At 50.3% G+C, this 44,268-nt stretch carries 43 protein-coding genes and 1 pseudogene (1 of these 44 running past the window's edge); 21 read left to right on the forward strand and 23 right to left on the reverse strand.

The features are described from left to right. The 4 genes from lolA to serS all read left to right on the forward strand — a co-directional run. Positions 1 to 247: the 3' end of an outer membrane lipoprotein chaperone LolA gene (gene lolA, locus OEW58_01335; protein MDH5299988.1), read on the forward strand. 380 nt of this gene lie to the left of the window's left edge; only the last 247 of its 627 coding nucleotides appear in the window; the start codon falls outside the window, past its left edge; its stop codon occupies positions 245 to 247. Next, positions 248 to 1,573, forward strand: coding sequence for a replication-associated recombination protein A (locus OEW58_01340; GenBank protein ID MDH5299989.1), 1,326 nt, complete (start codon positions 248 to 250; stop codon positions 1,571 to 1,573). It abuts the gene before it with no gap. Positions 1,574 to 1,642: 69 nt separating this feature from the next. Next, a complete protein-coding gene (gene crcB / locus OEW58_01345; GenBank protein MDH5299990.1) occupies positions 1,643 to 2,020 on the forward strand; it encodes a fluoride efflux transporter CrcB in 378 nt (125 codons plus the stop codon). Between the two features lie 15 nt (positions 2,021 to 2,035). Then, the gene (gene serS, locus OEW58_01350) at positions 2,036 to 3,313 is read left to right on the forward strand and encodes a serine--tRNA ligase (protein MDH5299991.1); all 1,278 of its coding nucleotides are present in this window, start codon (positions 2,036 to 2,038) and stop codon (positions 3,311 to 3,313) included. Position 3,314: 1 nt separating this feature from the next. On the opposite strand, the gene OEW58_01355 is transcribed toward serS, so the two are convergent. The 3 genes from OEW58_01355 to OEW58_01365 all read right to left on the reverse strand — a co-directional run bounded on the left by OEW58_01355 (position 3,315) and on the right by OEW58_01365 (position 8,853). Beyond that, positions 3,315 to 7,502: an Ig-like domain-containing protein gene (locus OEW58_01355; GenBank protein MDH5299992.1), complete on the reverse strand. Its 4,188-nt coding sequence runs from the start codon at positions 7,500 to 7,502 to the stop codon at positions 3,315 to 3,317. Between the two features lie 452 nt (positions 7,503 to 7,954). Further along, positions 7,955 to 8,254 (reverse strand): hypothetical protein, encoded by a 300-nt coding sequence (locus tag OEW58_01360; protein ID MDH5299993.1) that lies wholly within the window; start codon positions 8,252 to 8,254, stop codon positions 7,955 to 7,957. Between the two features lie 131 nt (positions 8,255 to 8,385). Next, positions 8,386 to 8,853: a hypothetical protein gene (locus OEW58_01365; GenBank protein MDH5299994.1), complete on the reverse strand. Its 468-nt coding sequence runs from the start codon at positions 8,851 to 8,853 to the stop codon at positions 8,386 to 8,388. A gap of 310 nt (positions 8,854 to 9,163) precedes the next feature. Between OEW58_01365 and OEW58_01370 the strand changes: the two genes are divergently transcribed. From OEW58_01370 to lysS, 3 genes are all read left to right on the forward strand, one after another. Beyond that, positions 9,164 to 9,652, forward strand: a complete 489-nt coding sequence (locus tag OEW58_01370; protein MDH5299995.1) for a low molecular weight phosphotyrosine protein phosphatase — start codon at positions 9,164 to 9,166, stop codon at positions 9,650 to 9,652. 73 nt (positions 9,653 to 9,725) lie between these two features. Next, a protein-coding gene (gene prfB / locus OEW58_01375; protein MDH5299996.1) for a peptide chain release factor 2 occupies positions 9,726 to 10,824 on the forward strand; the annotation gives its coding sequence in 2 pieces (ribosomal slippage) (positions 9,726 to 9,800 and positions 9,802 to 10,824; 1,098 coding nt in all). 2 nt (positions 10,825 to 10,826) lie between these two features. Continuing rightward, on the forward strand, positions 10,827 to 12,347 hold the full coding sequence (gene lysS, locus OEW58_01380; GenBank protein MDH5299997.1) for a lysine--tRNA ligase: 1,521 nt from the start codon (positions 10,827 to 10,829) through the stop codon (positions 12,345 to 12,347). On the opposite strand, the gene OEW58_01385 is transcribed toward lysS, so the two are convergent. Continuing rightward, complete coding sequence (locus OEW58_01385; protein MDH5299998.1) at positions 12,344 to 12,817, reverse strand: Rrf2 family transcriptional regulator; 474 nt, start codon at positions 12,815 to 12,817, stop codon at positions 12,344 to 12,346. The two genes, lysS and OEW58_01385, sit on opposite strands and share 4 nt — an antisense overlap. A 266-nt stretch (positions 12,818 to 13,083) precedes the next feature. On the opposite strand from OEW58_01385, the gene OEW58_01390 reads away from it, so the two are divergent. The 4 genes from OEW58_01390 to OEW58_01405 all read left to right on the forward strand — a co-directional run bounded on the left by OEW58_01390 (position 13,084) and on the right by OEW58_01405 (position 16,167). Continuing rightward, positions 13,084 to 13,452, forward strand: coding sequence for a group 1 truncated hemoglobin (locus OEW58_01390; protein MDH5299999.1), 369 nt, complete (start codon positions 13,084 to 13,086; stop codon positions 13,450 to 13,452). 35 nt (positions 13,453 to 13,487) lie between these two features. Continuing rightward, positions 13,488 to 14,453, forward strand: coding sequence for an FAD-binding oxidoreductase (locus tag OEW58_01395; GenBank protein MDH5300000.1), 966 nt, complete (start codon positions 13,488 to 13,490; stop codon positions 14,451 to 14,453). Positions 14,454 to 14,573: 120 nt separating this feature from the next. Beyond that, positions 14,574 to 15,080, forward strand: coding sequence for a hypothetical protein (locus tag OEW58_01400; GenBank protein MDH5300001.1), 507 nt, complete (start codon positions 14,574 to 14,576; stop codon positions 15,078 to 15,080). A 37-nt stretch (positions 15,081 to 15,117) separates the two neighbouring features. After that, positions 15,118 to 16,167: a lytic murein transglycosylase gene (locus OEW58_01405; GenBank protein MDH5300002.1), complete on the forward strand. Its 1,050-nt coding sequence runs from the start codon at positions 15,118 to 15,120 to the stop codon at positions 16,165 to 16,167. On the opposite strand, the gene OEW58_01410 is transcribed toward OEW58_01405, so the two are convergent. Then, positions 16,164 to 16,823 (reverse strand): PDZ domain-containing protein, encoded by a 660-nt coding sequence (locus OEW58_01410; protein MDH5300003.1) that lies wholly within the window; start codon positions 16,821 to 16,823, stop codon positions 16,164 to 16,166. The two genes, OEW58_01405 and OEW58_01410, sit on opposite strands and share 4 nt — an antisense overlap. Before the next feature lie 275 nt (positions 16,824 to 17,098). Here OEW58_01410 and OEW58_01415 point away from each other — a divergent pair, with 275 nt between their 5' ends. Further along, positions 17,099 to 17,422 (forward strand): nuclear transport factor 2 family protein, encoded by a 324-nt coding sequence (locus OEW58_01415; protein MDH5300004.1) that lies wholly within the window; start codon positions 17,099 to 17,101, stop codon positions 17,420 to 17,422. On the opposite strand, the gene crp is transcribed toward OEW58_01415, so the two are convergent. Continuing rightward, positions 17,419 to 18,090: a cAMP-activated global transcriptional regulator CRP gene (gene crp / locus OEW58_01420; protein ID MDH5300005.1), complete on the reverse strand. Its 672-nt coding sequence runs from the start codon at positions 18,088 to 18,090 to the stop codon at positions 17,419 to 17,421. The genes OEW58_01415 and crp overlap by 4 nt on opposite strands. 108 nt (positions 18,091 to 18,198) lie before the next feature. Here crp and OEW58_01425 point away from each other — a divergent pair, with 108 nt between their 5' ends. The 3 genes from OEW58_01425 (at position 18,199) to parC (ending at position 23,564) form a co-directional block, all read left to right on the forward strand. Further along, on the forward strand, positions 18,199 to 19,275 hold the full coding sequence (locus tag OEW58_01425) for a tRNA pseudouridine(13) synthase TruD (protein ID MDH5300006.1): 1,077 nt from the start codon (positions 18,199 to 18,201) through the stop codon (positions 19,273 to 19,275). A gap of 131 nt (positions 19,276 to 19,406) precedes the next feature. Further along, entirely contained in the window at positions 19,407 to 21,293 is a 1,887-nt protein-coding gene (parE, locus tag OEW58_01430) for a DNA topoisomerase IV subunit B (GenBank protein MDH5300007.1), read from the forward strand. A 21-nt stretch (positions 21,294 to 21,314) separates the two neighbouring features. Next, entirely contained in the window at positions 21,315 to 23,564 is a 2,250-nt protein-coding gene (gene parC / locus OEW58_01435) for a DNA topoisomerase IV subunit A (GenBank protein ID MDH5300008.1), read from the forward strand. Positions 23,565 to 23,659: 95 nt separating this feature from the next. On the opposite strand, the gene OEW58_01440 is transcribed toward parC, so the two are convergent. From OEW58_01440 to OEW58_01480, 9 genes are all read right to left on the reverse strand, one after another. Further along, positions 23,660 to 24,343 carry a cytochrome c1 gene (locus OEW58_01440; protein ID MDH5300009.1) on the reverse strand — a complete coding sequence of 228 codons (684 nt, stop codon included), beginning with the start codon at positions 24,341 to 24,343 and terminating at the stop codon, positions 23,660 to 23,662. Continuing rightward, a complete protein-coding gene (locus tag OEW58_01445) occupies positions 24,343 to 25,590 on the reverse strand; it encodes a cytochrome b/b6 (GenBank protein MDH5300010.1) in 1,248 nt (415 codons plus the stop codon). The genes OEW58_01440 and OEW58_01445 overlap by 1 nt, the downstream gene beginning before the upstream one ends. Positions 25,591 to 25,601: 11 nt before the next feature. Beyond that, on the reverse strand, positions 25,602 to 26,120 hold the full coding sequence (petA, locus tag OEW58_01450; protein MDH5300011.1) for a ubiquinol-cytochrome c reductase iron-sulfur subunit: 519 nt from the start codon (positions 26,118 to 26,120) through the stop codon (positions 25,602 to 25,604). A 60-nt stretch (positions 26,121 to 26,180) separates the two neighbouring features. After that, on the reverse strand, positions 26,181 to 26,495 hold the full coding sequence (locus tag OEW58_01455; GenBank protein ID MDH5300012.1) for a cytochrome c: 315 nt from the start codon (positions 26,493 to 26,495) through the stop codon (positions 26,181 to 26,183). A 198-nt stretch (positions 26,496 to 26,693) separates the two neighbouring features. After that, positions 26,694 to 26,867, reverse strand: coding sequence for a hypothetical protein (locus OEW58_01460; GenBank protein ID MDH5300013.1), 174 nt, complete (start codon positions 26,865 to 26,867; stop codon positions 26,694 to 26,696). 377 nt (positions 26,868 to 27,244) lie between these two features. Then, on the reverse strand, positions 27,245 to 27,652 hold the full coding sequence (locus OEW58_01465) for a hypothetical protein (protein ID MDH5300014.1): 408 nt from the start codon (positions 27,650 to 27,652) through the stop codon (positions 27,245 to 27,247). A gap of 7 nt (positions 27,653 to 27,659) precedes the next feature. Then, positions 27,660 to 29,981: a VWA domain-containing protein gene (locus tag OEW58_01470; GenBank protein MDH5300015.1), complete on the reverse strand. Its 2,322-nt coding sequence runs from the start codon at positions 29,979 to 29,981 to the stop codon at positions 27,660 to 27,662. A gap of 6 nt (positions 29,982 to 29,987) precedes the next feature. After that, a complete protein-coding gene (locus OEW58_01475; protein ID MDH5300016.1) occupies positions 29,988 to 30,797 on the reverse strand; it encodes a CbbQ/NirQ/NorQ/GpvN family protein in 810 nt (269 codons plus the stop codon). A gap of 105 nt (positions 30,798 to 30,902) precedes the next feature. After that, entirely contained in the window at positions 30,903 to 32,282 is a 1,380-nt protein-coding gene (locus OEW58_01480; protein MDH5300017.1) for a ribulose-bisphosphate carboxylase, read from the reverse strand. A gap of 456 nt (positions 32,283 to 32,738) precedes the next feature. Here OEW58_01480 and OEW58_01485 point away from each other — a divergent pair, with 456 nt between their 5' ends. After that, on the forward strand, positions 32,739 to 33,095 hold the full coding sequence (locus OEW58_01485) for a nucleotide pyrophosphohydrolase (GenBank protein ID MDH5300018.1): 357 nt from the start codon (positions 32,739 to 32,741) through the stop codon (positions 33,093 to 33,095). Between the two features lie 80 nt (positions 33,096 to 33,175). Further along, a complete protein-coding gene (locus OEW58_01490; protein MDH5300019.1) occupies positions 33,176 to 33,625 on the forward strand; it encodes a DUF1499 domain-containing protein in 450 nt (149 codons plus the stop codon). Between the two features lies 1 nt (position 33,626). Here the strand turns inward: OEW58_01490 and OEW58_01495 are convergent, their stop codons facing one another. Then, entirely contained in the window at positions 33,627 to 34,049 is a 423-nt protein-coding gene (locus tag OEW58_01495) for a group 1 truncated hemoglobin (GenBank protein MDH5300020.1), read from the reverse strand. 187 nt (positions 34,050 to 34,236) lie between these two features. On the opposite strand from OEW58_01495, the gene OEW58_01500 reads away from it, so the two are divergent. Then, a complete protein-coding gene (locus tag OEW58_01500) occupies positions 34,237 to 34,920 on the forward strand; it encodes a hypothetical protein (GenBank protein MDH5300021.1) in 684 nt (227 codons plus the stop codon). On the opposite strand, the gene OEW58_01505 is transcribed toward OEW58_01500, so the two are convergent. From OEW58_01505 to OEW58_01520, 4 genes and pseudogenes are all read right to left on the reverse strand, one after another. After that, positions 34,917 to 35,555 (reverse strand): TIGR04282 family arsenosugar biosynthesis glycosyltransferase, encoded by a 639-nt coding sequence (locus OEW58_01505; protein MDH5300022.1) that lies wholly within the window; start codon positions 35,553 to 35,555, stop codon positions 34,917 to 34,919. The genes OEW58_01500 and OEW58_01505 overlap by 4 nt on opposite strands. Further along, positions 35,555 to 37,030 (reverse strand): annotated as a pseudogene (locus OEW58_01510) (FAD-dependent oxidoreductase). Before OEW58_01510 ends, OEW58_01505 begins: the two are co-directional and overlap by 1 nt. Positions 37,031 to 37,182: 152 nt before the next feature. Further along, complete coding sequence (locus tag OEW58_01515) at positions 37,183 to 37,548, reverse strand: hypothetical protein (GenBank protein ID MDH5300023.1); 366 nt, start codon at positions 37,546 to 37,548, stop codon at positions 37,183 to 37,185. 26 nt (positions 37,549 to 37,574) lie between these two features. Next, a complete protein-coding gene (locus OEW58_01520; GenBank protein ID MDH5300024.1) occupies positions 37,575 to 38,267 on the reverse strand; it encodes a PEP-CTERM sorting domain-containing protein in 693 nt (230 codons plus the stop codon). A gap of 322 nt (positions 38,268 to 38,589) precedes the next feature. Between OEW58_01520 and OEW58_01525 the strand changes: the two genes are divergently transcribed. Further along, a complete protein-coding gene (locus OEW58_01525; protein MDH5300025.1) occupies positions 38,590 to 40,431 on the forward strand; it encodes a PLP-dependent transferase in 1,842 nt (613 codons plus the stop codon). 61 nt (positions 40,432 to 40,492) lie between these two features. On the opposite strand, the gene OEW58_01530 is transcribed toward OEW58_01525, so the two are convergent. Next, positions 40,493 to 41,053, reverse strand: coding sequence for a YceI family protein (locus tag OEW58_01530; GenBank protein ID MDH5300026.1), 561 nt, complete (start codon positions 41,051 to 41,053; stop codon positions 40,493 to 40,495). A 35-nt stretch (positions 41,054 to 41,088) separates the two neighbouring features. Further along, positions 41,089 to 41,916, reverse strand: a complete 828-nt coding sequence (locus tag OEW58_01535; protein ID MDH5300027.1) for a hypothetical protein — start codon at positions 41,914 to 41,916, stop codon at positions 41,089 to 41,091. A 203-nt stretch (positions 41,917 to 42,119) separates the two neighbouring features. Here OEW58_01535 and OEW58_01540 point away from each other — a divergent pair, with 203 nt between their 5' ends. After that, positions 42,120 to 43,448 (forward strand): TolC family outer membrane protein, encoded by a 1,329-nt coding sequence (locus tag OEW58_01540; GenBank protein ID MDH5300028.1) that lies wholly within the window; start codon positions 42,120 to 42,122, stop codon positions 43,446 to 43,448. Between the two features lie 5 nt (positions 43,449 to 43,453). On the opposite strand, the gene OEW58_01545 is transcribed toward OEW58_01540, so the two are convergent. Beyond that, complete coding sequence (locus OEW58_01545) at positions 43,454 to 43,588, reverse strand: hypothetical protein (GenBank protein MDH5300029.1); 135 nt, start codon at positions 43,586 to 43,588, stop codon at positions 43,454 to 43,456. Here OEW58_01545 and OEW58_01550 point away from each other — a divergent pair. Then, positions 43,587 to 44,268, forward strand: a 682-nt coding sequence (locus tag OEW58_01550; protein ID MDH5300030.1) for an aminotransferase class V-fold PLP-dependent enzyme, incomplete at its 3' end; no start/stop codon positions are given. The genes OEW58_01545 and OEW58_01550 overlap by 2 nt on opposite strands.

Genomic DNA, 44,268 nt, shown 5'->3' on the forward strand with positions numbered 1-44,268 from the left:
CACCTCATTCATGGGTGATGACGATTTAAGCTGGTTTGAACTGATCCCCAAAGGTGGCGATACCAGTTTCACGTCGATTCGCATGGGGTTCAAATCAGACAAACTGGTGCGAATGACCCTGGAAGACAACCTTGGCCAAACCACCGAGCTGAGTTTCACCAATAGTTTGCGCAATTTGCCCTTGCCTAAAACGCTGTTTAATTTCACGCCACCCAAAGGGGTAGACGTGTTCGAGAGCGACGACTAAATGCGGCAAGACTCGCTGTTCCAGTCGGCAGAGCGCGCGTTTCGGCCGCTGGCTGACCGCATGCGGCCACATACACTGGAAGAGTTTTGTGGCCAGCAACACATTTTGTCTCCCGGAAAACCGTTGCGCCAGGCGCTGGAATCAGGTCATCTGCACTCGATGATTTTCTGGGGACCGCCGGGCACCGGCAAAACCACGCTGGCGCGAATGATCGCGAACAAAGTGGATGCTGAGTTCATCACTATTTCGGCGGTGCTGTCCGGCGTCAAAGAAATCCGGCAGGCTGTAGAGCAGGCCAAAACGCTACGCAATGAGCAAGGCCGCAACACGGTGCTGTTTGTGGACGAGGTACATCGTTTCAACAAATCACAGCAAGATGCTTTTTTGCCGTTCATCGAAGACGGGACGTTTGTTTTCATTGGTGCAACCACCGAGAATCCCTCGTTTGAATTGAACAACGCATTGCTGTCTCGCGCCCGAACCTATGTGCTCAAATCGCTGGCAGCGACCGACATCCGCGCGGTGATTGATCGCGCCATTTCTGACAGCGAAAAAGGCTTGGGGCAACTCGACTGGAATTTTCCTGCCGAGTTACGTGATCAGTTGGCCAATGCGATGGATGGTGATGCACGTCGCGCACTGAATTTTGTCGAGATTCTGGCTGATCTGGCTGAAGGCGGTGAAGTCAGCAGTGAACTGTTGACAGACGTATTGCGTGGTGGTGCGTTGCGGCGTTTCGACAAGGGTGGCGAGGCGTTTTACGATCAGATTTCTGCGCTGCACAAATCCGTGCGTGGCTCAGACCCGGATGCGTCGCTGTATTGGTATTGCCGCATGCTGGATGGCGGTTGCGATCCGCTGTACATTGCCCGTCGAGTGGTCCGCATGGCCAGCGAGGACATTGGCAATGCCGATCCTCGAGCTTTGCAACTGGCGCTGAACGCATGGGACGTGGTGGAGCGGTTGGGAAGTCCCGAGGGCGAATTGGCCATCGCGCAAGCCGTGCTGTATCTGGCCTCGGTTCCCAAAAGCAACGCTGTGTATATGGCTTACAAAGCCGCCATGAATGATGTCAAATCCAGCAGTTCGCTGGAAGTGCCGATCCATTTGCGCAACGCACCAACCAAATTAATGGCCGAGCTGGGCTATGGCAAACACTACCGATACGCACATGACGAGCCTCATGCGTATGCCGCCGGTGAGCATTATTTTCCGGAAAATCTGCCGCGTCGTCACTATTACGCGCCAACGGAGCGTGGTTTTGAGGGCAAAATCCGCGAGCGTCTGGCGCAACTGCGCCGCTGGGATGAGGAATCGCGTGGCTAGGGTATTTGCGAAACGGGGAGGCTGTCGCTATCATCCCCCCATTCCACGGCACCAACATGGGAATCTCTCATGGGACATCTGTTAGCCATTGCACTGGGCGGCGCGCTTGGGTCTGTTGCCCGCTATCTGGCATCGCAGGGCATTCACGCTTGGCTGGGCAAAGGCTTTCCGTATGGAACGCTGACCGTCAATGTTCTAGGATCATTCGTGTTTGGCGTGCTGTACGTGCTGTTACTGGAACGAATTAACGTTGCTGCCGAGTGGCGTGCATTTTTAATGATTGGTTTTCTGGGGGCGTTTACGACCTTTTCCACGTTTTCCATGGAAACCCTGAATTTATTACTCAACGGCGAATATTTTAAGGGCGTGAGTAATATTATCCTGAATGTTGTTTTGTGTGTGCTGGCTGCCTGGATAGGCGTTTGGTTGGCCAGACAATGGTCCTAATGCGAGTGAGATAAAATGCTGGATGTAAAAAAATTAAGAACCGACCTTGAAACGATTGCCAGCCAGTTGGCCGAGCGTGGTTTTGTACTGGATAGCGGAAAATTCCAGGCGCTGGAAAATGAACGCCGCACCTTGCAGCAATCCACCGAAGAACTGCAAGCCACACGTAATTCCAAGTCCAAACAAATTGGTCAGGCTAAAGCCAAGGGCGAGGATGTTCAATCGCTGATGGATGAAGTCGCCGGCTTGGGCGATAGAATGAAACAGCAGGAAACCCGTCTTGCTGATTTGCAAAATGAACTGAACGAATTGCTTTCCACCATTCCCAATGTGCCGCACGCGTCAGTGCCCAAAGGCAAATCGGAATCTGACAATGTCGAAGTTCGTCGCTGGGGTACACCACGGGCTTTTGATTTTACCGCCAAGGATCATGTCGACGTTGGTGAAGGACTCAAGCAACTGGATTTTGAAACTGCCGCAAAAATTACCGGTTCACGCTTTGCGGTGATGACTGGTGCGGTTGCACGTATGCACCGCGCGTTGATTCAGTTCATGCTGGACATGCACACCGGCGAGCACGGCTATACCGAAACCTACGTGCCTTATATCGTCAATGCCGACAGCCTGCGCGGTACGGGCCAGTTGCCAAAATTTGAAGCCGATTTGTTCAAGCTGTATCACGAGAATCAATATTATTTGATCCCCACGGCTGAAGTACCCGTCACTAATATTGTGCGCGACACCATCATGGACGATGACGTATTGCCACGCAAATTTGTGGCGCACACACCGTGTTTCCGCAGTGAAGCAGGTTCATACGGCCGCGATACGCGTGGCATGATTCGCCAGCATCAGTTTGAAAAAGTCGAGCTGGTGCAAATTGTTCGTCCGGAAGATTCCTATCGCGCGCTGGAAGAACTGACCGGTCATGCCGAGGCTGTACTCAAACGCTTGGATTTGCCGTTCCGTACTATTGCATTGTGTACTGGCGATATGGGTTTTTCTTCCGCCAAAACCTACGATCTGGAAGTGTGGCTGCCGGCGCAAAACACTTACCGCGAAATTTCGTCCTGCAGTAATTTTGAAGACTTTCAGGCACGTCGCATGATGGCGCGTTATCGTCCGCAAGGCGCGAAGAAACCAGAACTGGTGCACACCCTCAATGGTTCAGGTTTGGCGGTAGGGCGTACGTTGGTGGCGATTCTGGAAAATTACCAACAGGCCGATGGCAGCGTGGCTGTACCATCGGCGCTGCAGCCCTACATGGGCGGATTGGAAATCATCCGTCGCTAGATTAGAGATCGAAAATGACCACGGGGTAAAAACTCGTGGTCTGTGTTCCTCCCGAATCGGTAATACTGGCACTCATCGTGTAGGTAACGATGACTTTCTTCGCATTGGGATAGTCTTGCGTCAGGGTCAGCATCAAGCGTAACGTCTCGTTGCCTGCCAACACACCATCACTGAGTATTGCTGGATTACTCACGGCTTCGACAGTGTTTATCAGATTCCCACTGCCATCAAGAATTTCGATTTCGACGTTGAACAATCCATAATCACGTCCCGTACTATTGGCCGTGGTAATTACAAACTGGCTGCCACTCTTCAAGGTACTGCCGTCCCACAGCAGGCTCGATGATTTCTGAATTCCTAAAGATTGGTCCAGCGAACTGACAATGCGCGAATTTTGCCGAGTGATCAGGGTCGCATCCAGGCTGTTCAGTCTAACTTCGATGTCGAGCATGCCATTGCCATCGATATCAAGCGCGTCTAGCTTTATACCACTGAACTTAACCGTGCTGTTGGGCACACAGGCGCCCGTCAATGTTGCTGCCAATCCCGCCAAGTTGTTAATCAAAAATGGCTGATTGAGTAAGGCAACGCGATTTTTATTGATCGGCGCAACGCATAACGCGACTTGTTCATTCACCAGCACCGCATTGGGCACGGTCCACACCAACATTTCACTGGCTTTGGTGGCGTCATCCACAACGCTGAAATTCATCGTACCGGACACGCCACCAAACGTGGCAGTGATAGTGGCATTGCCCGCCGCCAAGGTACGAATCACACCTTCCTGACCGGGTAAATTACTGACACTTACCACTGTCGGAGCGCTGCTGCTCCAAACCACACCGCTGGTTAATGTCGCACTGGTAGATGGGAACTGCAACAACGCGGACAGTGGTAACTTCATGCCAGTGACCAGATTGGCAATATTACTGGCGCCACTGGTCGCCATGTTGATTTGGGCAGATTGCACGATGACAGTGCTGACCGTTTCATTGGCGACAGTCAGGGTGGTGCTGGCAGCTTTACTCGCCAGCGAGGCCGAAATCGTGACTGAAGTTGCCGTGTTGGTATTGCTGCGCGCCAAGCCACCACCCAGACCGCTGTTGATCGAAACTTCCTGGTTGGCCGAACTCGATTGCCACACAACTTGATCGGTCAGGCTGTAATTCTTACCGTCGGAAAACGCACCTGTCGCGGTAAATTGTTGCTGGGCAAGGGTGTTGATCGTACTGTTCAGCGGCGCAATGGTGATGCTGTTCAGGGTGGCGTTGATTACTGAAATCGTATCGTTTGCGTGGAACGTTTGCAGTTGCGCGCTGATCGCGACATCACCCGCTGCACGTGTGACAAATTCACCCGGCACGCCGGTAGGGGCAGCGATTTGATTGTCCGCGCTACTCCAGATGACTTGGTTAGTCACAGTCCGATAACTGCTGTCGGTGTAATAAGCCGTCGCGGTAAAGCGCGATTTCAAGCCGATAGGCAAGCTGGGATTGAGCGCAAAAATTTCCAGACGCTGCAATGCCGCGTCGCTGACAGTGATGGTGGCGCTAACCGTTTGTCCATCGACTTGAGCACTGATAGTGGTGCTGCCCAAAGCCATGGCCGATAACAAACCTTTGCTGCCAGCGAGATTGCTCACACTCAACACGCTGCTGTCCAAACTGCTCCAAGTCGCCTTGGCCGTCAGATCACGACGCACGCCATCCGTATAGGAACCGAACAAACCGAGCTGATGTTCAACACCTTTGGCCAGCGTGGTGGGAATCACATCCAGTTCCAGACCACTGGCATTCAAGGTTGCTGAGGATACGGTGATTGCCGCGTCATCAAACAATCCTCCCAGGGATGCACGAACGCTGGTAGAGCCCACGCTCTGGGTTTTGACCAGACCGGGTATTTGGTTGGAGACGGTCGCGATGCTGGCATTGCTCACAGACCAGGCAATTTGCGCACTGATGTCACGCTCAGAACCATCACTGTACAAGCCCGTCGCGGACAACGTTTGCTCCAGCCCCAAAGGAAGTGTGACGACCTTGGGTTGAACGCGAATACTCTGCAGTACAGCGGCGCTGGTTTCCACGTCGATCTGCGTTGTCATCCCGGCAAAACTGGCAACCACTTGAGTCGCCCCCAAACCTGTCGCCGTCACTCGTGCCTGCGCCTGACCCGCGCTGACGCTGGCCACGGATTGATTCAGCGTTTTCCATTGCGCGGATGAAGTCACGTCCTTGCCGGAACCGTCACTGAAGCGTGCCTGGAGCTGTACGGCTTGCCCCAAGCCCAGTGACAACTTTATTTGCGCCGGGATGATGCTGAGTTCAGACAATGTTGCAGCGCCGACGCTAACAGTTTGGTTCGCTGTTACGCTCGCCAGGCTGGCAGAAAGCTGAGTTTCACCGATTTGCAAACCGCGTAAGCGGGGTTGCAGCGAAGCATCGTAGCTGACAGTAGCAATTTGGTTGTTGCCAACGGTCAATGTCACTCGATCGGAAACATCAATCTGTGCGCCGTTGTTATATTGGCCAACGACGCTGACGGCGGCTTCAAATCCCGCCGGTTGAGTAAACGGCGTGCTGGTGAAATGCAATGACTGCAGTGTCGGCGTGTTAATTTGCAGTGTCAGACTGCCCGAAATAGCTCCCGGCATTTTGGCGCTGACGACCACAGTCCCTGCGGCAATCGCATTAAGGCGCAGGTTTTGATTTTGTCGGGCAATGTCTGCCACGTTAGGCGCATCAACACTCCAGCTGAGTTCATGAGTGATATCTCGTTTGCTGTCATCGCTGTATATACCCAGCGCATGCAGAGCCGTCGTGGTTCCGACAGGCAACGAGGTTTGATCAGCGAACAATTCAATGCTGGTCAAGCCCGCCGCTGCGGCGGCCACCGGCCGAAATGCCAACTGACTGGTGATACCCAAATAATTGGCGCTGACCTGACTAGCATTGGCGCTCACGGTCAACGCAGACAAACGACCTGAACTTGTCGCGTCGTTGGTGATTGTCGCCAGCGCACTGTCAGCAACTTGCCAAATAACCTGCTCAGTCAAGTCCCATTGCTGCCCATTGGCGTACTGGGCCAGAGCAGCCAACTGAGTTTTTGTGCCCTCGGGCAGATAGTAATCGGCACTGGACAACGAAATTTGCGACAGCGCCGCATCGTGCGCAACAAGATCGTACTGCGCCGACTGATTCGCGAGTTGAGCACGGATGACTGCCGTACCTGCTTTATGGGCAAACAACTGGCCACGCTGCCCTTGTACATTTGAAACACTGATGATGTCGGGCGCGAGACTTTGCCAGACAACGTCGGCAGTCACGTCCTGCAACAAGCCATTGGCAAAACTCGCAGTGGCACGCATGCCAGACTTTTCACCCACCGGCATAGCAACCTTCGCCGCATAATCCAACTGCAACTCGGTAATATCGCTTGCCACCAGCGTCAAATCACGGCTGACCGTGAGAGTTTGGTAGGTGCCGGTAATCGTCAAATTTCCGGTTTTTTGCGCGATCAAACGAACTTCAGATCCAACCTGAACAATCGCGGCAAGATTACTGTTGAGCGTCCAGTTAACATGCGGGGAAACATCGAACTCACTGCCATCCTCATGTTGTCCCATCACCAACAGTCGAGTGCTGGTGGCCAACGGAAGTTGCTGCTTATCGATATGCAATGACAGGGAGGTAATAGCCGCACCGTCCAAAACGATATCTTTGCTGGCCGAAATGCTGGCCAGTTGCGCCTGCAAGCTGATGGTTGATCCCGCCGTTGCGCTGGGCGCGAGCAGTATGCCGTTTTGCAGCGTCACGCCGTTGGGTAATTGCCAATCAATCTGGTTGGTCAAATCCTGCTTGTGGTGATTACCAAAAACACCGGTTGCCATGATGCGCGCTTCAGCAGATTTGGTTTGCGTGCGCGGATCTTGTGAAATCTCAATATGGCTCAACGCATTGGCAACTGCTTGCAGCGATAGGCTGGCTTGCACATCGTCGAATTTGGCCTGAATAGTTGTCGTGCCAGCAGCCTTGGCTTGTGCGCAGACAGCACCGATTTTATCCGTGGACAGAGCCAAAATGCTCGTGTTCAGACTTTGCCACTGCGCCAGGGAAGTAACATCTCGTACAGTTTGATCTTGATCAATGGCTGTAGCGTACAGCCGCGTACAGGTACCCACTGCAAGCCGCATATCGGCAGCCTGAATTTGTAATTGGGGGAGTGGATTGTCGCTATTGTTGGACTTGGAGCAGCTGGAAACAGAAAGTGAAATGAGTGGTAACAGAGCGATTAGGCTCAACAACCTGAAAGGATACGTCATGAAATCCTCTTCGTTTCGTACTGATCCATTGTATTGATATCAAGCTCTTGGAGCACTGGCCTGAGCCGGTGGAGCCGTCACAGCGGGTTCGACATTATCATGGTAACTGTTCACAAGTAAAACGCCGAACAAGAGAATGATGCCTACCAGAATCCAACTGAGGCCTTCGGCACCGCTGGATTGCACGGGTGTGGGATCATTTTTCATCGGGTTGCCTCCCTGACAACGCAAAAGGTTCAGGGAGATGTATCGTGACTATATCCGGTAAGCTTTATATCCATAAGCCGACTTTTGTCACAAACGGCAAGAATTTATGGGAATAACTAACCGTCCACAGGTTCCAGGGTAAGAAAGGACGATGAAAACTCTTTCTTGTCAGGATTATAGATATGGACCGTATAGGTTTTAGGAACCTTGCGATGGGCTTCGCCGTGCTGATCTGCCTGAATCCCCAGGTGACTCTCAAGATCGGCCAGGACGAGTGAAAAATCTTCCTCGATCACTTCCACAATCTGGCAACAGACACCACGGTAACGAACCTGCATGCCGATCATGTCACGCAAATTGTCAAATGAAACATCCAGTTGCGGCGTCACTTCAGTTCCATAGGTATCAATCGCCATCTCGGTCCCATCCACAGACAAACATTTTGGACTTACAGGTTGCAAGTTTAGGCTTTTTTCTTACCTCAATCAACGTAAATAAGTACATGAAAGCGCAAACATTTTAGATATTTTCTTATCTTGTCAGCAGCTTAGGGTTGACTGGATTTGCCCAACATTTTCTTTATAAAGCGGTCGGCGGCTAACAGCGCTTTTTTCAAATCCACAATCCGCTGAATCACTGAGCTTGGGGTAGGGGGAGTAGCGCTACTGCTGGCCAATCCCAGCAATTGATGAATTTCGTGCAGGTGCGCACGTAGTTCGCGGGCCTCCAAAGCATGTATCCGAGCCTCTTGCTGCATATGGCGCAAATTGCCGCTTTCGACACTGCCCAAGGGGGAGTAGTGCACGATGGTACCGCCTTCAATGCCGGCCAGCACCAGTTTGTAGGGGATCAAGGCCTGACGTGCAGACATCACCCGGGTGTCCATCAGTTGCGAAAGAGGGATCACCTCTACCAGGGCTTCCTGGTTGGCAGCCTCGGCGTGAATCACCTGGATTTGCCAAAACAGCTGTTGACCGGAATTGAGTTTTACTTTGAGTAGGTCGTTGGGCGCCATCGATTATCCAAGTCGGATGTTGGGTGGCCCTCCGTGACCGCCTGCTGTTTTGTATCGCAATTATATCCTTGCAGAATCCATCGGTTAAAGCAGTTTTTGTGGTTATTTCCCAACACATCACGCTCATCGAAAAAACCAGGGCCTTTTGTGCATGTACAAATTGTCGAAATGCGGCTCTCGCAACTAGACTACTGTCATAGCGTCAGAACACACGCCCGAATCAGCAGTGCATACTCAACATTTGCTACAATGCGGGCATTTTACGCTCGCCAAACTTCACAAACAACTTCAACAATGGAGTCATAACACCTTGAGCACAGATGAAAGAGTATCGGTTTTATTCGTTTGTTTGGGCAACATTTGTCGTTCGCCGACAGCTCAGGGCGTCTTTGAGCATCTTGTGAGCACCGAAGGGCTGACCCAGCGAATCTCGGCGGATTCGGCCGGCACTCACGCCTACCACGTGGGAGAACAGCCGGATCGCCGTTCCCAACAGGCGGCGCTGCGTCGCGGAATTGATTTAAGCAGCCAGCGAGCGCGTCGTGTGGCCAGTGAAGATTTTGAGCAATACCACTATATTTTGGCCATGGACAAGGAAAACTATCGCAACCTGATGGCGGTATGTCCGCCACAACATCATGCCAAAGTGCGAATGTTCCTCTCGTTTGCCGACGTCCAGAGCGTACAGGAAGTCCCCGATCCCTATTACGGCGGCGACAATGGTTTTGAGCAAGTGCTGGATCTGGTGGAGGCCGCGTCGCGGGGATTACTGGCACATTTGCGCCAACACCACCTCTGAGCGGCTTAGAGGTTTCCCCCTCAGCCCAGGATTGTTGTATCATTTGCCACTTTTCGCAGAATTCGAAGCCAATATGCTGGAACTCAACCCGTTATTTAACCAAATCAAAGACCTTAACGAGCGTTCTGATGCGCTAAGGGGGTATCTTTGACTACGATGCCAAAACCGAACAACTAGAAGAAATTGTCCGCGAACTGGAACTGCCTAGCGTCTGGGACAACCCCGAGCGTGCCCAAAACCTTGGTCGCGAGCGTGCTGCACTGGAAACCGTCGTAAATACACTAAAAAGTGTCGGTTCGCGTCTGAACGAAGCCAGCGAATTGCTGGACATGGCCCAGGAAGAAAATGACGAAGCCACCATGGAAGGCGTTCGTGCCGACCTGGACAGCCTGGAATCTGAAATCGCCAATTTAGAATTCCGCCGTATGTTTTCCGGAAAAATGGACGCGAATAGCGCCTTTTTGGACATACAGTCCGGCTCGGGTGGTACCGAAGCCCAGGATTGGGCAGACATTCTGCTGCGCATGTACCTGCGCTGGGGTGAGCGTCGCGGCTTTAAAACCGAACTGATCGAGTGCTCGGGCGGCGATGTCGCGGGCATCAAGAGCGCCACCATCCATTTCGTTGGTGAATATGCCTATGGTTGGTTGCGCACGGAAACCGGCGTACATCGCTTGGTACGCAAGTCACCGTTTGACTCGGGCAATCGTCGTCACACCTCGTTTGCCTCAGTGTTTGTGTCACCGGAAATTGATGAAGACATTGACATCGAAATCAATCCCGCAGACCTGCGCATTGATACCTACCGTGCATCGGGTGCAGGTGGTCAGCACGTAAACCGTACCGATTCTGCGGTGCGTATTACCCACGTGCCAACCAACACCGTCGTACAGTGTCAGAGCGATCGCTCGCAGCATAAAAACAAGGCTCAGGCGATGAAGCAGCTGGCTGCCAAGTTGTATGAACTGGAAGTACAGAAGCGCAATGTCGAGAAACAGGCGCTGGAAGACAGCAAATCCGACATCGGCTGGGGCAGTCAGATTCGTTCCTACGTGTTAGATTCGTCACGCATTAAAGATCTGCGCACCGGACATGAAACCGGAAACACCCAAGCCGTCCTTGATGGTGATCTGGATCCATTTATTGAAGCAAGTTTAAAAAGTGGTTTGTAAACATGAGCGATAAGCAAACAGAAGAACTCCAACTCGATGAAAATACCATCATTGCTCAGCGCAGGGAAAAACTTGCTCAGGTGCGTAACGAAGGTATTGCCTTTCCCAATGATTTTCGCCGCAATGTCACCGCCGGTGAGTTGTTGGTCGAATATCAAAACCACACCAAAGAACAATTGGAAACCACCCCTGTTCGGGTAACTATCGCCGGCCGCATGATGACGCGTCGCGTAATGGGCAAGGCGGCATTCTGCCACTTGCAAGACATGTCCGGACAAATGCAGGTGTACGTTGCTCGCGACATGATTGGCGAGAGCGTGTACAACGATCAATTCAAAAAATGGGATATCGGCGATATCGTGGGCGCCGACGGTGTGCTGTTCCGCACCAATACCGGCGATCTGTCGGTTAAAACGGACAGCATTCGTTTGCTGACCAAATCCGTACGACCATTGCCGGAAAAATTCCACGGTCTCTCAGATCAGGAAACCAAGTACCGTCAGCGATATCTGGATCTGATCATGAACCAGCAGGCGCGGGAAACCTTCCGCCGCCGCTCGCAAATTGTCGCCTATATTCGCCAATTCCTGATTGAAAAGGGTTTCCTGGAAGTGGAAACGCCGATGATGCAGGCCATCCCCGGCGGTGCAACTGCACGTCCGTTTACAACATTCCACAATGCGCTGGAAATGGATTTGTTTTTGCGTATCGCCCCGGAGCTCTACCTGAAAAGGTTGGTGGTGGGTGGTTTTGAAAAAGTGTTCGAGATCAACCGCAACTTCCGCAATGAAGGTTTATCGACGCGTCACAATCCAGAATTCACCATGCTGGAGTTTTACGAAGCGTATGCCAATTATCATGACCTGATGGATATTACCGAGGAAATGCTGCGCGGTCTGGCGCAAAAAGTTCTGGGTACAACCACGGTCAAATACCAAGGCGACGAATACGATTTCGGCAGCCCGTTTGCGCGCATGACTGTGAAGGAATCCATTCTCCATTTCAATCCAGAAATTCAGGCTTCGCAGCTGGAAAGCTTGGCCAATGCCCGTGCGCTCGCAGAAAAACTAGGCATTCCGCTCAAATCCAGCTATGGCCTAGGAAAAGTGCAAATCGAGATTTTCGAAAAAACGGTTGAGCACCGGTTAATGAATCCAACATTCATCACCGCATACCCGACCGAAGTCTCACCACTTGCTCGTCGTAATGATCAAGATCCCTTCGTCACCGATCGTTTCGAGTTTTTTGTTGGTGGCCGCGAAATTGCCAATGGCTTCTCGGAGTTGAACGACTACGAAGACCAGGCGGAGCGCTTCCGTGCCCAGGTCGCGGAGAAGGATGCAGGCGACGATGAGGCCATGCACTTTGACGAGGACTACATCACTGCGCTGGAACACGGCATGCCGCCGACCGCAGGCGAGGGCATCGGCATTGACCGACTGGTGATGTTGTTTACCGATTCGCCTTCCATTCGCGATGTGCTGCTGTTCCCGCACATGCGCCCAAAAGCTCCCGGCGCCTAATTCGGCGGCGGGGTTTTAGAGCCTGAGGGGAAAAACACCAGCTCATGGATGAGCTGCTGTGATGCCTTGTCTTTTTTGATAATGTCGGCGACGGTGAACTGGTCCAACACGGCCAGGAATTGCTGATTTGCCTGCTCCAAGACCATTTTGAGTGCACAAGCAACCTCAACAATGCAGCTGCCGTTGTTGTCGTCCATACATTCAACAATGTGAAAGTTGGGTTCCGTGACCCGCACAACGTCACCAATGCCAATTTGCCCCATAGGTCGAGCTAGGCGCATGCCACCATTTTTACCGCGCACAGTCTCGATAAAGCCTCGGCTGGACAAGTTATGCACCACTTTTACCAAGTGATTTCTGGAGATACCGTAAAAGTCAGCAATTTCGCTGATGGTTATAAGTTCGCCATGCTTGACCGCCAAATAGGCGAGCACACGCAACGAATAGTCAGTGTAGAGCGTTAATTGCATTCAAAAAGCTCCTCTACCCACCTTCATGAGCCACAAAGACCATCCCAGCTGCAATGGTAATAGAAAACATCATAATTCCCAAATATTCGGCCAAAGAAATTCTCAGCCTAGACCGACAAACTTAACTCGTTATGACCATAAGGCCGTGGCGAGAAGTTATAAGTATTGTTTATTAGACATAATCTGTCATAATCGCTAAAAATGTACTTCGAATACATCTTTACCCTTTGGCAGTCAATCTCATACTTTAAGAGGCGATGAATTATATGGGAAAATCACTTTACGAAAAAATTGGTGGTGACGCAGCTGTAAATGCAGCAGTCGATTTGTTCTACCGCAAAGTCATGGCCGACAAGCGCATCAATAAGTTTTTCGATGGCGTTGACATGGGCAAACAGCACGCTAAACAAAAAGCATTTCTTACCATGGCGCTGGGCGGCCCCCACAACTACACCGGTAAAGACATGCGCGCAGGTCATGCCCATCTGGTTGCCAAAGGCCTGAATGATAGCCATTTTGATGCAGTTATGGAAAATTTAGGCGCAACCCTGACCGAACTGGGCGTGCCAGGTAACCTGATTGCGGAAGCGGCCGCCATTGCGGAAAGCACCAGAAAAGATGTTTTGGGTAAGTAAACATAAGTAACGGCATTAAAGTAGGAGCGGGAATCTTGGTAGTTAAAATCAATTTTGAAGGAACAGCTTATCTTTCCGATGATGATACGGTGCTAGATACACTGTTGAATAACAAGGTTTCCGTTCCTTACTCCTGCAAATCGGGCGTTTGCCACTGCTGCATGATGAAACTGGTCAAAGGTGAGGTAAGTGGCGATGGCCATAAGGGGCTGACTGAAGCCCAAATCAACGCCGGTTTTTTTCTGCCGTGTTCCTGCGTTGCCTCCTCCGATTTGGTAATTACCCGCGCTGATGACTACAGCATGGATCAGCAAATCAAAGCCGAAGTTATCGACAAGGCCGAGCTTAGCGACGAAATAATGCGTATCCGGCTCAAACCGCAGGGCAGTTATAACTACAAGCCAGGACAGTTCCTCAACTTGTTCAAGGACCAGAATACCGTTCGCAGCTACTCATTGGCCAGCACGCCACAGCTGCCGTATCTGGAATTACACGTTCAACGACTACCCAATGGGGTAGTGAGTCGCTGGTTGCACGATGATGTTGCGATAGGCGATCTTGTCCACATCAGCCAACCCCAAGGCGAATGTTATTACCGCCCAGGGCATGAGCAAAAACCTATCTTGCTGGTCGCTACCGGGTCAGGTTTGGCACCACTGTATGCGGTCTTGCACCAGGCTTTGGCATCAGGTCATCAAGGTCCTATTCATCTGTACCACGGCAGCAGCCGCCAGAGCGGTGTGTATTTACGCGACGAACTGAAGCAGTTGGCGTCAAAAACACTCAACTTTAGCTATACCCCTTGCCTGTCACGAGATGCCGTTTCGGGTTTCACCAGCGGTCGGGCCAATGAAATTGCGCTGGAAAAGCACCCCAACCTTAAGGGCTGGCTGGTCTTTGTTTGCGGTCACCCGGACATGGTTAATGACACCCGAAAACACGCGTTTTTGGCCGGCGCCTCCTTCAGTGAAATTTTCGCCGAAGCCTTCAAACATCCCTAATTAATCGGGGGTGGGAATATTCCCAATATTTCCACCTCCGTCACTCTTTCAGCATTCATTTTCTGCCGTTTTGTCCGCTACTCAAGGTGAGCTCCAAACCTAAGGTTCGGCATGTCTGTCATGTACCAAAAATCTATTTTTACCTTACTGCTATGGGGTATGGTCACGACCAGTCCGGTCGCGTACAGCAACATCGTTGAGAATCGCGATCCACCTAACGACCTTCAGCCACGTACGGCGGAGACGTCAATTGAACCTGCGGCGGCCAAGCAACTGCAGCAGCTACAGTTAGAGTTGCTAAAAAATAAGCAGTTGGAGCTGGAGTTGCTGCAACAAAATCAAATGCTCAAGGCCGACATTCAGGCGATGGAAAAAATGAGCAGCGATATTGCACAACAGTTAGGTTTACTGGCAAACATTCGACAACAGCAAACCGATGGCCGGACAGCACAAGCAGAATTTATTGATCAAACACTGGATAATCCTGAGTTGAATAAAACGGTAGGCGGAATATCCATGGTTGTTTTATTAATAGCCGGAATGGCGTTTCGTCACCGGCTTGGATACAGCAGGTTAGTCTCGTATCTGAAGAACATCCGCCGTTCGCCAGACAAAACGCCACGCTGAATTGTTATTGAACTATTGCGAAACAAGGAATGAACAAATGCATTACCGTCCACTGATCATTGCGCTGATTAGTACAGGTCTGTTGGCTGGCATGGCGTACGCGGCAGATTCTCCTCCGATTGCCGTCGATAAAAATGCCACTTCCACCGATGCTGATGCGAGCAAGGCAACGCAATCCCCCACCTACGAAGGTTGGTTGGCTGCGTTAAAGAAAGAAGCTCTGCAGAAAAAGATTTCGGAAGCCACGCTAACCGCCGCACTGGATTCGGCGGTACTCATTCCGCGAGTCATTGAACTGGATCGCAACCAGCCCGAATTCAAACTGACCTTCCAGGAATACTATGCGCGGGTTGCCAGCACCGACCGGGTCAATAAAGCTCGCGAATTAATGGTTGAACATCGCCAGTTACTGGCAGACATTGAGAAGAAATACGGCGTTCAACCTCAATACATTGTCGCCTTGTGGGGAATGGAAACAGATTTTGGTCGACTCAAGGGAAATTTCAAAGTCATCGATGCGCTGGTAACCCTGGCCTACGATGGCCGGCGAAGCAGTTTTTTCCGCCGCGAATTAATTGAGGCATTGCGCATCATTGACGCAGGCCACATCGACGCTGCCAACATGATAGGTTCATGGGCCGGAGCCATGGGTCAAACCCAGTTCATGCCATCGACGTTTACCGGCCATGCGGTCGATTTTGATGGCAATGGCAAAATCAATGTTTGGGATTCCACGGCTGATGCCTTAGCCTCGGGTGCACATTACCTGTCCGATTCAGGCTGGAGTCATGACGAACCCTGGGGCAGGGAAGTGCGCTTACCGGAAAAGTTTGACCCTATCCAATTGGGATTTGGCGTCAAGAAAACCACCGATGAATGGATCGAACTCGGTGTTACTCGCTTGAATGGAAATGCACTGGATAAGAATGCTCTGCGCGGTTCACTGGTTGAAATCGATGGCGACAACAAACGCTATTTCCTGGTCTACGATAATTATCGTGCCGTCATGAAATGGAATCGCTCAGTCCTCTTTGCTACCACCGCTGGATTGCTTGGCGATGCTATCGCCGGTAAAACGGAAGACTAGGGTGCTTGGCTGATGGGGATCAAGGTGATCCCCAGTGGGCCACGAGGCAGATATACATCCATCATCTCGTCATCTCGTTGCAGTTCGACACGCACCTGCTCGCCCAGTTTTCCCTCCGTGGTCGCATGACTGAGCTCATTCCAATCAAAAATCCGCTTCTCCGCATAGGAAACAATAACATCCCCCTCTAGCAGGCCATGCTGTGCGGCGGTAGACCCGGCCATGATCGAACGCACGCCAACGCGATTGGGATGATCACTTAAAAACAGGAAACGATCGAACTTGTCGTCTCCCAGCAAGGAACGGTAAATCGAATATTCGCTGGGCAATTGCCGCATCGCGTTGTAAAACCGCTCTGTGCCATACCATTTCTCACGCATGGCCTGGTTGCGCAAATTCAAATGCGCCAGTTGCGATGCGTCGATTTGATTCTTGATCGACTGACGCTCGGTGGACGACAATCCCAACTGTTTGAGTACTTCGCGAGCGTCATCGTTTGCCGAAGTTAGCTGGGCAACATTTCCTGAGGAGGTATCAGCAGTGGCTGTGGGTTGCTGACGATCTTGTTGCAACTGCGCCAACTGAGATCGCAGCCGATCTGCCTCGGCTTTCTGTTCCTGTAATTGCTGTTGCAAAGCCGCAATTTCAGGGGACAATACCGCGTCCTTAGTAAGGTTTTTAACCGATGCTTCGCCCTCGCCAAGTTGGCCAATAAACCAACCTGTCCCTAGAAAAACGAGCGAAAGCAGCAAATTTTTCATATCTGTCTGTTATAGTGCCGGTCTCAGGTTGAAACAAAAGGTATGCCCATATGAAGTCATATTCTACATTTTCATACGCTACTGTACTGCTCATGGTACTCCTAACATTGCTGGGATGCAGCAAGGGTGATGCCCCCCGACCTGATGATGTAGCCGCGGTCCGTCAAGTAATGGAGCTACGCGCCCAGGCGATGGCCAGCAAAGACATAGCTGCCTTTGAGCAATTGCTACATGAAGAATACAACGACGGCCCCAATACCAAAGCCGACATTCTGGAGTATATGAGGGAAGTTTTTGCCAGGTACGACCAGATAGCCATGAAGTACCAAAAAGCACCCGTGGAATTAAAAATGAACACGGCGAGGGTAGTGCAGCGACTGGAGTTCAAAGTCAATCAGGAAACTCAAATCATCCATGACCACGAACTGCTTATGCTGAGAAAGAGCAACGGCGTTTGGCAAATTTCCGGTGGCATCAAGCTTGGCGTACTTTAACGTGCGCCAAACACCACAATCGTTTTGCCCTTGGCTTCGATCAGACCTTGTTCTTCCATATTTTTGAGAACACGTCCCACCATCTCCCGGCTACAGCCCACCAACTTGCCTAGTTCCGTCCGGCTGATTTTGATCTGCATCCCGTCAGGATGGGTCAGGGCATCGGGTTGCTTGCACAGATCCAGCAATGAGTTGGCGATGCGACCCGCCGCATCCATAAAGGCCAGGTGGCCCACCTTACGCGTTGCCTGCATCAGTCGCTTGGCGATATGTGTACCTACAATGTGCAAAATTTCGGCGTAGTAGGGCTTCAAATCGGTTTTGGCCAAGCGCTGTAGATCCGTATAGCTAATTCCGGCAATGGTCGACGCCATTTTGGTTCTGACCGTCGATTGGCGTTTGGCTTGTTCCACGAACAAACCTGTCTCACCGATAAAATCCCCAGTATTGAGGTAGCCCAAGATAATATCGTTACCTTCGGTATCGGTCATCGAGACCGTGGCCGAGCCTTCGATCAGATAATACAGCTTGTCCGCCTCATCACCGGGGCGAATGATCAGCTGTTTGCTGGGCAATTCACGCACTTCACAGTATTCGAGCAACTTTTGTAGTGCATCATTCGATGTGTCTGGCAGTTGTTCTGGTAAACTCACGGCGCGATCACTCATTTGTAAGGATTCTCAGGTGTTATCTTCGACAGGTTTTGTAAAAACTTGAATTCCTGGCTATGAAACCTTTTCAGTCTTCCCTATAACCTATTGTTTTAATAAAATTTTATGGCCGATAACAACTACCTGTTCAATGAATCCGATTTATCCTACGCTTGGGGCGGTCCTGCTGGCACCGCTGAACTCAAGTCTGATGCGGCCGACTTCCGCGTCACCGAATTACTGGATTTCACCCCCACAGAGAGCGGCGAGCATCTCTGGCTGTGGATCGAAAAGCGCGGCCTCAACACCCAGTGGCTGGCGGGACAGATTGCCCGCTGGGCCGGCGTGCGTCCCATGGACGTGGGCTATGCCGGCCTCAAAGACCGTCACGGCATCACCCAGCAATGGTTCAGTATCTACCTGCCGCAAAAACCCTCACTAAGCAGTGTAGAACTGGAAAGCATCCCGCTCAATGCGGGCGAGTCATTTAGCGTGCTTCGCCAGCATTGGCACAGTCAAAAACTTCGTCGCGGCAACAATCGCGGCAACCGCTTTGAAATCACCTTGCGCGATGTCGTTGCTGATCGGGAGAATCTGGAACGGATCATCGCTGATGTCGTCGCCAACGGTGTCCCCAACTATTTCGGCGCACAACGCTTTGGCAAATTTGGCGACAACGTAGCCCAGTTTCTGGCCAAAGGGGCAAAACCACAACGTCACCGGGGCAAAGGTAAGCCTCCACAGGAAGATATTTTGCTTTCTGCGGGTCGCTCGTGGTTGTTCAACCATGTGTTGAGCCAGCGCGTCGGTAGCAGTAGCTGGATTGTGCCGCAACACGGCGATGTCATGATGCTAAACGGTACGCAAAGTATTTTTTTGGCAGAACAAGCCGACGAGGTCATTCGCGAGCGCCATCAACAACATGATATCCACATCACGGGCCCGATGTGGGGTACGGGTGAGCTGCGCTGTCAGGGGCTGACGCAACAACTGGAAAGCAGCACGGCCAGCAGCATGCAACCACTGACCGATTTACTCTGTAAAGCAGGGCTCAAACAGGAACGGAGGAGCTTGCGATTGCTTGTTGACTCGCTGGAATATCACTGGGAAAACGATCACCTCTGTCTGATTTTTGATCTGCCGTCGGGCGCGTATGCCACCACTGTTTTGCGGGAAATGCTGCGCTGCCAGCTGCCGGCTTGACAGACTTTTGGCATCTGCCATACAGTGAGGCCCATGCTGTATGGATTTCCAGCGTAACAGCCACATCGCCAACTGGCCGGTATATTCGGTCTTTTTTGATGTTCAAAAAACAATCAAAGTGAATTTACGGAATGGCAAATAATTATAACGCCTCAGATATTGAAGTTCTGACGGGGCTAGAACCGGTGCGTAAACGCCCCGGAATGTACACCGAAACAACTCGCCCCAATCATCTTGCGCAAGAAGTCATCGACAACAGTGTTGACGAAGCGATGGCAGGTCACGCCACGCGGATTGACGTCATATTGCACAGTGACGGCTCATTGTCCGTGGCCGACGATGGTCGCGGTATGCCGGTTGATATTCATCCCGAAGAAAAAATTCCTGGCGTCGAGCTTATCCTTACCCGACTGCACGCTGGCGGTAAATTTTCCAACAAAAATTACCAATTTTCCGGCGGCTTGCACGGTGTGGGCGTTTCCGTCGTGAATGCGCTGTCATCACTGGTAGAAGTCAAAGTACGACGCAACGGATGCGAATACCAAATTGATTTTGCCCACGGTGCACGAATCAAAAAATTGCGTGAAATTGGTACCGTCCCCAAAAAAGTCACCGGCACCACGGTACGTTTTTGGCCGGAAGAAAAGTTTTTCGATACCGTAAAATTTTCAGTTTCTCGCCTAAAGCATGTATTGCGCGCCAAAGCCGTTCTTTGTCCTGGTCTGCGCATCTCCTTTTTGGAAGAAAAAACCAACGAAGCGGAAGAGTGGTATTACGAAGATGGCTTGACCGACTATCTGATCAGTGCCCTCCAAGGGCACGAAATGCTGCCGTCACCGCCGTTTGTTGGCTCGCTCAAAGGCGACATTGAAGAAGCCAGTTGGGCAGTGGTGTGGTTGCCAGAAGAGGGCGACCTGGTCACAGAAAGCTACGTGAATCTTATTCCCACCGCGCAAGGCGGAACGCACGTCAATGGATTGCGCACGGGCTTGACCGACGCCATTCGCGAATTTTGCGAGTTCAAGAATTTGTTGCCGCGCGGCGTAAAACTTTCTCCTGAAGATGTCTGGGATCGTTGTAGCTACATCCTCTCGGTAAAAATGCAGGACCCGCAATTCTCCGGGCAAACCAAAGAAAAATTGTCGTCGCGTGAATGCGCGCCGTTTGTGTCTGGCGTGGTAAAAGACAGCTTCAGTCTCTGGTTGGGTGAATATCCTGATCTTGGCGAAGCCATCGCCGACTTGGCGATTAACAACGCACAAAAACGTCTACGCGCAGCTAAAAAAGTAGTGCGTAAAAAAATCACCTCAGGTCCTGCGCTACCGGGAAAACTTGCCGACTGTTCCTCCACCGATTTGTCGCAAACTGAATTGTTTTTGGTGGAAGGGGACTCTGCGGGTGGCTCTGCCAAGCAAGCACGTGATCGGGAATTTCAGGCAATCATGCCGCTACGCGGTAAAATTCTGAACACCTGGGAAGTTGATCCACTGCAGGTGTTGGCGTCACAAGAAGTCCATGACATCGCTGTTGCGATAGGCGTCGATCCTGGTTCAGACAATCTCGAAGGTTTGCGTTACGGCAAGGTCTGTATTCTTGCTGATGCGGATTCCGACGGTGCGCATATCGCAACCTTGTTGTGTGCCTTGTTCGTTCGTCATTTCCGTCCGGTCGTTCAGGCAGGACACATTTACGTTGCCATGCCGCCGCTTTTCCGTATCGATGTGGGCAAACAGGTGTATTACGCCTTGGACGAGAACGAAAAAAATGGGGTTCTGGAACGCCTTAAAGCAGAAAAAACCAAAGGCAAACCTAACGTTCAACGCTTTAAAGGTTTGGGTGAAATGAATCCCTTGCAGTTGCGTGAAACCACCATGGCGCGCGACACGCGCCGCCTCGTCCAGCTGACGTTGGATGCTGGTGATGAAACCAACAATATTATGGACATGCTACTTGCCAAAAAGCGGGCAAAAGACCGCAAACACTGGCTTGAAACCAAAGGCAATCTGGCAGACGTCTGAGGACGTCTCTTGAGGTAATTCATGGGAAACGAAATTCAATACAATGAAGACGGCACCGAACGTCTTGGTCTAGCGCAATTTACTGAACAGTCGTACTTGAACTATTCCATGTACGTTATTCTGGATCGTGCTCTGCCGAACGTGGGTGATGGCATGAAGCCAGTGCAACGTCGCATCATTTATGCGATGAGTGAACTGGGTCTGCGCAATACCGCAAAATTCAAAAAATCTGCGCGCACCGTCGGTGACGTTTTAGGTAAATATCACCCGCATGGCGACAGCGCCTGTTACGAAGCCATGGTGCTGATGGCCCAACCATTTTCGTACCGCTATCCGCTGATCGACGGACAGGGCAACTGGGGTTCACCTGATGACCCAAAATCCTTTGCGGCAATGCGTTATACCGAGGCTCGTCTTACACCATTTGCCCAGGTACTTTTATCCGAATTAAATCAGGGAACCGTCGATTGGACGCCGAACTTTGACGGCACCATGATGGAACCCACCATTCTGCCAGCGCGCCTGCCGGTGTCGTTGCTCAATGGTGCCTCAGGTATTGCCGTTGGTATGGCCACCGATGTACCGCCGCATAATCTGACAGAAGTTGCTTCGGCCTGTATTCACTTGCTGGAAAATCCCAAAGCGACTCTCGAGGAAATTTGCGAGTTCATTCAGGGGCCGGATTTTCCGACCGATGCAGAGATCATTACTTCCCGCGCTGAAATATTGAGCATGTATGCACAAGGCGCAGGCTCAGTGCGCATGCGTGCGCGTTTTGAACATGAAGAGGGCGATGTCATTATCACCGCCTTGCCGTACCAAACCTCGGGTGCGAAGGTGCTCGAGCAAATTGCGGCACAAATGAACGCTAAAAAACTGCCGATGATCGAAGATCTGCGCGACGAATCCGATCATGAAAATCCAACGCGCTTGGTGATCACACCTCGCTCTAATCGCGTTGATGTTGAAGAAATGATGGCGCATTTATTTGCCACCACCGATTTGGAACGCACATTCCGCGTCAACCTCAATCTCATCGGCACCGATGGCAAACCACGCCAACGTAATTTGCTCGACATTTTGCTGGATTGGCTCAGTTTCCGTACACAAACCGTTCGGCGTCGGTTGGAATCCCGCTTGCAAAAAGTGCTCGCCAGATTACATATTCTGGACGGTCTGCATATCGCGTTTTTGAATATCGACGAAGTGATTCACATCATTCGTACCGAGGATGAACCCAAGCCAGTGCTGATGAGCCGCTTCAAACTGTCGGATGAACAAGCCGAAGCGATTCTTGAATTAAAACTGCGTCATTTGGCAAAGCTGGAAGAAATGAAAATTCTGGCAGAAAAAAATGATCTGGAAGAAGAACGCGACGACATTGAAAAAACGCTGGGATCTGAGCGTCGCCTGAAAACCCTGATCAAAAACGAAATCAAAGCAGACATGGAAGAGTTTGGTGACGAGCGTCGCTCACCCATCGTCGAACGTGATGCTGCCCAGGCGATTGACCCCACCTCCATCGTGCCTTCAGAACCAGTAACGCTGGTGCTGTCGAAAAAAGGCTGGATTCGCTCAGGCAAAGGGCACGAGCTGGATGGCACAACATTGAGTTATAAGTCTGGCGACGAGTTCCTCATTTCTGCGATGGGCCGCAGCAATCAAAATGTCGTATTCATTGATTCCACTGGCCGGTCATACGCGCTGTCCGCACACACCTTGCCCTCAGCCAGAGGCTACGGTGAACCGCTGAGCAGTCGCGTCAAACCGCCCTCGGGCGCCAATTTTGTTGCGATGCTTACCGGTGATGATGCTGATTTGTATTTTGTCGGTACCGATAGCGGCTACGGATTTGTCACCACCTATGGGGACATGGTGTCTCGCAACAAAGCAGGCAAGACATTAATTTCTGTTCCCGCCGGCGATAAAATTTTGCCGCCAAAGAAAATTGCAGATGTCGAATCGCAATATTTAGCTGTTGCCACCACCGATGGCTATCTGTCAATTTTTGCTATTTCTGAACTGCCAAAACTTGGAAAAGGGAAGGGTGTAAAACTCGTTAGTATTCCTGCCGCCAAGTTGAAGAAACGTGAAGAAGTTGTTCAAAGCGTAGCCGTCATTGGATTGGAAGCCGCGTTGACCGTTTACTCGGGCAAACGCCACATTCGCTTGAAAGGCAATGAACTGGATTACTATCTGAACGAGCGGGGCAGACGTGGTTTGAAATTGCCGCGTGGATTCCAGAAGATTGACGGTATAGAAGAAAGCTAGTTTCAACTAGCTTTTTTTCTTTCAGAAATAAAAATCCGGTGCAGCACGGGAGGTGTACTGCACCGGCAAGGTGAATTAGGAGCTAGGGAGTGCTCCTAATTGCTGCTTAAACCTGGTTTTACCTGACGCCAAACTCGCTTCATCAGCAAGTAATACAACGCGGTAAAGATTACAAAATAACCAATCACCCACACGCCCAGTGATTTACGCTCTTGAGCACGGGGGTCTGCTGTCCAATTCAAAAACGCTACAACGTCTTTCGCTTTTGCACTGATTTCTGACTTTTCCTGCTCATCCACTGCGGTAGAAATATCAAAAACGTCTGGCATCTTGATATTCGGGAACAAGTGGTTGTTGTAATGACCATCCTCAGTTTTGTGATAGCTGGTCATCAAGGTGTAAATATAATCAGGACCATGTGGTCTGGCCTTGGCCATTAACGACAACTCAGGTGGCACCATACCAAACAGTGCAGTAATCACCTTGTCGTTATTGAGCGAGACGAGTCTTTCACCCATCAAACGCTCGCCTCTTAATTGATCAACAAACGCCTGATCAAAACCAATGTCCAGAAGGTGGCGATACTTGATGTACTTTAACGAATGGCACATCCGGCATTCGTTGTAATAAATCATTGCGCCACGCTGCAGACTGGCCTGATCTGTTGCTACTTCTATCTTCGTCAGCGGAATCGTCGCTGTCGCCGCCTGCACCAATGACATTGGCAACAGCAGAGAAGAGGTTAATGCTGCAATAGATGTCCAACGAGTCAAACGCATTATTTTTTCCCTCTCTTCTTTGCGTCACGAGCAGCGATTTCTGCTTCTTCTTTCTTGATCATTTCTTCCACTGCGGCAGGCAGACCACGAGAACGCACCCAGCGTTCTTCATGTTTAGCGCCGAAGGGCAGCAAAACGAACACAGCAAAGTAGATGAAGGTGGCAACCTGACCAACGGGAATCAACACTCCTTCCGGTGGCTTGGCGCCCACGTATCCCAGAACCAACACATCCAGGACGAAAACATAGAACATAATGCGATAAATCGGACGGTAACGTGCACCGCCTGGAATACGTGAGCGATCCAGGTAAGGCATGGCCGCAAAAATTCCCACCGAAATCGCCATCGCGATAACACCACCCAGCAAATCAGGTACGGCACGCAAAATCGCATAGAAGGGCAGGAAATACCATTCTGGAACGATGTGTACCGGCGTCTGCAGCGGATTGGCAGGAATGTAATTGTCCGGTTCAATAAACATGTTCGGGTTATAGAACACAAACCACGAGAAAATGATAAAGAACACGCCGTAGCCAAACAGATCTTTGATGGTGAAGTACGGATGCAAAGGAATGTTGTCCTTCGCAGGCAAATCCACCCCGGTAGGATTACTGCTGCGTACATGATGCAGCGCAACAACGTGAATCACAACAGCGCCGGTGATAACAAATGGCAACAGATAATGCATGGAGAAGAAACGCGTCAACGTTGCATCACCCACCACGAAATCACCACGCAACCAGGTAACCAATTCGTCGCCCATGAAAGGGACCGTGCCGAACAAACTGGTAATAACCTGCGCACCCCAATATGACATCTGGCCCCAAGGCAACAGATAGCCCATGAACGCCGTTGCCATCAACAGAATGAGCAGACCTTGGCCTGTCCACCACATCAGTTCACGCGGTCTGCGGTATGAGCCGTAGTAAAGAGTTCTGGCCATGTGCAGAAAAATGACGGCAAAGAATGCGCTCGCACCCGTTGAGTGCATAAAGCGAATCAACCAACCGTAATTAACATCGCGCATGATGTGTTCGACTGAATCGAACGCCAGCAACACATCGGCCTTATAATGCATGGCCAGGAATATTCCGGTCACCAACTGAATCATTAACACCAAACCGGCGATAGAACCAAAATTCCACCAGTAGTTTAGATTCTTTGGTGTTGGGTATTCCGTTAACGAGTGCTTAACAAAATGAGTAAGAGGAAAACGTTGATCTATCCAGCTAACAACTTTTTTCATATCGGCATCCCTTACGCGCTCGTCTTGCCAATGATGATTTTGTCTTCCGAAATAAATTCATATTTCGGAACGATCAAATTCTGTGGTGCAGGGCCTTTCAAAACTCGACCACTGTTGTCATAGACACTGCCATGACAAGGACACATCCAGCCATCCGGCTTCCGTGAAGGCACGCAACCCAGGTGGGTACACAAGCCAACTACAACCAGCCAGTCGGGGTTGATGACGCGATCTTTGTCTGCCTGAGGATCTTTTTCGCTACCAGATTGCTCCATCTCGGCAATCTGTTTTTCGGTACGGCGTAAAATAAATACTGGCTTTCCTTGCCACTCAACCGTTTTAACTTCGCCAGGGCGAATGCCTTTCAGACTGGCTTCAGTGGTTGCTTTGGACAACACATCCGAGCTCGGATTCATGCTGCTGATAAATGGCCAGCAGGCGGTAGCAACACCAACGCCAGTTACGACGGTAGCGGCAGTCGCTATAAAGTCCCGACGTTCGGGATTTTCTAATTCAATTTGATCTGACATTGCGTTTACTCCAAACAATCTACGCGCAATTAATCACCGCTTTTGAAATATGAGGTTTTGTTATTTCAAATTGGAGTAATAATCGACAATTACCTTAACGTCTTCATCAGGCACGCCGGCAATAATGGCCTGCATCATTGAATTTTGACGATGGCCACGTTTGAAATCCGAAATGGTATTAAGCAGATATTCGGATTTTTGGCCCCGTAGATTGGGGATACTTGGACTTAAGCTGATGCCATCCTCGCCATGGCAACCAAAGCACAACTCAGCCTTGGCAGCGGCTTCAGATTGCTCCGCAGCAACAGCGGGCAACGCAAAAGCAGTCATTGAAATCGTCATTCCCAGTAACGCAATTTTTTGTCGCAGCAACATTGTTTTCCCCAAACAAGCGTAGAGATATATTTTCTTTTTTATAGATAAAGTCACCCTGGCACCGACTGACTTTGCTTTGACCCATGTGCATTCTGGAGGGGTTGGTACACACAAATGCTATGCTGTCAGGCGGTGCCGGGTTCCTTCATTACAAACTCTTTACTTCCACAGTATTTTCAAAGAGCTGTTCGGTTTTGGTTAAGACGCGACGCGGCCTCTAACCAGAGAAGACATTTTTGGCAGGTAATGCCAGGCTGTCAGCGTTGCCAACAGTCCAACAACACAGAACAGGGGATTGCTAAATGTAGCGAAATAAATACCTACGCAAACCGCTACGATCATCACCAATACATCCATTTTTTCTTTATTCATTTTTTAGCCTCCACTTGGTTTGTATGCAAAGTCCGGTGAAAACCTGATCAACAACGACTACCTTTTCGTTTCGATCAGAACCCAGTATCTGCGTTTTGTCTGGGCTCAATGGCAGGAACAGTGCCAACTTCGCCACAGTCTGCAGGGAAATTATATTTATTGTCGTAACCAACTGTTATAAAAGAGTTTATTTGTCACAGACAAATGGCGCGCCGCCTATGTCCGCGCAAAAAATCAGCGACACAGGCCAAACCAATTGATCAAGATGTTAAAGCTGAACTGAACAAACTGAACAAGCTGTTCAATACGGTTATGAAAGGAGATTGAAATTGGACACAGAATAGAAAATGCGCTGCGTCTCCGCAGCGCATTTAGTGTTAGCGGGAATTTTTACCGGCAGTATAGGCCGCCAATAAGGCGGCCTGTAACTGCGGCTGGGCACTCAATGATTCAATACCCATGTGCTGCTTTGCAATTGCATCGAGCAACTGCAAATATTGCTGATCACGCCAGGCTTGTTCAAACCCGGCGATGTCAAAATAGCCATCGTGGAAAAAATCCCCGGCCAAACCTTCGGCATCACTGAACAAAATTTCTTCTTCAAGCATGACTTCATACTCGTAAGAATACAGATCAATGTGGTTGGCTATCGCTATAGAGCTGTACAACTCTGTCGACAGTGCATCATTGAGGCGCATTATTTCGTCCAGATCGAGTGCCAGGCGTGGTTGATACTCAATACCCTTGAAGTAGAAATGCACGCTCACTGTAATTTTGTTCGCCATGATGCACCTATTTGGTTAAGGCCATGAACAATGCCGGTAACTTTTCTGGCAAACGCTCAACACGATCAATGACCGTGTATTGCTGACCAAAAATGTCTTTCACATAATCATCGGCCCGAGGGTCCAGATTGATACAGTAGGTGAAAATACCTTTTTGATCCAGTTCCTGAACCGCTTTGTGCGAATCCTGGATCAATAGCTTTTCGTCGTTGCTATCAATGTCTGCGGGCTCACCATCCGTCAGCACCAGTAGCAATTTTTTATCGGCTTTGCGTGCTTCCAGATAATGGGCTGCATGACGCATGGCAGCGCCCATTCGCGTTGAATAGGCTGCTTCCATTGCCGCCAGACGCCCTTTAACCGTATCGTCCCAATGCTCGCTGAAGCCTTTGATGTGCATGTATCGCACTTCGTGGCGTGAATTTGAATTAAAACCAGCAATAGCAAACTCATCGCCCAAGGCTTCAACAGCCCATGAGGTAAGTGCAACCGCTTCCTGGCTCAATTCCAAAATCGTTTGGTTGCTGCCCGGGGCAACTTCGTTGAGCGAGGCTGACAAATCCAGCAGCAACAACACTGCAATACTGCGATCATTGTGTTTGTGATTCATATTGATGCGCGGATCAGGTTGCGAACCACTCTTCAAATCAATCAGCGAACGAATCGCTACATCCAGATCCAGCTCCGAACCGTCTTCCTGATAACGCACCCGCACAAAATTTTGTGGCTTGAGCATATCCAGCATACGCTTCAGGCGCTTTGCGAGCGCACTGTGCTTGGCCAGCAAACGATCGATGTCTGCCGGATTACCGCTGGGATGCAGGCTCTCATAGAGGCTCACCCAATCAGGTCGATAATTACTGCTGTTGTAGTCCCATTCAGGATAGTGGCGGGGAGGCAATCCTTTATCCGCTTCTTCGGCTTTGGCTTTGCGTTCATCCCAAATTTCTTCTTCGTCACCTTCTTCGATAAATTGCCACAAGTGGCGATTATCATCGCGATAGCTGACTTCAGTATCTTTGAAATGCACACGCGGCAATTGATCCGACTGCACTCGGGTACGCGCCACAAAAGACAAGCCCAAACTGGCCATGTCCATGGTAGAACTGGTTCCATTTGCCATTGCGTCACGGAATTTCTGCGCAAACTCGTTCACAATGACATTTTCGTAACCGTGATCAGTATTGAGTAACGCATACGACATCATCGCCAAGCGGTGACGCAAACAGGATTCGTGCTCGCTGTCACAGGCAAACTCCTCTGGACGAGGATGCAAGGCCATCACGATGCGACGCAATCCCGGGAATCGCTGCATGGACAGATAATCCACGCGGCAATCCTCAAAGATCTCAACAGCTAAACGTTGAAAAGGACTGTAGTTATCGGCGATCAAACGATTTGACCAGCGACGATGGGCCGACATATGCGCCAAGGTTGCGCGATACCGATCCAAACCAGTCACTCGCCGATAGTCATCATAGACATCGGGGACGCGTAATCCCAACGAATCAAAATAGGGTTGTGGCTTGCGTAAATCATCAAATGCTTCGGAGTAGGGCACCAGCATCGGGATGTCGTCATCACTATTGATCGCGGGCCACATAGCACGCAAATACAAATCCAGACGACGTTCATTGTCGATGAACAAAGTACCATGCCGTTCGCGTTGCATAACTGCACGCGAATCCGCAGACTTCAAACTAAAATATTCTTCCTGACGCTCAGGATGATTGTGATAGTTGCGAATGCCGTATTCGATCCAGTTTTTCAAACCGCCCAATGATAATTGATGCAGCAGCGCCGGCATGTTTTCAAACATGGGGATAGCGCCGGGGCTAGGGTAGGAGGTTGCTTTCCAGCCATACACCGACTTTGCGGTGCGCTCCATCATGTCCATCACCAGCGCAATATATTTTTCCAGCGAATCAGCGCAGCCTAAACGTCGCGCAACTTCACCGATGGTCTGCACAAACGAGGGAATAGCTCGCCCATTGGCCGTGCGGGAAATTTTCCACACTGCCTGCGACACCATCGACAGCGTTTGTTCACCCAGGTCGTGCGCCACTTGTGGCATTTCTTCCAGGTAAGTCAGTATCGGATCAAATCCGCGACCAATCATGCTGACCAGTGACGCGCCTTCCAGATAGTCGGCCACGCCTTTGTCAGACAACAATGCCCGCGCCTCAACCATGCAGCCCTCAAACACATTATCGAGTTGAGTGAAACTGCATTTGAGTTGTGAACGATAATAGGCCAGCTCTTCCGCACTCAGTGGCGGATAGCTGGGCCCCATGCTGGTGGTTTGTAAAAACGAATTGGGGATCACCATCGCGGCTTACCCAAAAATCTGATCGATGGCGTGATCCAGAGTAGACACGATATCTTGATCATCCGTAATCGGACGAACCAGCGCCATGCGACAAGCGTCAACCGCAGCTACGCCATCGTTGATCAAGCTTGCTGCGTAAACCAGCAAACGGGTAGAAATGCCTTCGTCCAAACCGTGACCTTTTAGGTTACGTGCGATGATGCCAATCTCAACCAGTTTGGCGGCCATGTCCACGCCCAGACCGGTTTCTTTGGCCAGAATTTGTGTTTCGATTTCTTTGGGAGCGTAATCGAAATTCATGCCCACAAAACGCTGTTTGGTGGACTGTTTCAAATCTTTCATCAGGCTTTGGTAGCCTGGATTGTAGGAAATCACCAATTGAAAATCAGGATGCGCTTCAACCAGCTCACCTTTTTTATCCAAGGGCAGCGTGCGACGATGATCAGTCAGCGGGTGAATAACAACGGTAGTATCCTGGCGCGCTTCAACCACTTCATCCAAATAGCAAATCGCGCCCATGCGCGCTGCAATCGTCAATGGACCATCCAACCAACGCGTACCGTTGGCGTCCAACAAATAGCGGCCCACCAAATCGGAAGCCGTCATGTCTTCATTACAGGCAACCGTGATCAGTGGCTTGCCCAGTTTCCAGGCCATGTATTCAACAAAACGGGATTTACCGCAGCCAGTTGGACCTTTGACCATCACAGGCAAACGTTTGCGATATGCGGCTTCGTACAATTCAACTTCATTGGACTGAGCTTGATAAAACGGCTCTTGCTTGATTTTGTACTGTTCAATATTGATCTGGCTCATGAAAAAACTCCTGAGGGTATTCTTGCTTTGTTGCAGCAGGCTAATGGCAAAAAGCCCCTGCCATGAGGCAGAGGCTTTTCGTTTGGTTTGATAAACCGGTCGTGCTTACTTGTGCACGCCCAGCTTTTCGCGCCAGCCAGGATAGATCTTGTCGGCGTCTTTCGGGAACGATTCGAAGGCACGAGCGAACTCTTTGTGCTCCTTCGCGTACTGGATTGGGTCTGCACCAGACTTCCAGCACTCGTAAGCTTGACGCAGAGAAGTTGCACCAGCTGCTGGAGAATCGATGTGACCGTAAGAACCACCACCAGAAGTATTGATTACGTTACCGTGACCCAGGTTCTCGAAGAAGCCTGGCAGACGCAGTGCGTTCATACCGCCAGAGATGATCGGAGTCGTTGGCTTCATGCCGTACCACTTCTGGTAGAAGTGTGGACCTTGGCACTCGTCACGCTCGATCATGTAAGCGATGTGTTTGTCGTCAGCTTCGCCTTCCATCTTGCCGAAGCCCATGGTGCCCACGTGGATACCAGAAGCACCTTGCAGACGTGACATCTTGGCCAGAACGAATGCAGTGTAACCACGCTTAGCAGAAGGAGAAGTTACTGCACCGTGACCTGCGCGGTGGTAGTGCAGGTACTGGTCAGCAAAGTAACGACGCGCAGTGGTAACCATACCAGGACCACCAACGTAACCGTCAACCAGGAAAGCTACTTTGTCAGCGTCTGGGCCGAAAGTTTCCAGGATGTATTCGCCACGAGCGATCATTTCGTTGTGATCGTCAGCAGTGATGTTGGCAGAGAACAATTTAGCCTGGCCAGTTTCATCCTGAGCGCGACGCATTGCGTCAACAACCAAAGGAATAACTTTCTTCATTGGGCAGAAAACTTGGTTGCCCTGTGGCTCGTCGTTCTTGATGAAGTCGCCGCCCAACCAGAACTGGTAAGCTGCTTTAGCAAACGGCTCAGGACGCAGACCCAATTTAGGCTTGATGATGGTACCAGCGATGTAACCACCGTCAACCACTGGGCGACCCAGGATGCGCCACATGTCGCTGATGTCTTTTTGAGGACCGTCGAACAACTGCAACATGCGTTGTGGCATGTAGAAGTCTTCCATCTTCAGGCTGGCGCAATCGCCCATACCTTGGTTGTTACCAATGGCCAGAGTCAGGAAAGAAACGATCATGGTACGGCCGTCGATTACGTTACGGTCGAACAGATCCATTGGGTAAGCGATTTTAACCAAGCCAGTGCTTTCGTCAGCGTGGTAAACAATCGCGTCTACGCCTTTGGTGAAATCGTCAGTAGTACAAACTTCAACGTTAGTACCGGTAGAAGATTCTGCAGCAACGTGAGCTGCAACTTCCAGGAAGCCGTAACCGGCAGCTGGAACCATGCGGTAGGCAACCAATACGTGTTTGCCACCAGCAATCAGGTCATCTTCTTTCAAACTTAAATCTGCGTAACGTCCGGATTGATCCATTGTAAATGGTCCTCTATCTGATTTTAAAAAAAACACATGCTCCACCTATAACTAGGGGGCATAAACACTATATTATTATTTTTATCTATACACCTTGGTTGTCTGCATAGACACCAACCTATGTGCGGCGCATTCTACTCCCTACGTTTTGTAATGGCAATATAAGTTAATATTAATATTTGATATGCGATAGATATACAAAAGTAAATGCATTGAAAAGCAAATAACTAACATTATTGCTTACACTGCCCATTAACCCCTTATTCCTCAAGGCATTATCCCCAAGGATGGCTAACGCACCAGATACAACGACAGGCCGCAAGGTAACGTCCATGGTGATCAAAATTTAACCTGCTTTTTCCGCCGAATGCTTCGCAAAACGAAGGATTCAATTTGTCCGCAGGCTTGTGTACATTGCTAACAAGGCTCATTAACCATAAGGTGCAACACTTAAATATGTCTGCGGATAACTTAAGCAACATCAAACAACGCCTGCGCGATTTCGCCAATGAGCGCGACTGGGATCAATACCACACCCCCAAAAACCTCTCCATGGCACTCAGTGTCGAAGCCGCCGAACTGATGGAACATTTTCAATGGCTGAGCGAAGCCGAAAGCCGGCAGTTATCCGCCGACAAACTCAAGGCGGTTTCTTATGAAATGGCCGACATTTTTGTTTATCTGATTCGCATCGCCGACAAGCTCGACATTGATCTGCTGGCCACCGTGGATGAAAAGCTGGTCATCAATGCGCAGAAATATCCTGCTGAACGAGTGAAGGGCAGTCATAAAAAATATACCGAATACGAATAGTCACTAGGCACCACCGCGTTTGCATCCCTGCTGATGCGTGCCTAAAATGCCTGACCATACTCACTGCCGGCGATGCCATCATGAAAATTTTATTGGTTAGCGTGTTAATTTTGCTGCTGATCGCCGCAGCAGGATTGTTATTGCTGGCTCGAAAATCAGAAGCCGCCCCCACACTTGGGCTCCAGAGCGATACTGGCCAACTGCTGCCTTGCAGATACAACACTCAATGCGTGAACAGCCAAAGCAGTGACGAATCTCACATTGAACCTTTTCACGGTTTGTATTGGGATAGCTTGCCCAGCACCGTGGTTGCACTCGGCGGACAGATTGAGCATCAAACAGATCATTATATATGGGCAACGTTTCGCAGCCGGTGGCTGGGCTTTGTCGATGATGTGGAGTTTGTTTTCTTGCCAGAGCAGGGGATTATTGACGTGCGATCATCCTCGCGTGTAGGCCGCTCGGATTTTGGCGTTAACCGCCAACGGGTCGAAAGCATCCGAGCAGCAGTACATCAGTCAGAACTGTAACTCAGCGCGGCTTGGGGAAATTCAGAATCGGCTGACCGGGATAGGATGGCGTGCATTCCGCTTCGGATTTTTTGACCAATGCCCGGCGAAAACCGGCATCCATTTCCAGCCATTCAAAGCGTAAATCTTCACCGATACCACATTCTTCAATGGCGTCCGACAACAACTGCGAGCGTGTGGCAAACAGCTCCTCGCTGATCACCATATGTTGGTGCGCAAATTTCGGCGCTTTTCCACCGTAAGCTTTGGGACCGCCCATCAATTGCCCCATAAAATCTGTCTGCTGATTTTCCAGTACCTGCTGGGGTTTATCGGTGAAATATTTTCCCAGCCATGGATGGGCATACAGCTTGTCGTAAAAGCGTTTGTGCACCTTTTGCAACGTTGCCTTGCCACCTAACCGATCAAACAGCGTCTTGTCCATTGCCATCACTCGTCTTAAATAGTCATATTGATGACATGGGTATCGGCAGCATCAGCCAATACTGAATCCATGGCGGAAATAGTGTAGATTGGCTAGATCCAGGCTCCGATTTCGGTTTATGCGCAACAAAACCCTCGTTATTCAATCGCAACGGCAACCGTTACCACACGAATGGCTGGTTCCCTGTATGCAAACCGTTCGGTCATGGTGTGATCAGCATAATTTTTCCTACCAATTTGTAGGTGATGAGTTGTTTGACGGGCTGGATGCGGATCTGTTGCAGAAAACCGCTCATCAGCGTGTCATCGCAACCGATCTGGCGCGCTTGCGTTTGCTGACCCATTTTTTGGACGCCGAATTTGACACGGTGGTGTGGCTGGATGCGGACTTTTGCATCTTTTCCCCGGCGAGTTTTGTATTACCCGCCACCAGCTATGCGGTAGGCCGCGAAGTGTGGGTGCAACACAACGAGCGCGGCGTTTTGAAAGTGTACAAAAAGGTACACAATGCCTTTTTGATGTTCCGCAAACACAATCCATTTTTGGCGTTTTATCTCGACACCGCAGAACGGATGCTACGCGATTGCCAAGGCCCAATGCCGCCACAATTCATCGGGCCAAAACTACTCACTGCGCTGCACAATGTGGCGCAATTGCCAGTGATGGAAACTGCCGGCATGCTCAGTCCGTTAGTGATCAACGATATTTTGACTGGTGGCGGTCCAGCATTGCAGCGGTTTTGTCAGCATTCACCGCAACCGATTACCGGAGCCAATTTATGCAGTTCCAGTTGCGTACGCGACGACGTCAGCGATGTGCAGATGTCCACACTGATTGCCAAATTACTTGCCAAACCCAATTTATTCGGCTAATCGCGCAGTGCGTGAATTTGCCAACTTTCTGGTATCCACTGCAAATCTTCTGGCTCATCAATGTCGTGTAGCGTTGGCCCCAAACGAACATTCCAACCCAGTTCGGCAAAACGATTCAAGGTTATCTTCGCAGTGGTTGAAACACTCCAGGGAACATCCGTAAAAATATGCGCGTCAAATCGATTCAATCCCAACAAGGTATAACCACCATCGGCGGCTGGATACAATGTCGCGTCCGCATCGTGTAATAAATCTGCCGCTTGACACAACAGTGATGCATCGATTTCAGGAATGTCGGTGCCGATCAACAGCAGGGATTCTCCTTGGGCAATGACACGCTGTGCTGCCCGGGCCATGCGTACTCCCAAATCGCCATCGCCTTGTGCAGAAATAGTTACACCCGTTGGCAACTGAATGCTTTGCCATGCATGATCATCAATGCTTGGCGTTGTGCATATTTCTACCGGGCCTACCTCTGCCGCCAATGCTTGCGTGATGCAGTGGCGCAACATCTGCTTTGCTAATTCCGCCGCACCGTCGGCCCCCAGCGAGGCAATCAACCGTGTTTTGGCAAAACCAGGCGAGGGCGCTTTGGCAAAAATAACCACGCGAACAGTTCGTTTTTCTGTTCTCATCAACCACGTCGCCAAGTGTGATAGCGCTCCAGCCATGTAAAAATTTTCCGTGGCACTTGCTTGCGTTTCCACACGCCAGCAACCTGCTTATTCGCCTCAGAAAACGTTGGATAACTGTGCACGGTCGAAAGAATTTTGTTCAATCCCAATCCATGCTTCATCGCTAGAGTAAACTCTGCCAGTAAATCTCCTGCATGTTCACCCACGATGGTAACGCCCAGAATACGATCACTATTTGGGACGGTAAGCACTTTGACAAAGCCCTGGGTAAGACCGTCAATCATCGCTCGATCAAAATCGTCAAAATCAAATCGGGTCACTTCGTACGCAATGTTCTGCGATTTGGCTTCTTGTTCATTTAAACCAACGCGAGCAATCTCTGGATCGAGAAAAATGGAGCGGGGCAGTACGCGATAATCAACTTTGAATTTTTTCCACTGACCAAACAAACTGTTGACCGCTGCGTGCCATGCTTGATGCGCTGCGACGTGGGTAAATTGATAGGGGCCGGCAACATCGCCCGCCGCATAAATATTTGGATACAATATCTGTAGATATTCGTTGCTGTGTACCGTGCCAGTGGTATCTATGCCCAGCGCTTCCAGACCAAATCCGCTCAAACGTGGTTGTCGGCCAACGGCACACAACAACATATCCTGTTCGATCCGCTGTTCAATATTATTTCCGTGAACTGTCACAAACTGACGCTCACCCTCACGCACACAGTTTATCACTTCATGTGCCGTCAATACGGTTACGTCACTGTGCTGCAAAACTGATTTGGCGTGTGAAGAAACTTCACTATCTTCGGTGGACAATAAACGCTCCGCACGTTCGATCAAGGTTACTTTGATGCCTAACCGTGCAAAACTTTGCGCCAACTCGCAACCGACCGGACCGCCGCCCAGCACCGTCAAGCGAGCAGGGGGCTTGTCTGAGTCGGTCAACCGGTTCCACAGATTTTCGGTGGTAACGTAGTTGATATTTTCCAATCCCGGAATATCGGGCACCACTGCACGTGCGCCGCTGGCGATAATGATGCTACGGCTGGTGAGTTGCCGTACCGCTCCATCGACTTGACGAATTTCAACCGTCCAGGGGTCTAGCAGACGGGCGTGCCCCATAACCACATCAACGCCCAACTTGGTATAGCGCTCCACGCTGTCATGTGGCTCAATCGCGCGAATAACCTCATGCACTCGTGACATCACCCGATCAAAATCGATTTCTGGCTCAGTTGTTTTTATGCCGTAATGCGGCGCATTGCGTACTTGCTGCGCCATCCGCGCACTTTTGATCAATGCCTTGCTGGGAACGCAACCGTAGTTCAAACAATCGCCACCCATTTTGTGCGCTTCAATCAGTGTGACTTTGGCTTTAAGCGTGGCAGCAATATAACTGCTGACCAAACCCGCAGCACCTGCACCAATCACAATCAAATTGCGATCAAACCGCTTGGGGCGCCGCCACTGGGCAACATGGGAAACAGGCATGGCAAATCCAGTCAAAAAGTGGGAAACACATGATAGCGTTTGCTCCAGCCAACCGGAAGAAATAACTAGAAAGCGGGGAGGGAAAAGCAGATTCAGACGCCAGCTTATGGAAAAGCTGGCGTCCTAATTTCATCTTATTCAATACTTCCGACAACACCTTTGGCTGCCATGCGATAACCAACGATGCAGTTAACCGGTCCTTGACCTGGCTTTGAGTAAATCTGAACAAGAACAGACTTTGAGTCAATGGCATTGGTCAATCTCGTCACGTCTTCTGCGGTCAAAATCTTGGTGCCACAAGAAAGACCACCCCAACGATATTCTTCGACCATTCCCTGGGCATCCACCATGATCATTCCATGTCGATTAAGATAGGTGTCCGAACTCTGGCCATTGGCCTCAACCAAAAGAACCTTGCCAAAATAACCCTTCGTATCTTCAGCAAACGCGCTAAACGAAATACCTGTTAATAACAAAAAGCCCAAAATTAGTTTTTTCATTTTCACGATCCTCTATGTATTGTTGATCAAACACGCCGACGAGCTGCCACCATACCCAGCAGTCCCAATCCAATTAATGCAAATGCGCCCGGAGCAGGTACTCTGGCCGTTGGCGGTGTCCGCTCTGTAGTAACATCGCCGTCACGAACAGCCCAAACGAAAGCTTCAAACCCAGGAGCTACGGTTCCTTGAGTTCCATTACTAACTCCAAACATCATGTTTGGTTCGCCCAACCAGTAAAAATTATAATTTTGAATATTCTCGAAAATGACGCCGTCAGCGCCGATATTGACCAACCCATGACCGGGCTGCGGGCCATTCCCGTTCGTATCAAACCAAGCGAGATTCCCCAAGGTGTCGTACCAGAGATGAGCAAGTTCAGAAGTGCTCGTATCGACATTAAAGCCGCAATCGGTGCCGTTAAAAGAGGTATTGCAGCCGTCGTTGCCAATGTCAACGAAGGAGGCCAAACGCCAGTCATTGTATCCACCGTAGGAAAGGCTATTTACCCAGTTATTGGCATCTGCCCAAACCATTTTGCCATCGCTGTCATAACTGGAAGTTTTCGCGTAGTTGGCATCCTGTAACCAGGTAATATTTTGAACGGTGTCGTAAATCATCCCGTTGCCGCGATCAATCAAGGCTGCGTTGGCTCCGCTGGAGAGGATCAAACCCAGACCAACCGCCGTTGCCATAAAACATATTGTGTCTTTCATCATCGTTACTCCCTGAATAACTTCAATTCCCAGTCTGGTTAAATACTGACACACGGGGTCATAACCGGAAATCTGACATATGTCATATGACAAAGTGCAGAGAGACAGGAGGGATGCAATGAGTGCAAAACGCCAAATTGGCTTAGCTCTTTGCATTTAGGGACAGATTGGATAATTATCAATTTAACATAATATACATTATACGCATAACGACCTGTATTGAACCCGATTGGAGCCACCCCCTGGATTGAACATTAATCCACCAATCCTGGCCAGGTTTATGCTCGATATGCGCAACAACAACCTTCCGACGAGTTTCTAACCCATGCCAAAAAAAATTCGCCCAAGCCAGCAGTCCAGTGATTTTGAAATTGCCAAGTCGCTTAGTCCCCGGCGCAAAACCAGTCGCGCAAACAACATTGACGAATTAGCCCAGGAACAGTTGGCGCATTTTTCCATTGATCCAGACACGGCCATGGGACAATCGCTCGCCAGTTTGGCGCAAAGTCTGTATCAAGCCAACATAGATCTGCACCACATGTGGACCGCCAGCGTTCAGGCGTTACAGCAATTGGATCGCAAGGACCGGATTGCATACTTTAATGCCAAAAAGTTTTTGTGCTTTCAGCTAGCAAAGCTGCTGGACTCACTACAGAATCCGTTTCGCAAAACATATCAGTCATTGATACCCGAACAATCTTCGCGCATTGCCAAAGGTCCATATCCGATTTTCGATAATGTGACTGCCATTTTTTCCGCCACCCCGGTAATTACCCGCACGGCCACTTATTTGTACGCTTGCACCGAGTGGATTGATGATGCCTTCCAGGGCAAAGAGCCGTTGCTGGAAGTGTATTCACGCTTGCTCAATCCCACCTCCATCAGTCTGGCAAATCACATTGTCGATTTGGAGTGCGGTCATTTGTCGGCTGAATATACGGCCTGGAATTTTAACTCGGGCATGGCCGCTATCGATGGCATATTGAGCCACTTGCTGGGCTATGAAGATATTATTATCTGTTCACGAAATGTTTATGGCGGCACGTTTCAATTGTTGCATGATTGGTTTGCCAAACCCAGCAACCTGAACGTCGCTGTCGAATGGTTTGATGGTTACGATGTCGATAGTTTCAAACACGTTTATGATCGTGTCAAAAAACAATACACATCACGCATCAGCACTGGGCGGAAAATCTATGTGTATCTGGAGTCGCCCTGCAATCCACATGGCTACGTGTTGGATGTCGCCGCGATTTGCGATTACGCACACCGAAATAATAGTTTGGTGATTGCCGACACCACGGTTGCCACGCCGTTTTTGTATCGCCCCATGTTGCGCGAGCAATTGGCCGAGCGTCCTGATTTTGTCATACACAGTTATACCAAAGATATTACTGGCACCGGCGTTACCACCGCAGGTGTCGTCATTGGCCGCAATGAAACCATGTTCATTCCCAAAAATGAATCAGTCACCGCGATGAACTCCTTCGGCAAAAATGCCACCTTCCAGTGGCGCGATACCTTGTTCTGGAATGTGTACTACGTCAAAGGTGCGTTTCTTGATTCAGAGAAAGCGTTCGAGGTTATCAACGGTTCACGCACACTGGAATTGCGCATGATGCGCAAGGTCATCAATACCGTTGTGCTGGCACGTTTTTTTGATTCGCACCCTGACATTAATGTCAATTGCAATGCACTGGAAAACAATCACAACGCGGCCATGCGCAAACAATACATGCACATGGAACTGCCCGCCCCCTTGTTCACCATTGACATGGAAAAGGTCAAATTTGATCGATCAACCTTCACCCGCTTCTTTGACTGCTTGGAGCCTACCTTTTCGCACATGGTGTCACTTGGCCAATCAAACACCATGGTGCTCTGCCCTGCGCTGACCAGTCATTCGGAAATGAGCGAAGAAAAACTGAACGAAGCCGGCATTCATTTAACGACCATTCGTATTTCCGTTGGCGATGAGGATGTTCGCTCATTGATTGCACATTTTATTCGTACTACTGAATTGGTGTTTGATCCGCTGATTCCCAGCTTTACTGCAAAATTTATGGGTGCAAAACAAATCGATGATTTGTACGAGGAGATTTATCTGGATGTACATCGCCGCTGGATACGCTCATCCCCTGGCGTTATTTCTCTCCAGGCGCGCTAAAATAAAAAACCGGAAGCCATTTCTGCTTCCGGTTTTTTTGAACCCAATGTTTCCTAGTCGTTTATTGCTTAACGCCTTCGGCCTGGATCATGATCTGAACCTCATCACCTACGGCTGGCAGCGCATATTTCACACCGAAGTCTGAACGCTTAATCGCCGTTTTGGCATCAAAACCACAGACATCTTTCTTATTCATAGGATGAACTGCGCACTTGATGCGGGTAACATCCAATGAAACAGGCTTGGTAACGCCCATAATGGTCAGCTGACCGTCCACTTTGGCAGTACTGTCACTGGTAAATTTGACACTTGTGGATTTGTAGGTAATTTGTGGAAACTCGTTGACGTTAAAGAAGTCTGGTGAACGCAAGTGATCATCACGTTTCTTAAAGCCAGTATCGATAGATGCTGCGTCAATCACGATGTTCACTGCGCCAGTTTTCTTGGCCAAATCCAGATCGATAGTACCGCTGGTAGCGCCGAAGCGGCCATAGGTCATTGAGTATCCCAAGTGATCAATCGTGAAATTGGGATAGGTATGTGTTGGATCAATTTGATACGTTGCCGCATTTGCCGTTGCAAAACCCATTAGTGCAGTAAAACCTATTAGTACTCGACGCATGTATTTCCTCCTCCAGGTTGAAAAAAAACGTACTACTAAAAAGGTACGGGGCCGGCAGCTCGGTATGTCAGCCAGATAGCTCCCCCCGCCGGAATCATATAGACAACAAATAAGAGTAAAGTTCGCTTGAGTGCAGGAATCTTGCCGGAAAAATCGAATTGGGCAAGTAACGGAATCGCTGCCAACGCCAGCAGCGACATCCAAGGCACTTGAGCATAGATAGCTGAGGCGGGTCCCATGATCGCAATCGCACCACCACCAATGGCCGTCAGCACCCAGCCTGATTGTGCATTACTCGAATTGCCGATGATTTGTGCCAACACATAACCCAGTGCAGCCGCGCCGATGGACATGGCCATTTGCCCGTAAAGTGCCGAGGCACCAATAACGGCGCACGCCCCCAACCCAATGGCCATTGCGCCAATGGCAGTGCCCGATGACAGTCGGCTTTTGTTGCGCAACAGCGCGGTCATAATGACCGTCCACACGGCAAACGCCACAATGCTGCCGAGCACCACCAGATTATCCATTAACGTCAGTCGTGCGAGGTATGGCCACAGCACCCAGGTCAGTCCCGCCAGCACCAGGCCCGTCAACAAACCTTCGCCCTTACCCGTCCCTTTTAACCATGAGACGAACAAACTGAACACCGCAATCAGGATAACCATCAGCACAATCTTGCGCGTTGATGTTAAAGGTTCCCATCCCAGGCCAACCGTCAGCGCCGTCGTCAGCAAAAAGCCGGCAAGCAACGCCACACCCTGCAGTGCCCCCGCTCTCAGCAGCAACAGCGACAACACCAAACCGACAGCAAACGGAGCAATTCCCCCTTGGAATGCCGGATTAGATAACCATTCTTGCATTGTTTCGCCCTGCACATAGACTATTGATTTACAGTGTATACAGTATGTTAGCCTGAGAACAACAAAATCTAGAATCAGTGTAAAAAATTATCTATCCGGTTTATTTTTCCTATTATCCACCCATTGATTGCGTTAGCGAGTAAAGTATATTAATATTCCCTAATATTGTTTTTAGCTGATCTTTTAGTCACGGAGCGTACACCATGCGTCTGAATCGACTGGCCGCCATTGGGGTCAACTTACTGAGCATCGCGGCTCTTTCCCCTGCGGTTGCCCAAACTACCAATCTCGAACAAATTTATGCCTTGGCGCAAGACAGAGACGCCAGTATCGCCACCGCCAACGCCAGCTACGCTGCCGGACAAGAGAAAGCCAGCCAGGGACGTGCACTGCTCGGCCCCAGCCTGACGGCGGGAGCCAGTTACACCTACAGTCATTCCAAAGATGACCTAATGATGCCCGATGGCAAATCTTCCAACACTCAATCGGTCAGCCTGAATTTGACCCAGCCACTGTACAACTCTGCGGCGTTTGCCGGTTATCGCCAAGGCAAGCTGGCGGCAGTACAGGCCAAAGACAATCTCACGATTGCCGAGCAAGACCTGATAGTGCGCACCGCTCAAGCCTATTTTAATGTGTTGAGTGCTCAGGAAAGTGTTCGCGTGGCGCAAGCACAAAAACGCGCCTTCTCTGAAAACCTGGAACGCGCCAAACTTACCTTCAAAGTGGGCACGGCCACCATCACCGACAAACACGAAGCCCAGGCTCGCTACGACCTGGCTGTTGCGGATGAAATTGCCGCCAATAGCACACTGGAAGTCGCCAAACAGTCTCTGGCCAGCATCATTGGCGAAATGCCAGCTGAATTGGCCGACCTCAAAGCGGATACTGCCTTGCCAGAATTGACCCCTGCGGACATGGCCGAATGGATCAAGCGCGCCAAAACCAACAATGCGCAACTCAAAGCCGTACAACAAACTGTCGCCATCAGCCAGGAAGATCTCAACAAAGCGCGCGCTGGTCACAAACCTGTGGTCAGTCTGGTCGCCTCCGCCGGACAACAGGAAGGTTATAACTCGTTCCTGAAACAAGATAACACCACTGACACTTACAGCGTCGCGGTGCAATTGCAGGTTCCTATCTTTGCCAGCGGTATGACCTCATCACAAGTACGTGAAGCCAACGCGCTACGCGAAAGCGCCAAATCACGCTTGGAGCAAACTGAACGTAACATCGTGCTACAAACCCAGCAAGCCTATCTCGCTGTTGCCAACGGCCGGTTACGCGTGCTGGCATTGCAAGCCGCGCTGCTGTCCAATCAAAGCGCGATGGACGCCACCAAAAAAGGTTTGGAAGTTGGCATTCGTACCAATCTGGATTTGCTCAATGCCCAACAATTGTATTTCGCCACCCAGCGTGATCTGGCGGTCGCAAAATACAACTACCTGATCGATATTCTGCGTCTGAAATCTGCCAGCGGTTCACTCGAAGCAGTGGATCTGAACGAAATCAACGCACTGCTCCAAGGTTAATCATCTCAAAAACCACCGCCGGTTATCGGCGGTGGTGAATCTTCCCGTTCACGCTTTTTCTTGTCAGCAACAAATTTTTTTTGCCATACTCCAAGCGAATAGTTTTTTCCGTTCGCTGACAAGAAGGTGTAAACATTCATGCAGGACCTCAGCCAGCACTGGCAACTGGATGATTCCATCATCTATCTCAACCATGCTGCCGTTTCTCCCTGGCCAATCCCAACCCAACAAGCTGTCACGCGTTTTGCCGAAGAAAATTCGCGCATCGGCACGCAGCGATATCCCACATGGCTCGGTGTTGAAAACAAACTGCGCCAACATGCCGCCGCATTAATCAACGCTCCCAAGGTTAGCGATATTGCGCTAGTCAAAAACACGTCGGAAGGTTTGTCGTTTATCGCCTACGGTTTGAGCTGGAACGCGGGTGACAACATTGTCATCAGTGACCAGGAGTTCCCCTCCAATCGCATTGTCTGGGAATCGTTGGCAAACCAAGGCGTCAGTGTGCGCAAAGTCAATTTGCATTCGGCGGCTACACCAGAACTGGCGCTGATGCAGGCCTGCGATCAGCACACACGTCTGCTGTCCGTCAGCTCAGTCCAATTTGCCAGCGGCCTGCGCTTGTTGCTTGATGAATTGGGTGAATTCTGCAAAAAGCAGCAGATCCTGTTTTGTGTTGATGCCATACAGTCATTAGGAGCTGCTGCGTTTGATGTGCAAGCCTGTCAGGCCGATTTTGTCGTTGCCGATGGTCACAAGTGGATGGCGGGGCCCGAAGGTATCGGTATTTTTTACGTTCGCGAAGACATTCGCCATCAAA

The organism is Gammaproteobacteria bacterium (assembly GCA_029884425.1).
In the GTDB taxonomy this organism is placed as follows: domain Bacteria; phylum Pseudomonadota; class Gammaproteobacteria; order S012-40; family S012-40; genus JAOUHV01.

Coding starts and splice junctions, on each gene's coding strand:
- OEW58_01340 (MDH5299989.1), top strand. CDS start 248: ATGCGGCAAGACTCGCTGTTCCAGTCGGCAGAGCGCGCGTTTCGGCCG.
- crcB (MDH5299990.1), top strand. CDS start 1,643: ATGGGACATCTGTTAGCCATTGCACTGGGCGGCGCGCTTGGGTCTGTT.
- serS (MDH5299991.1), top strand. CDS start 2,036: ATGCTGGATGTAAAAAAATTAAGAACCGACCTTGAAACGATTGCCAGC.
- OEW58_01355 (MDH5299992.1), bottom strand. CDS start 7,502: ATGCGGCTTGCAGTGGGTACCTGTACGCGGCTGTACGCTACAGCCATT.
- OEW58_01360 (MDH5299993.1), bottom strand. CDS start 8,254: ATGGCGATTGATACCTATGGAACTGAAGTGACGCCGCAACTGGATGTT.
- OEW58_01365 (MDH5299994.1), bottom strand. CDS start 8,853: ATGGCGCCCAACGACCTACTCAAAGTAAAACTCAATTCCGGTCAACAG.
- lysS (MDH5299997.1), top strand. CDS start 10,827: ATGAGCGATAAGCAAACAGAAGAACTCCAACTCGATGAAAATACCATC.
- OEW58_01385 (MDH5299998.1), bottom strand. CDS start 12,817: ATGCAATTAACGCTCTACACTGACTATTCGTTGCGTGTGCTCGCCTAT.
- OEW58_01390 (MDH5299999.1), top strand. CDS start 13,084: ATGGGAAAATCACTTTACGAAAAAATTGGTGGTGACGCAGCTGTAAAT.
- OEW58_01400 (MDH5300001.1), top strand. CDS start 14,574: ATGTACCAAAAATCTATTTTTACCTTACTGCTATGGGGTATGGTCACG.
- OEW58_01405 (MDH5300002.1), top strand. CDS start 15,118: ATGCATTACCGTCCACTGATCATTGCGCTGATTAGTACAGGTCTGTTG.
- OEW58_01415 (MDH5300004.1), top strand. CDS start 17,099: ATGGAGCTACGCGCCCAGGCGATGGCCAGCAAAGACATAGCTGCCTTT.
- crp (MDH5300005.1), bottom strand. CDS start 18,090: ATGAGTGATCGCGCCGTGAGTTTACCAGAACAACTGCCAGACACATCG.
- OEW58_01425 (MDH5300006.1), top strand. CDS start 18,199: ATGGCCGATAACAACTACCTGTTCAATGAATCCGATTTATCCTACGCT.
- parE (MDH5300007.1), top strand. CDS start 19,407: ATGGCAAATAATTATAACGCCTCAGATATTGAAGTTCTGACGGGGCTA.
- parC (MDH5300008.1), top strand. CDS start 21,315: ATGGGAAACGAAATTCAATACAATGAAGACGGCACCGAACGTCTTGGT.
- OEW58_01440 (MDH5300009.1), bottom strand. CDS start 24,343: ATGCGTTTGACTCGTTGGACATCTATTGCAGCATTAACCTCTTCTCTG.
- OEW58_01445 (MDH5300010.1), bottom strand. CDS start 25,590: ATGAAAAAAGTTGTTAGCTGGATAGATCAACGTTTTCCTCTTACTCAT.
- petA (MDH5300011.1), bottom strand. CDS start 26,120: ATGTCAGATCAAATTGAATTAGAAAATCCCGAACGTCGGGACTTTATA.
- OEW58_01455 (MDH5300012.1), bottom strand. CDS start 26,495: ATGTTGCTGCGACAAAAAATTGCGTTACTGGGAATGACGATTTCAATG.
- OEW58_01460 (MDH5300013.1), bottom strand. CDS start 26,867: ATGAATAAAGAAAAAATGGATGTATTGGTGATGATCGTAGCGGTTTGC.
- OEW58_01465 (MDH5300014.1), bottom strand. CDS start 27,652: ATGGCGAACAAAATTACAGTGAGCGTGCATTTCTACTTCAAGGGTATT.
- OEW58_01470 (MDH5300015.1), bottom strand. CDS start 29,981: ATGGTGATCCCCAATTCGTTTTTACAAACCACCAGCATGGGGCCCAGC.
- OEW58_01475 (MDH5300016.1), bottom strand. CDS start 30,797: ATGAGCCAGATCAATATTGAACAGTACAAAATCAAGCAAGAGCCGTTT.
- OEW58_01480 (MDH5300017.1), bottom strand. CDS start 32,282: ATGGATCAATCCGGACGTTACGCAGATTTAAGTTTGAAAGAAGATGAC.
- OEW58_01485 (MDH5300018.1), top strand. CDS start 32,739: ATGTCTGCGGATAACTTAAGCAACATCAAACAACGCCTGCGCGATTTC.
- OEW58_01490 (MDH5300019.1), top strand. CDS start 33,176: ATGAAAATTTTATTGGTTAGCGTGTTAATTTTGCTGCTGATCGCCGCA.
- OEW58_01495 (MDH5300020.1), bottom strand. CDS start 34,049: ATGGACAAGACGCTGTTTGATCGGTTAGGTGGCAAGGCAACGTTGCAA.
- OEW58_01500 (MDH5300021.1), top strand. CDS start 34,237: ATGCAAACCGTTCGGTCATGGTGTGATCAGCATAATTTTTCCTACCAA.
- OEW58_01505 (MDH5300022.1), bottom strand. CDS start 35,555: ATGAGAACAGAAAAACGAACTGTTCGCGTGGTTATTTTTGCCAAAGCG.
- OEW58_01515 (MDH5300023.1), bottom strand. CDS start 37,548: ATGAAAAAACTAATTTTGGGCTTTTTGTTATTAACAGGTATTTCGTTT.
- OEW58_01520 (MDH5300024.1), bottom strand. CDS start 38,267: ATGATGAAAGACACAATATGTTTTATGGCAACGGCGGTTGGTCTGGGT.
- OEW58_01525 (MDH5300025.1), top strand. CDS start 38,590: ATGCCAAAAAAAATTCGCCCAAGCCAGCAGTCCAGTGATTTTGAAATT.
- OEW58_01530 (MDH5300026.1), bottom strand. CDS start 41,053: ATGCGTCGAGTACTAATAGGTTTTACTGCACTAATGGGTTTTGCAACG.
- OEW58_01535 (MDH5300027.1), bottom strand. CDS start 41,916: ATGCAAGAATGGTTATCTAATCCGGCATTCCAAGGGGGAATTGCTCCG.
- OEW58_01540 (MDH5300028.1), top strand. CDS start 42,120: ATGCGTCTGAATCGACTGGCCGCCATTGGGGTCAACTTACTGAGCATC.
- OEW58_01545 (MDH5300029.1), bottom strand. CDS start 43,588: ATGAATGTTTACACCTTCTTGTCAGCGAACGGAAAAAACTATTCGCTT.